47 protein-coding genes, 1 riboswitch and 1 other annotated feature (1 of these 49 running past the window's edge) are annotated in these 57,671 nt (G+C 49.8%); of the genes, 40 read left to right on the forward strand and 7 right to left on the reverse strand.

Features of this window, described 5'->3' with window-relative positions; translation table 11 throughout:
• Window positions 1-213: 213 nt before the first annotated feature.
• Window positions 214-861: a hypothetical protein gene (locus V2546_RS12430; protein ID WP_329752492.1), complete on the forward strand. Its 648-nt coding sequence runs from the start codon at window positions 214-216 to the stop codon at window positions 859-861.
• 210 nt (window positions 862-1,071) lie between these two features.
• On the opposite strand, the gene V2546_RS12435 is transcribed toward V2546_RS12430, so the two are convergent.
• Entirely contained in the window at window positions 1,072-1,383 is a 312-nt protein-coding gene (locus tag V2546_RS12435) for a hypothetical protein (RefSeq protein ID WP_329752493.1), read from the reverse strand.
• 572 nt (window positions 1,384-1,955) lie between these two features.
• Between V2546_RS12435 and tnpA the strand changes: the two genes are divergently transcribed.
• Entirely contained in the window at window positions 1,956-2,396 is a 441-nt protein-coding gene (gene tnpA / locus V2546_RS12440) for an IS200/IS605 family transposase (RefSeq protein ID WP_329752495.1), read from the forward strand.
• A complete protein-coding gene (locus tag V2546_RS12445) occupies window positions 2,359-3,477 on the forward strand; it encodes an RNA-guided endonuclease TnpB family protein (RefSeq protein ID WP_329752496.1) in 1,119 nt (372 codons plus the stop codon). The genes tnpA and V2546_RS12445 overlap by 38 nt, the downstream gene beginning before the upstream one ends.
• 119 nt (window positions 3,478-3,596) lie before the next feature.
• On the opposite strand, the gene V2546_RS12450 is transcribed toward V2546_RS12445, so the two are convergent.
• From V2546_RS12450 to lexA, 3 genes are all read right to left on the reverse strand, one after another.
• Window positions 3,597-4,109, reverse strand: a complete 513-nt coding sequence (locus V2546_RS12450; protein ID WP_215702060.1) for a hypothetical protein — start codon at window positions 4,107-4,109, stop codon at window positions 3,597-3,599.
• Between the two features lie 21 nt (window positions 4,110-4,130).
• Entirely contained in the window at window positions 4,131-4,448 is a 318-nt protein-coding gene (locus V2546_RS12455; RefSeq protein ID WP_329752497.1) for a helix-turn-helix transcriptional regulator, read from the reverse strand.
• 339 nt (window positions 4,449-4,787) lie between these two features.
• Window positions 4,788-5,405 carry a transcriptional repressor LexA gene (lexA, locus tag V2546_RS12460; RefSeq protein WP_118298003.1) on the reverse strand — a complete coding sequence of 206 codons (618 nt, stop codon included), beginning with the start codon at window positions 5,403-5,405 and terminating at the stop codon, window positions 4,788-4,790.
• A 267-nt stretch (window positions 5,406-5,672) separates the two neighbouring features.
• Between lexA and V2546_RS12465 the strand changes: the two genes are divergently transcribed.
• The 3 genes from V2546_RS12465 (at window position 5,673) to V2546_RS12475 (ending at window position 10,142) form a co-directional block, all read left to right on the forward strand.
• Complete coding sequence (locus V2546_RS12465) at window positions 5,673-5,987, forward strand: LysM peptidoglycan-binding domain-containing protein (RefSeq protein WP_118298004.1); 315 nt, start codon at window positions 5,673-5,675, stop codon at window positions 5,985-5,987.
• A gap of 217 nt (window positions 5,988-6,204) precedes the next feature.
• Window positions 6,205-7,338 (forward strand): exonuclease SbcCD subunit D, encoded by a 1,134-nt coding sequence (locus V2546_RS12470; RefSeq protein ID WP_118532999.1) that lies wholly within the window; start codon window positions 6,205-6,207, stop codon window positions 7,336-7,338.
• A complete protein-coding gene (locus V2546_RS12475; RefSeq protein ID WP_329752499.1) occupies window positions 7,335-10,142 on the forward strand; it encodes an SMC family ATPase in 2,808 nt (935 codons plus the stop codon). Before V2546_RS12470 ends, V2546_RS12475 begins: the two co-directional genes overlap by 4 nt.
• A 176-nt stretch (window positions 10,143-10,318) precedes the next feature.
• Here V2546_RS12475 and V2546_RS12480 read toward each other — a convergent pair whose 3' ends face one another.
• Entirely contained in the window at window positions 10,319-11,521 is a 1,203-nt protein-coding gene (locus tag V2546_RS12480; RefSeq protein ID WP_329752500.1) for a nucleotidyltransferase family protein, read from the reverse strand.
• Between the two features lie 272 nt (window positions 11,522-11,793).
• Here V2546_RS12480 and V2546_RS12485 point away from each other — a divergent pair, with 272 nt between their 5' ends.
• The 6 genes from V2546_RS12485 (at window position 11,794) to V2546_RS12510 (ending at window position 17,182) form a co-directional block, all read left to right on the forward strand.
• Window positions 11,794-12,126, forward strand: coding sequence for a cyclic-di-AMP receptor (locus tag V2546_RS12485; protein ID WP_118298009.1), 333 nt, complete (start codon window positions 11,794-11,796; stop codon window positions 12,124-12,126).
• Between the two features lie 438 nt (window positions 12,127-12,564).
• Window positions 12,565-13,566, forward strand: a complete 1,002-nt coding sequence (gene pta, locus V2546_RS12490; RefSeq protein ID WP_117470288.1) for a phosphate acetyltransferase — start codon at window positions 12,565-12,567, stop codon at window positions 13,564-13,566.
• A 152-nt stretch (window positions 13,567-13,718) separates the two neighbouring features.
• Window positions 13,719-14,912 carry an acetate kinase gene (locus V2546_RS12495; protein WP_015554503.1) on the forward strand — a complete coding sequence of 398 codons (1,194 nt, stop codon included), beginning with the start codon at window positions 13,719-13,721 and terminating at the stop codon, window positions 14,910-14,912.
• Between the two features lie 435 nt (window positions 14,913-15,347).
• On the forward strand, window positions 15,348-15,875 hold the full coding sequence (locus tag V2546_RS12500) for a YceD family protein (RefSeq protein ID WP_021905044.1): 528 nt from the start codon (window positions 15,348-15,350) through the stop codon (window positions 15,873-15,875).
• 2 nt (window positions 15,876-15,877) lie between these two features.
• Entirely contained in the window at window positions 15,878-16,060 is a 183-nt protein-coding gene (gene rpmF, locus V2546_RS12505) for a 50S ribosomal protein L32 (RefSeq protein WP_015554505.1), read from the forward strand.
• Window positions 16,061-16,420: 360 nt separating this feature from the next.
• The gene (locus V2546_RS12510; protein WP_329752503.1) at window positions 16,421-17,182 is read left to right on the forward strand and encodes a creatininase family protein; all 762 of its coding nucleotides are present in this window, start codon (window positions 16,421-16,423) and stop codon (window positions 17,180-17,182) included.
• Between the two features lie 116 nt (window positions 17,183-17,298).
• Here V2546_RS12510 and V2546_RS12515 read toward each other — a convergent pair whose 3' ends face one another.
• Window positions 17,299-19,398 (reverse strand): glutamine synthetase III domain-containing protein, encoded by a 2,100-nt coding sequence (locus tag V2546_RS12515; protein WP_329752504.1) that lies wholly within the window; start codon window positions 19,396-19,398, stop codon window positions 17,299-17,301.
• Window positions 19,399-20,089: 691 nt separating this feature from the next.
• On the opposite strand from V2546_RS12515, the gene pyrG reads away from it, so the two are divergent.
• The 27 genes from pyrG to V2546_RS12650 all read left to right on the forward strand — a co-directional run bounded on the left by pyrG (window position 20,090) and on the right by V2546_RS12650 (window position 53,426).
• Window positions 20,090-21,838 carry a CTP synthase gene (gene pyrG / locus V2546_RS12520; RefSeq protein ID WP_215702055.1) on the forward strand — a complete coding sequence of 583 codons (1,749 nt, stop codon included), beginning with the start codon at window positions 20,090-20,092 and terminating at the stop codon, window positions 21,836-21,838.
• Between the two features lie 141 nt (window positions 21,839-21,979).
• Window positions 21,980-23,194: an LL-diaminopimelate aminotransferase gene (locus tag V2546_RS12525; protein ID WP_215702054.1), complete on the forward strand. Its 1,215-nt coding sequence runs from the start codon at window positions 21,980-21,982 to the stop codon at window positions 23,192-23,194.
• 378 nt (window positions 23,195-23,572) lie between these two features.
• Complete coding sequence (gene aspS, locus V2546_RS12530; RefSeq protein ID WP_329752506.1) at window positions 23,573-24,904, forward strand: aspartate--tRNA(Asn) ligase; 1,332 nt, start codon at window positions 23,573-23,575, stop codon at window positions 24,902-24,904.
• A gap of 38 nt (window positions 24,905-24,942) precedes the next feature.
• Window positions 24,943-25,236, forward strand: a complete 294-nt coding sequence (gatC, locus tag V2546_RS12535; RefSeq protein ID WP_118298020.1) for an Asp-tRNA(Asn)/Glu-tRNA(Gln) amidotransferase subunit GatC — start codon at window positions 24,943-24,945, stop codon at window positions 25,234-25,236.
• Between the two features lie 12 nt (window positions 25,237-25,248).
• Window positions 25,249-26,724 carry an Asp-tRNA(Asn)/Glu-tRNA(Gln) amidotransferase subunit GatA gene (gene gatA, locus V2546_RS12540; RefSeq protein WP_329752507.1) on the forward strand — a complete coding sequence of 492 codons (1,476 nt, stop codon included), beginning with the start codon at window positions 25,249-25,251 and terminating at the stop codon, window positions 26,722-26,724.
• Entirely contained in the window at window positions 26,721-28,154 is a 1,434-nt protein-coding gene (gene gatB / locus V2546_RS12545) for an Asp-tRNA(Asn)/Glu-tRNA(Gln) amidotransferase subunit GatB (protein ID WP_486463590.1), read from the forward strand. Before gatA ends, gatB begins: the two co-directional genes overlap by 4 nt.
• Window positions 28,155-28,566: 412 nt before the next feature.
• Window positions 28,567-29,574 (forward strand): phosphate acyltransferase PlsX, encoded by a 1,008-nt coding sequence (plsX, locus tag V2546_RS12550; protein WP_329752508.1) that lies wholly within the window; start codon window positions 28,567-28,569, stop codon window positions 29,572-29,574.
• Between the two features lie 153 nt (window positions 29,575-29,727).
• Window positions 29,728-29,958 (forward strand): acyl carrier protein, encoded by a 231-nt coding sequence (gene acpP, locus V2546_RS12555; protein WP_015554516.1) that lies wholly within the window; start codon window positions 29,728-29,730, stop codon window positions 29,956-29,958.
• 69 nt (window positions 29,959-30,027) lie between these two features.
• Complete coding sequence (gene rnc / locus V2546_RS12560; protein ID WP_329752509.1) at window positions 30,028-30,708, forward strand: ribonuclease III; 681 nt, start codon at window positions 30,028-30,030, stop codon at window positions 30,706-30,708.
• 55 nt (window positions 30,709-30,763) lie between these two features.
• Complete coding sequence (gene smc / locus V2546_RS12565) at window positions 30,764-34,321, forward strand: chromosome segregation protein SMC (protein WP_329752510.1); 3,558 nt, start codon at window positions 30,764-30,766, stop codon at window positions 34,319-34,321.
• A gap of 13 nt (window positions 34,322-34,334) precedes the next feature.
• Complete coding sequence (gene ftsY, locus V2546_RS12570; RefSeq protein WP_118321069.1) at window positions 34,335-35,270, forward strand: signal recognition particle-docking protein FtsY; 936 nt, start codon at window positions 34,335-34,337, stop codon at window positions 35,268-35,270.
• A gap of 120 nt (window positions 35,271-35,390) precedes the next feature.
• Entirely contained in the window at window positions 35,391-36,623 is a 1,233-nt protein-coding gene (gene ilvA, locus V2546_RS12575) for a threonine ammonia-lyase (RefSeq protein WP_486463591.1), read from the forward strand.
• Between the two features lie 133 nt (window positions 36,624-36,756).
• Window positions 36,757-38,007, forward strand: a complete 1,251-nt coding sequence (locus V2546_RS12580) for a chloride channel protein (RefSeq protein WP_215702048.1) — start codon at window positions 36,757-36,759, stop codon at window positions 38,005-38,007.
• 231 nt (window positions 38,008-38,238) lie between these two features.
• A riboswitch (cobalamin riboswitch) is annotated at window positions 38,239-38,449 on the forward strand.
• A gap of 54 nt (window positions 38,450-38,503) precedes the next feature.
• Window positions 38,504-39,529, forward strand: coding sequence for a sirohydrochlorin cobaltochelatase (locus V2546_RS12585; RefSeq protein WP_118533023.1), 1,026 nt, complete (start codon window positions 38,504-38,506; stop codon window positions 39,527-39,529).
• Between the two features lie 150 nt (window positions 39,530-39,679).
• The gene (locus V2546_RS12590; protein ID WP_118533025.1) at window positions 39,680-40,618 is read left to right on the forward strand and encodes a hypothetical protein; all 939 of its coding nucleotides are present in this window, start codon (window positions 39,680-39,682) and stop codon (window positions 40,616-40,618) included.
• A gap of 50 nt (window positions 40,619-40,668) precedes the next feature.
• Window positions 40,669-41,907 carry an ABC transporter substrate-binding protein gene (locus V2546_RS12595; RefSeq protein WP_486463592.1) on the forward strand — a complete coding sequence of 413 codons (1,239 nt, stop codon included), beginning with the start codon at window positions 40,669-40,671 and terminating at the stop codon, window positions 41,905-41,907.
• Between the two features lie 186 nt (window positions 41,908-42,093).
• A complete protein-coding gene (locus tag V2546_RS12600; RefSeq protein ID WP_118533029.1) occupies window positions 42,094-43,104 on the forward strand; it encodes a FecCD family ABC transporter permease in 1,011 nt (336 codons plus the stop codon).
• 70 nt (window positions 43,105-43,174) lie between these two features.
• Complete coding sequence (locus V2546_RS12605) at window positions 43,175-44,314, forward strand: ABC transporter ATP-binding protein (protein ID WP_329752511.1); 1,140 nt, start codon at window positions 43,175-43,177, stop codon at window positions 44,312-44,314.
• A gap of 4 nt (window positions 44,315-44,318) precedes the next feature.
• Window positions 44,319-44,517, forward strand: a binding site (T-box leader).
• Window positions 44,518-44,602: 85 nt separating this feature from the next.
• Complete coding sequence (thrS, locus tag V2546_RS12610; protein WP_329752512.1) at window positions 44,603-46,543, forward strand: threonine--tRNA ligase; 1,941 nt, start codon at window positions 44,603-44,605, stop codon at window positions 46,541-46,543.
• A gap of 143 nt (window positions 46,544-46,686) precedes the next feature.
• Complete coding sequence (locus tag V2546_RS12615; RefSeq protein ID WP_182426508.1) at window positions 46,687-48,111, forward strand: biotin/lipoyl attachment domain-containing protein; 1,425 nt, start codon at window positions 46,687-46,689, stop codon at window positions 48,109-48,111.
• Between the two features lie 11 nt (window positions 48,112-48,122).
• Window positions 48,123-48,806, forward strand: coding sequence for a YggS family pyridoxal phosphate-dependent enzyme (locus tag V2546_RS12620; RefSeq protein ID WP_118298033.1), 684 nt, complete (start codon window positions 48,123-48,125; stop codon window positions 48,804-48,806).
• Window positions 48,807-48,823: 17 nt separating this feature from the next.
• A complete protein-coding gene (locus tag V2546_RS12625) occupies window positions 48,824-49,336 on the forward strand; it encodes a cell division protein SepF (RefSeq protein WP_118298034.1) in 513 nt (170 codons plus the stop codon).
• An 11-nt stretch (window positions 49,337-49,347) separates the two neighbouring features.
• On the forward strand, window positions 49,348-50,103 hold the full coding sequence (locus V2546_RS12630; RefSeq protein WP_118533035.1) for a YlmH family RNA-binding protein: 756 nt from the start codon (window positions 49,348-49,350) through the stop codon (window positions 50,101-50,103).
• Between the two features lie 12 nt (window positions 50,104-50,115).
• On the forward strand, window positions 50,116-51,216 hold the full coding sequence (gene aroB / locus V2546_RS12635) for a 3-dehydroquinate synthase (RefSeq protein ID WP_329752516.1): 1,101 nt from the start codon (window positions 50,116-50,118) through the stop codon (window positions 51,214-51,216).
• Window positions 51,217-51,225: 9 nt separating this feature from the next.
• A complete protein-coding gene (gene lspA, locus V2546_RS12640; protein WP_118321062.1) occupies window positions 51,226-51,741 on the forward strand; it encodes a signal peptidase II in 516 nt (171 codons plus the stop codon).
• Window positions 51,738-52,649, forward strand: a complete 912-nt coding sequence (locus V2546_RS12645) for an RluA family pseudouridine synthase (RefSeq protein WP_118533039.1) — start codon at window positions 51,738-51,740, stop codon at window positions 52,647-52,649. Before lspA ends, V2546_RS12645 begins: the two co-directional genes overlap by 4 nt.
• A gap of 144 nt (window positions 52,650-52,793) precedes the next feature.
• Window positions 52,794-53,426, forward strand: a complete 633-nt coding sequence (locus tag V2546_RS12650) for a cytidylate kinase-like family protein (protein WP_118298039.1) — start codon at window positions 52,794-52,796, stop codon at window positions 53,424-53,426.
• A gap of 139 nt (window positions 53,427-53,565) precedes the next feature.
• Here V2546_RS12650 and glmS read toward each other — a convergent pair whose 3' ends face one another.
• On the reverse strand, window positions 53,566-55,383 hold the full coding sequence (gene glmS, locus V2546_RS12655) for a glutamine--fructose-6-phosphate transaminase (isomerizing) (protein ID WP_329752519.1): 1,818 nt from the start codon (window positions 55,381-55,383) through the stop codon (window positions 53,566-53,568).
• A gap of 548 nt (window positions 55,384-55,931) precedes the next feature.
• On the opposite strand from glmS, the gene V2546_RS12660 reads away from it, so the two are divergent.
• Window positions 55,932-57,671, forward strand: the 5' portion of a protein-coding gene (locus tag V2546_RS12660; protein ID WP_329752521.1) for an NlpC/P60 family protein. 480 nt of this gene lie beyond the right edge of the window; the window shows 1,740 of its 2,220 coding nt (coding positions 1-1,740); its start codon is at window positions 55,932-55,934; its stop codon lies off the right edge, out of view.

Genomic DNA, 57,671 nt, shown 5'->3' on the forward strand with positions numbered 1-57,671 from the left:
TGACAGAAGGATTAAGACAAATAGCATAAAGAAATATATAGGGCAGGGACTGCCCAAATTAACGCCTGTGGAGATAGTAGGTTACGAGGTCGATGAAGCAGGAAGCCCATTGGCTTAAGACAATGGGTAGTTCACCCAGAGGTTCAATGCAGTCTTTCCTGTGCAGTGATATAACTGTCGTATCAGGGATATTACGGGAAAGGAGAAAGCACAATGGATGAAACCGCAAAGAGAATTACAAAGCGAATGAGTCCGAAGGAAAACGGAAAGAGACGGAAGGAAGAATGTTCCGTTTTTCTGTCGCACCGTAAGAGAGAATCGCTATGGGAAAGGATTTCCATATGGAGAGAGGACATTGTCTGCATTTATCAGAGACTGAGGTACGGATACTGTTACCGTGACACCTGGTCGATCGACCAATGGTTCCTTACGGTTGTTTCGAACATGATCCATGACCTTCGTGTTAACAGTCATGGCTACCCCGGCTCCTTTAAAGGAGCGGAAGAAGAAAACATCCGGAAATGGGACCGTATTCTGGGAAGAATGGAATTTCTGTTCCGGGAAGCAAAAGAGGGCACGTGCAGAAAGAAAAATCCGTATGAGAAAGAACATGACCTGGCACGGGAAGAATTCACGGCAAAATACGGCATGTTCGGAGAGAAACTGAAAACGGAAGAGGAGATTGCAAGGGAAAAGCGGGAGCATACGCATCGTCTGTATACGATGAGCGATGTTCCGAAATATGCGGAGATATCGGAAAAGTGGCTGGCGGCCGAGGGAGAACTGCGTGAGTACCGGGACCGGTGCCTGAAGCAGGGCATGGAGCTTATGACGAAATATTTTTGGAACCTGTGGGATTGATAGGCATGGACGGGCAAAAAAGCGGCGGGGAGTCGAAGGAGGATTCCCTGCCGCTTCTGTCGTGGGCTTTCTGTTTCTTCCGGTTGTATGCCCTGCCGTTCGGTATGGTCCGCGTTGCCGGGTTCAGGATGCCCCAGGTGGAACGCCGTAAGGAATGGTATGCTTTTTGTGCTTTCTTAGTCTGTTTGCTGATCGGGACAAATGATTTCTTCATGCAGCACCTCGATTCTGTTCCAGTGTTTCCATGATGCCGTTGCAGAATTCCATGAAATCGTTGTGCCCGAAAAGAAGCATCTTGTTGCGTAAGGACTCCATGGATTTCTCAAATTCCGCCGTATCTTTCTTTCTGACTTTGCAGAGAATGATACGGTACGGGGAATCGTCCCGTGAGAATTCGTTTCCTAACCGCACGGAAACATGGTTCTGTGCGAGCAGGGAATCCGCAAGATAGTCCTTGTGGTCGATGTACATATATGGGACGGACAGGATGGACAGGCCGTCCAGTCCCAGAAAATTTTTCATAGGCTCCTCCTTTGTGATAGCTGTCTGTTTGGAAAAGGCTGCGAAATTCACATTCCGCAGCCGTGGTGCCTGAAACCGTACCCCGGCACCAGCGTGATCGCTCACGGGTTTTCTACAGGGGGATTATTTACCATTGATATTTGCTGAATTAGCGTACCATGAACCGAAAGATACAACGGATAAAAAATAACAAAACAATCCATGTCACTGAACGTTAACAATCCCATCTGCATTTTTAAAGACCCTGTACGGAAAATTCTTTAACAAGAATCAGCAAGAATTCTCCCACCTCTATAGGTGGTGAGATGAATTGTCATCTCTTGCATAGTGCGATAGTTGGTATGTAGATATCAGATTATTGCACATAGCTGTGTTGTGTATTGTAAACTTCTCATATATTGATTTTTATAGTCGTGCTATATCATCAATTCTGAATACAATGAATAAGCCTGAAGCCTGAAGGGAAAATAGATTGCAGATCAAACAGAACAAATGTTCTGAAATGTAATAGACAAATGATTCCATTTGTGATATAATTAAATCAGTCGAAATAGAAAGAAAGGCTGATAAATATGAGAGAACTTGACAATAATGCGCATTCAGTATTTTTGCTCTATTATCATCTGATCCTGGTTGTAAAGTACCGGAAAAAGGTCCTGAATGATCCGATCTCGGATCGCGCACGAGAAATCTTTGAATATATCGCGCCCAAATATCATATCACCCTGGAAGAGTGGAATCACGATGAGGACCATGTCCATATCATGTTCCGTGCACATCCGAAGTCGGAACTCAGTAAATTTATCAATGCCTATAAAAGTGCCAGCAGCCGTCTGATCAAAAAAGAGTATCCGGAGATCCGGCAGAAGCTCTGGAAGGAAATGTTCTGGAGTCAGAGCTTCTGTCTTCTGAGTGCCGGCGGAGCTCCGATCGAAGTGATCCGTCAGTACATCGAGACACAGGGGGAGAAAAAACATGAATGTAGTATACCGGTTTCGGATCTATCCCAATAAAATACAGCAGGAACTGTTTGCAAAAACATTTGGATGTGTCAGGTTTGTATATAACCGGATGCTGGCAGAAAAGAAGGAATGCTATGAAAAGACCGGAAAAAACCTGAAGGTCACTCCGGCAAAATATAAGGCAGAGTTTCCATGGCTAAAAGAAGTGGACAGCCTTGCTCTGTGCAATGCCCAGCTGCATCTGCAGACTGCTTATAAAAACTTTTTCCAGGATCCATCGTTTGGATTTCCAAAATTCAAGTCAAAAAAGAATCCTATTAAAAGCTATACCACAAACAGTGTCAATGGAAATATCCTATTAAAAGAGGGGAAGCTGAAGCTCCCAAAGGCAGGCTGGATCCGGATCCGGCAGCATCGTAAGATCCGGGAAGATGCCTGCCTGAAAGGTGCATCCGTCTGTCTGGAAGCTGATGGGCGGTATTATGTTTCTCTTCTGTATTTTTGTGAAGAAAAGCCAGTGGAAATAAGGAACATAAGGCAGGTCGTCGGACTCGATTTTTCCATGAAAGAACTATATGTAGATTCCAATGGAAAACATGCAGGTTATCCGCACTATTTCAGAAACAGCGAGGAAAAACTGGCGAAAGCGCAGAGAAAACTGAGCCATTGCCGGAAAGAAAGCAATCGTTATAAAAAACAGCAGAAAAAAGTGGCGCGGATCCATACGCATATCGCTCACCAGAGAAAAGATTATTTGCATAAAGAATCAAGAAAGATAACCAATTTCTATGATATCGTATGCATTGAGGACCTGGATCTGAAGACGATGAGCGGGGAACATCATTTTGGAAAAAATGTCCATGATAGCGGATGGAGAATGTTCACAGATTTTTTGCAGTATAAACTGGAACGGGAAGGAAAGAAGCTTGTCCGCATCGACCGCTGGTATCCCAGTTCCAGAACATGCAGTTGTTGTGGAAAAATAAAACATGATCTGAAACTGGAAGATCGGGTATATCTTTGCAGCTGCGGAAACCGGATGGACCGTGATGAAAATGCGGCGGTCAATATCTGCCGGGAAGGTCTGAGAATATCCGGGATCATATTAGAAAAAAGCGAAAAAGCATCATAAAAAGATATCAGCCAAAAAGAACCGTGGGACACACGGGGATCGCTCGTGAATGCTTTGCCCAACGGGGTAATCGAACGAGAAACCCCCACTTCAAGCGTGAGCTAAGTGGTGGGAGTATGTCACATGTCCGCTTCAAACAGGAACGTCTGATTGTACTGGTCAAGGGCAATCTGCATTTCCATGATTTCGCCGGAGATATGTTCGTAATCCTGTTTTACCAGTTCCGGATCGTAATTGGTATAGCGATACTCAGGAACGGCATTCCTGGAGCTGAATGCATGGGAAGATTCCCTCATTTTCGGAAGGCATTTCCGCATGGTGTCCAGGGTCGCTTTGCGGGAGTTGAGCTGTGCCATCCTTACCAGAATGCTGTCGACGCTCATTTCCGTATCTCCTACCATGATCTTTGCTGTTGCGTTGGCCAGGTTCAGGGCGTGCTTGATAATGACGGTTTTTCGATCAATTTCTTTCAACGTCTCGGAAACGGCGGAGTAGTCATACTCCGGGATGACCGGTTCCTCGCCGACGGCGGCAACGTATGTACGGGATGTCGCTTCCTTGGCTTCCCAGTAGGACTTTTCGTCCGCCAGGCTTTTGAGCAGTTTATTGGCATAAGCCGAAGTCATTTTCATGATGTATTCGCCTCCTTCGCATCAATTCCTTATGACACGATTATAAGACAGGAGAGGGAAGGTGTCATTGAACCTGCGGTTTAAAGAAGCCCATAAATGAGGAATATCCCCGTCAATGACGAGGATATTTTCAATGCTGGTATGTAACAGTCTGCTGAGAATGATAAAGTTGTCCAGGCTTGGAAGTGATTTCCCGGCGATCCACTTATAGATTGCCTGCGGGTTCTCAAAGCCGAACGCACCCTGGATCTCGCGGATCGTATAGTTCTGCTCCGAAAGCAGCTGCTTGATCCGCTTCCCGGTTTCCACGGGCTGGATTGACAAATACATCGGTTCCATTTGCATCCCTCCATGATTCTGTACCATCCCGAAACACTTGTTTCCATTTTATCACGACTGTAGCGGATTGAACAGTAAAATTTTATTTCTGCCGGCGAAATGAAAATTTTAAAAGTAAATTCCATATATCACTGGGGCATGCCCAGATCATGAAATAATATTTAACCCGACAAACGGCTGCATCTCATTTCGGGCATAAGACATTTCGACTGGTATTCTCGAAATAGGGAAAGGGACAACAGCGCAAGAGCACAGCCTGGAAGATATGAAAAAATCTCCGACAGTTCCACTGCAAAAACACAGCGGACTGCCGGGGATTTTTCTTTTGTTATAAACAAATCAGCTCATCATGCGGAAAAGACCGATGACTTTACCGAGGATCTCTACGTGATCCAGGATGATCGGGTCCATCGTGGAGTTTTCTGGCTGGAGACGGAAGTGACCGTTCTCTTTGTAGAACGTTTTTACGGTCGCGGAGTCATCAACGAGCGCAACGACTTTATCGCCGTTCTCGGCGTCCGGCTGCTTTGCAACGATGACTTTATCACCGCTGTAGATCCCGGCTTCGATCATACTGTTTCCTTTTACCTTTAACATAAATACTTCTTTATTCGGGAGCATTTCGGCAGGGATCGGAAGATAATCTTCGATATTCTGCTCCGCGAGGATCGGAGTTCCGGCGGCGACCGTACCGATCACCGGCACATTTACAACTTCACGTCTTGTAAGAGCGAAATCATCATCGAGAATCTCGATAGTTCTCGGCTTTGTCGGATCCCGGCGGATATATCCATTCTTCTCCAGGGATTCCAGGTGGGAGTGGACCGAGGAGGTGGATTTCAAGTGAACCGCCTCACAGATCTCGCGCACAGCCGGCGGATATCCTTTCTTTAAGATCATTTCTTTTATATATTCAAGTATTTCTTTCTGCTTATCAGTAATTTTTCCTTGACTCATGAGACCCCTCCTTTTATTCGTCACGGCGATTAGGAAAATGGCAACCGCGCATACACGGGGAGACATTTGACGACCGCTGTAATAATCTGCAAAAGAATATTTCTTCTCTGCATACATAGTATCATAAACTGCGAAAAAAAGCAAACCTTTGTTCGAAAAAACGGAGAAAAAGAATTGACAAACATATGTTCGCGTGATAGAATCTAAACCAGAACAGATGTTCCCAAACATGAGTTTGCACTTACTGAATACAGAGGAGGAACCAATATGAAGAAGTATTTGATCGCTCTTGTGATGATCGTGATGATCATGTCCTGCTTTTTTGGAAAGACCCTGGTTATGGCGAATGAAGACGAGGATGATGCCGTCTATAACCGCTATTATACGACGATCGAGGTGGAAAAAGGTGATACCCTCTGGTCTGTTGCAAAAACTTATTATCATCATTCCGGTATGTCCGTGCGGGAATATGTATATGAGCTGAAACTGATCAACGGAATGGTTTCTGACGAACTCCGTGCCGGTGATATGATCTCCGTGGAGTATTATGCGGAGACGCCGGGAAACCCGTATATAAAGTGATGATATAAGACAGAAAGATACAGAAGAGAGGATGCGGAGAGAAAGACTCTCCGGGCTGCAAACGAGATCCTTTGGGCAGAATGATGTCCGGGGATCTTGTTCTTTCTCCGGGATACTTGCATTCCAGCTGACCGGCGGCCAAAAGTTCCTTGCTTGCTATTGCCGGGATAAAACGGTACAATAGGAGGAGCAGAAGAGAGAGCAATAGGAGGAACCAATGAAATTATTCCATTTATCGGACCTTCATATCGGAAAGAGAGTCAATGAGTTTTCGATGATCGAAGACCAGAAATATATTCTTAAAAGAATTCTTGATCTGGCGGAAGAAGAAAAGCCGGACGGGATCATCCTGGCCGGTGATATTTATGACAAGCAGATCCCGTCCGCGGAGGCGGTCCAGGTGTTCGACGAATTTATCACAAGGCTTGCCGGGAGAGCGATTCCTGTTTTTATTATCAGCGGGAACCATGATTCGGCGGAACGGCTGGCTTTCGGCGGAAGACTGTTGAACAGCCGGGGGATCTACCTTTCGCCTGTATATGATGGGAGTGTCACGAAGATTCCGCTGAAGGATCAATACGGAACAGTCTGGATCCACCTGCTCCCGTTTATCCGCCCTTCGACTGTGCGGCATGTATTTGAGAATGAGGCGGATCTGGTAACGGATGTCCAGACTGCGGCGGAGACGGTGATCCGCCATATGGAGATCGATCTGAAGGATAGAAACATCCTTGTCGCACACCAGTTTGTCACGGGAGCTTCCAGGTGCGAGTCGGAGGATGTTCAGGTCGGTGGTCTCGACAACATTGACGCAGCGGTCTTTACACCGTTTGATTATACAGCACTTGGACATATCCACAGTCCCCAAAACGTAGGAACTGACCGGGTTCGCTATTGCGGGACTCCCTTAAAATATTCATTTTCGGAGGTGGACCAGGAGAAATCAATTACAGTCGTGGAGTTGGAGAAAAAAGGAACAGTAAGGACCAGCCTGCTGCCGTTAAAACCTCTCCGGGATATGAGGAAGCTCCGGGGCACTTATCTGGAACTTACCGACCGCTCTTTTTACAGAGATATGAACCGTGAAGATTATATCCAGGTGACCTTGACGGACGAGGATGATGTGCCGGACGGTCTTCAGAAACTGCGTGTGATCTACCCGAATATCATGCAGCTTTTGTATGACAATCAGAGGACAAAAACCACTCAGGAGGTCGATGCAGCGCAGGCCGTAGAAAAAAAGACAGAGATCGAACTGTTTTATGAGTTCTATGAACTTCAGAATAATCAGCCTATGACGAAACAACAGAAGGATTTTGCAGAACAATTGATCCGGGAGATAAAAGAATGAAACCTGAAAAACTGGTGATCAGTGCCTTCGGCCCATACGCGGGGGAGAACACGATCGATTTTGAACAACTTGGAGAACATGGTCTTTACCTGATCACGGGAGATACCGGCGCCGGTAAGACGACGATCTTTGATGCGATCACATTTGCCCTGTACGGTGAGGCAAGCGGAACTGTGCGGGAAGCCGGAATGTTCCGGAGCAAATATGCGAAAGCAGAGACGGAGACGTTTGTGGAGCTGACTTTCGCCTATCAGGGAAAAGAATATATCGTCAGAAGAAATCCGGAATATGAATGCCCGAAAAAGCGAGGAACCGGATTTACAACGAAAAAAGCGGATGCGGAACTGATCTATCCCGACGGACGTCAGCCAGTGGCAAAGATGGGCGCGGTCACAAAGGCTGTGACGGAGCTGATGGGTCTCGACTATAAACAGTTTACTCAGATTGCGATGATCGCCCAGGGGGATTTCCAGAAACTTCTGATCGCAGGGACTGCGGAACGCGGAGAAATCTTCCGTCAGATCTTTCACACGGAGATCTTTCAGGAGATCCAGTGGCGTCTGCGGGACGAGGAAAAGCGCAGACGAAAAGATTATGATGATCTGCGCCGGAGCATTACCCAGTACCTGGAGGATGCCTGCTTTGAGGAAGATCCGGCGGCGGAACAGGAATTTAATTCCTTAAAAAAGGTACACTTTGAAGGAAAAACAATGCGGGGGATCGAGCTGCTGCGCAGTGAGACAGAAAAAGAAAAGGTACATCTGGAAACGCTGGATGGATCTGTGCAGAGCCTGGAAAAGCAGATCCGCGCGGTAAATGAAAAAAAGGGAAAGGCGGCCCAGATCAGACGGATCGAGGCAGAACTGGAGAATAAAAAACAGGAACGGGAACGACTGAATCCGGAGTATGAAGCGGTCCTTGCAGAATGGAAAAAAGTGGAGAAAAAGTCGGAGCTTCGCGAAGAACTGGCAAAGAAAGTTCAGAAACTGGAACTGGATAGTCAGAGATTTCTGGAACTGGATCAGAAAAGAGGAGAAGCGGCTGGGAAAGAACAGACACTTTTGAGCGTTCAGACAGATAGAAAGTCGATGCAGGAACAGACGGATCTTCTGCAAACAGAACTGGAGAACCGGTCTGGGGACAGAGAGAAGATTTCCAGAGCACCGGTGGAGAAAGAGCAGCTGTCAAATGCGAAAGAAGCACTTTTGCGACAGAAAAAGGAACTGGAAGAACACCTGGAGCGGCTTGAGTCGACTTACAGGGAATTGAAAGATGTGCAGAAAGAGTACGCAATCTCGATTTCCCTGCGTGATGAGAGCCGCATACGGTATGGACACCTGGAAACACTGTTTCTGAATGCCCAGGCCGGCATTCTTGCACAGGATCTGGAGGAAGGAATCCCCTGTCCGGTATGCGGTTCCTGTCATCACCCGGCTCCTGCTGAGCTTGCAGAAGAGATCCCGGATCAGGAAGAACTGAAACTAAGAAAGAAGGAAGCTGAACGGGCAGGAGTGAAGTCTGAGAGGCTGAGCGAGAGAGCCGGAAACTTAAAAGAAAATCTGGATCTCGAGATAAAGAGGATAGTGGAGCTTCCTGCCGTTTTGAAAGCAGACCTGTATAACAGGATATCAGAGATATCGGATCCTGCGGAGTGTATGACGGCAGCCAGACTGGCGATAACAAAGACGGAGAAAGAACTTTGTGAACTGGAAATCCGTATCAGATCGAATGCAGAACAGCTGAAACAGCTAAAAACGCTGGAAGATTCAATAAAGAAGCTGGAAAAGGCTCTGGAGACGGCGAAAGCAAAAAATACGGCGCTTGCCTTGTCGGAACAGAACCTGTTGACATCCCTGTCAATGCTGAAGGTGCAGGTGAAAGAGCTTCAGGAAAGGCTGGAAGGGCAAAATGCGGCAGAGATCGAAGAAAACCTGAAAATGATGAAAACGCAGAAAAGGGAGCTGGAGCTGGAAGAAAGCAGCGCGAAGGCTAAAATGGAAAAATACCAGAGAGATATGGCGAGCTTGGATTCTGCGGTGGAAACACTGGAAAAACAGATCGGAAAAAGAGAAGAGCTGAAGGAAACGGAACTCTCAGAGATGCTGGAACGCCTGGAGACGAAAAAAACAGGAACATTAAAACAGCGGGAACAGCTCCATTCGGCTTTACAGAACAACCGGAAGATCTACGAGAAGGTCTGCACCTGGCAGAATCTCATGGAACAGACAGAACAGGAATATATCTGGGTCCACTCACTTGCGGACACGGCAGCCGGGACACTGAATGGAAAGCGGAAGATCGAACTTGAGACCTATGTCCAGATGGCGTATTTTGACCGGATTCTGAGGCGGGCGAATATCCGGCTGATGACGATGAGCAGCGGTCAGTATGAACTGAAAAGAAGTGAGACATCGGGGAACAAAAAGGACAAGAGCGGACTGGAACTGAATGTGATCGATCACTATAACGGAAGTGAGCGGAGTGTAAAGACGCTCTCCGGCGGCGAAACGTTCCAGGCCTCGCTTTCCCTGGCGCTGGGACTTTCGGATGAGATCCAGTCTATGGCAGGCGGGATCCAGCTGGATGCCATGTTTGTGGACGAAGGATTCGGTTCTCTTGATGAGGATGCGCTGGACCAGGCGGTAAAGGCACTGGGAAATCTTGCGGACGGAAAAAAACTTGTCGGTATCATTTCTCATGTTGCGGAGCTGAAAGACAGGATTGAAAAAAAGATCGTGATAACAAAAAAACGCGGTCGGGAAGGCGTGGGAAGCACTGTCAGAATATCGGACGGCGTGATCTGAAAACGTGCGTGACAGCAGATCCGGCAGGAAGAGAGCTATTCCAGCCAATGTCCGTCGCAGTCGGAAGAAGTGTCAGCCAAATATGCGGAGAAAAGGAACCGGAAAAAAGAAGCATCTACATCGTAGATACGGTGATCTAAAATGCAGATGCGCGGTAATTCAATTGCCGATATAGTTCACGGGATCATGATCGGCGAACGGGTAAATTCGTTTTTTTGTACCTTTCCTGATTTCAGCTCCCGCACCATCCGGCAGATCTCAGATGCGGTCAGATTTTTCTCAAAAAGCGGATAGACTTCCGGGGAGAGAATCTCGTTGGCATCAGCGGTCTTGACGATGACAGGGATATCGCAATGCTTTTTCAATTCCGATAAAAGTGCTGCGGATGTTTTTCGGAATCCCAGGATCCGGACCCATGGAGCGTAATCGCAGGCAGCAAATCCCCGTTGGTCTTTGTCTGTGATATCCAGCATGAGATTCATAAGAGCGCGGCTGACCTTCGCGTAAGTATACTGCCGGTCTTTTCTGGCTGCGGTCAGTGCATCGGTCCGGAGAAATTCCAGACGGTTTTTATAGAGCTTTGCGGCGAGGTCCTCCGGCATACCGGAAATGCTCTGAATTTTTTCCAGAGCGGAAGTCAGGATCTTCTGTTCTATCAGGAGAGAAAAATCATCCGGAAATAATGGAACCTCGGATTCGGCCTGCAGACTTTCAAAGTGGGAATCCGGGAGAACAGCTGAGAGAAAATCCGGATCCTGCGCAGAGATCGCCTTTCGGATCGCTGTTGCAGAAGCGAAAGAGCCGTCCCGCCCTTCGGAGTGATACCCGGGATCGGAGCGTTTCAGGGTCCAGGGTTCGACCGCGGAAGAAAATTCCTTTAATGCCTTCAGGTACTCAACCGCAAGGATATCGTTGGGCGATACAGGAACAGAATCTTTTCTGGCAAGAGCCAGTGCCTGTGGGTAGGTAAGGCCGCTTCGGAGACTTTTACGGATCAGATCCGACTGTTCTTCCGTCTCTGTGCCGGCCTGGTCTGCCAGTCCCTGCAATTTTTTGATTTCCCCTGCTTCACTGCCGAAGGAGAGCACATCGATGATCCCCATATGATGAAACAAAGAGATTCCGCAGCGTGCGAAATCCTGGGCAGCGCTCAGACTTCCGAAAACGGGCATTTCGACAACGAGGTCAGCGCCGGAGAGAAGCGCGGAGCGAGTCCGGAGAAACTTGCTGTAGATTGCCGGGGCCCCGCGCTGTACGAAGTCACCGCTCATGACGACCGCGATGAAATCGGCTCCGGTCCGGCGTCTTGTCTCTTCAATCTGATATTTATGGCCATTGTGGAATGGATTGTATTCTGCAATGATGGCAGCTGTTTTCATAGTAGATCTCCTCAACTTGTGCAGATCATTTGCCTGCATTCGTTATCTAATATCATAGTCGAAACAAAATCTTAATGCAATATTTATTGTTCTCAAAGAAAAAATGTGATATACTGCATCTAAGCAGCGTGTGAAAGACTGATTGTTCCAGGATGATAAGAATATTCAAAAATATCAGAAAGAATTCAGAGCGGCTGCCTTAGTGTTACAGTTATATCTTTGCGGCGCATACCGCAATCTTCGAAATAAGACGCAGAAAGGATGGATGCTATATGAAACTGATCTACGCAATTATCCGGTATGACAACGAGGACGATGTGACGACGTCACTCACAAAACACAAATTCAGCGTGACCCGTCTTTCCACGACCGGCGGATTCCTGAAAAAAGGGAATACGACCCTGATGATCGTGACGGAAGAAGCGCGGGTTGATGAAGCGATCGATATTATTAAAAAGGAGTGCGGCCATCACCAGAAGATCACGATCAATATGCCGTATGTATCCGGTTCCTCCATGGTCCACTGCGCAACAATGCCGATGTCGGTCGATGTCGGCGGTGCGACGATCTTTGTTGTAGATGTTGAGCGGTATGAGAAGATCTGACCGAAAAATGATACTGACAGAGACTGCTGCAGCAATGCGAACAATAAATATGACTGCGGTCCTGCAGAGAAAAGATAAAAGATACAAACAGCTCCGGCAATCAGTATTCCTGGTCGACCGGAGCTGTTTGTTTACGCGAACAACGAGCCAAAATCCGTGCTTGCGCGAGACCTTGGCGATTGTCGCGATAACAAGGGGAAACTCGCGAAGCGTATTTTCACTTGTTACCGGAACGTTCGATAAAATTTCCCGATAGGCAGGCAGCTGCTTCCGGTCAAACTTCCGCTGTGCCCGTTTTTTTACCGCATTGTTTTAAATTTAACGAGAGGTATTGAAAAAAGTGCAAAAAATTGGAGAATATAGTCTTGTATCCAGTATTTAGCTGCGATATAATAAAAATACGTATGAAAACCCATATTGAGGAAGGAGTCAATCATCATGGCATTTATTGATCTTATGAAAGAAAAGGCAAAACAGGATGTAATGACAATCATTCTGCCGGAGAGCAACGATAAGAGAACTCTTATTGCTGCAGCACAGGTATTAAAGGAGAAGACCGCTGACCTGATCATGATCGGAAAAGAGGAAAAGATCATGGATGGTGCTCACTGGTTGGAAGTTGACCTTACTGGCCTTAAGGTCGTAGATCCGGATACTGATCCGAAGTTTGACCACTACGCAGAGACCCTGTTCAAATTAAGAGAGAAAAAGGGTATGACTCTCGAGAAAGCACAGGAGATCTTAAAGACAGATTACATCACATACGGCGTTATGATGGTAAAAGAAAAAGACGCTGACGGACTTGTTGCAGGTGCTTGCCACGCAACAGCTGATACATTAAGACCGGCTCTTCAGATCTTAAAGACAGCTCCGGGAACAGAGCTTGTATCCGGTTTCTTCATCATGGACGTTCCGAACTGCGAGTACGGTGCAAACGGCACATTCTTATTCGCTGACTGTGGTTTAAACCAGGATCCGACATCTGCAGAGCTCGCTGCAATCGCTGACAGCTCCGCTAAGAGCTTCCGCGCACTTGTTGGTGAGAAGCCGATCGTAGCTATGCTTTCCCACTCCACAAAGGGCAGCGCAAAGCACGCTCTTGTAGACAAGGTTGTAGAGGCTACAAAGATCGCAAACGAGAAGTACCCGCAGCTTGACCTTGACGGCGAGTTACAGCTCGATGCAGCGATTGTTCCGTCCGTAGCAAAAGCAAAAGCAAAAGGAAGCGAAGTTGCAGGTCATGCTAACGTTCTTATCTTCCCGAACCTTGACTGCGGCAACATCGGTTACAAGCTGGTTCAGAGACTTGCTAAAGCAGAAGCTTACGGCCCGATGCTCCAGGGTATCGCAAGACCGGTCAACGACCTTTCCCGTGGATGCTCCGCTGAGGATATCGTTGGTGTAGTAGCTCTTACAGCTGTACAGGCTCAGATGGCTTAATCTATAATTACTTAACAACAATGGGGAACGACGCAAAATCGATCAAGAGGAAACGGCGTTCCCTTTTTGGCAACAACTGTAATATCCAGTCTTCGTTCCGGAGACCGGAAGACACAGATTCTATTTTATAATCACAAGGAGTTTTATCTGTCATGAATATTTTAGTTATCAACTGCGGAAGCTCTTCCTTAAAGTACCAGTTAATCAACTCTGATACAGAGGCAGTTCTTGCAAAAGGTCTCTGCGAGAGAATTGGTATCGAAGGAAGCCAGATCACATACCAGCCGGCAGGCGGAGAGAAGGAAGTTACCGTTTCCCCGATGCCGACACACACACAGGCGATCCAGATGGTATTAGACGCTCTCACAAACAAGAAGAGCGGCGTTATCGCAAGCCTTGCAGAGGTTGGCGCTGTTGGTCACCGTGTCGTACACGGCGGTGAGAAGTTTACTTCTTCCACAGTGATCACAGATGAGGCTATGAAAGCAATCGAAGAGTGCAACGATCTTGCACCGCTTCACAACCCGGCAAACCTGATCGGTATCCGCGCTTGCCAGGAGCTTATGCCGAACGTACCGATGGTAGCTGTATTCGATACTGCATTCCATCAGACAATGCCGGAGGAGGCTTACCTTTACGGCCTTCCGTACGAGTACTACGAGAAGTACAAAGTAAGAAGATATGGCTTCCACGGAACTTCCCACAGCTTCGTATCCAAGAGAGCTGCTGAGGTTGCCGGAAAACCGTACGAAGATTTAAAGATCATCGTTTGCCATCTTGGTAACGGCGCAAGCCTTTCCGCTGTAAAGAACGGCAAATCCGTAGATACAAGCATGGGTCTCACTCCACTTGAGGGACTTATCATGGGAACTCGTTCCGGTGATATGGATCCGGCTATCATGGAGTTCATCGCTAAGAAAGAGAACCTCGACATCGCAGGCGTTATGAACGTTCTGAACAAAAAGTCCGGTGTTCTTGGCCTGTCCGGCGTATCCAGCGACTTCCGTGACATCGAGGAAGCAGCTGAGGCTGGCAACGACCGCGCAGCGAAAGCTCTTGCGGCGTACAACTACCGCGTTGTTAAGTACATCGGTGCTTACACAGCAGCGATGGACGGCGTAGATGTGATCGCATTCACAGCAGGTCTTGGTGAGAACGGCAAGTCCATGAGAAAAGCTGTTTGCGAGCATTTATCCTACCTTGGCATCAAGATCGACGACGAGGCTAACAGCGTAAGAGGAAAAGATATCGTAATCTCCACACCGGATTCCAAAGTTAAAGTTATGGTTATCCCGACAAACGAGGAGCTTGCGATTGCAAGAGAGACTTTAGCTCTTGTAAAATAATTCAGGGTACAGTTCAGCCGTGCGCCGGTCTCGATGAAAAGATGGGCTGCAAGCCTGCTTGCATAAGTGCTTTCTCATCTGAATCAGCATACGGTTTGATCGATTAGCAATGACGCTGACCCGTTCAGAACCCTGTGAGAGCAGGAGATGAGCGGGTTGGCTTCTGTGCTGTCTGGAGGTTTTAACGCCCTCAGGACGGCTTTGGAACTCTTACGACATACGCTGGGGTTTCTTATCCCAGGTACGAAAATATTCGTTTCTGGTGCTCTTAATGCGCGCTCTGGCGCGGTTAAGAATTTGTCACAAGAATATGGTTTGAGCGCAGAAATGCATGAAAAATAGAGCTTTTAAAATTTAATATTTTATTAGAAAAATTGTTGACAAATTGTTCCTGTTCATATATAATATCTTAGTGCGTATTAGGAGAAACATAATATGCTGATTAATTTATCTGAAGTTTTTACTCTGGAAGGCAAAGAGAAAACCTGGGAAGTACCGTTTGAAGCGAAAGCTTACAAGGGTTCCCGAGTTGAGTATCCGGTGGTCTCTGCGAACCCGGTAAAGATCACTGTAAAAAACCTTGGAAACAGAAAGCTGAGTCTTACGGGAAATACTTCCGTGACTCTTGCGATTCCCTGTTCAAGATGTCTGGAACCGGTGAATTACACCACAGATATCGAGTTTGACCAGGAGATCGATATGAATGCTTCCGATGAGGACAGAGTGAAGGACTTGGATGAACAATCTTATTTATCTGGTTATAATCTGGATGCCGATATGCTGGTTTGCAATGAGTTATCATTGTACCTGCCTATGAAGGTCCTTTGCAAGGATGATTGCAAGGGAATCTGCAGTAGATGTGGAGCAAATCTCAACAAGGGAGATTGCGGCTGTGATACATGGGTTCCTGACCCGCGGATGGCAGCCATCCAGGATATTTTCAAACAGTTTAAGGAGGTGTAACCATGTCTATCTGTCCTAAGAATAAATCTTCCAAAGCGAGAAGAGACAGCCGCAGAGCGAACTGGAAAATGTCCGCTATGAACTTAGTAAAGTGCAGCAAGTGCGGTGCTTTAATGATGCCTCATAGAGTATGCAAGGCATGCGGCAGCTACAACAAGCGTGAAATCGTTAAAGTTGAAGACTAATTAAGAATTATGAGATCCTCCGGTGGTTTTCCACCGGGGGATTTTTTCGCCTACAGCAAGAAGTCAGATCCTGCGGTGTCTGGCTTCTTGCTTTTTGAAAAACAAATATGTATTGGTGTTAAGGATGTCGATGGCGTAAAAACCACAAATCGACATCCTAAATTTATGATTCGTTTTCTGCTAAGCTATTGTTGTCGATTGGGAATATTGACAATCCTATTACCATAGACTATACTTGTTTTATAAAGAAATGCTTGAAAGCCCCAAAAATGTCAGATAATAAAGCCAATACTAAAGAGGAACAGTAAATTATTAACCGTTAAGATAAATTATAAAATCATATATGAAAGGAAAGAAACTATGAGACTTGAAAATTTGACATGGTCGAAAGCTCAGGAATATTTTGAAAAAAATGATATGGTACTTGTTTCTATCGGCAGTATTGAGTGTCACGGCCGTCACATGCCGCTTGGAACCGATACACTGATTCCGGAGCACTTGTTGGAGAAAATTGAGAAGAAGAGTGATGTTTTGATTGCTCCCACCATTCCATATGGTTCCTGCCCCAATTTTGCTCCGTATCCTGGTACAATTGATATTGACGACGAGGTACTCTATCAGTTTTGCCGTCAGGTTTTCCTGAGTCTGTATCGTCACGGCGCAAGAAAATTCGTTTTCCTGAACGGACACGGCGGAAACATCAAGATGATTCAGCGCCTTGGCATGGAATTCGAGGATAAGGGCTGTCTGGTTGCTATGCTTAACTGGTGGCTGATGGCATGGGATATGAACCCGGCGTGGAAAGGCGGCCACGGCGGTGGTGAGGAAACGGCTGCGATTCTTGGAATTGATCCGTCTTTAGTTGATAAGAGTGAGATAGGTGGTGAACTCCAGTTTAAGCATCTGTCTGAGAATCTGAAGACAACCGGTTTCCGTTCTGTTGAGTATAAGGGAGTTACCGTTGAGATTCTTCGCAAAACTCCGCATGTTACCGACAGCGGCTGGATTGGACCAGATCATCCAAGTACCGCTACAGAAGAGTGGGGCAAGGAAATGCTCGAGACCACAGCAAACTATATTGTTGATTTCATGGAAGAGTTCAAGAAAGTTAAACTTTCATAAAGAGGTGTCAGAACGGATAAGAAAGTGACGCTGGAAATTTTTTTAAAATGTGATACGAAAAGACCGCCGGTTCAGATTTCTCTGGTAACCGGCGGTCTTCCCTATGAGCAAAACAATTAAATGTAGAAGAGCAATGCATCGTATGTCGGATACGGGAGATAATCCTCCGGGATCAGGACTTCCGCATCGTTGACAGCCAGACGGATCTTTTCCATTTCGGTAAGAATCGTATCGTGGTAGTAGGTGCCAGCCTTTAAGTAGTCATCCATACCTTCGGCGGTACCGATCATATCCTTTAAGGTATCGAGCTCATCAGAGATCACATCTGCGAGCCCGGAGAGCTTTGTGATCAGCTTTTCTTCGGCCTTTGTTGTAATGCCGGGAACGAGCTCTTTTTTAGAGCTTCCTGTGCATGCAAGGTCATTCACATAGGAGAACAGGGACGGAAGGAAGTCTTTCTGAACCATCTCCTCCATAGTCTTTGCCTCGATGTGGAGAGTCTTCGCATAATCCTCAAGAAGGATCTCGTAACGGGAGAAGAGCTCCTCTTTTGTGAAGACTTCATGTTTTGTGAAGAGCTCAATGTTCTTCTCGTCGATGAAATGCGGAAGAGCCTCCGGTGTGGACTTGAAGTTCGGAAGACCGCGCTTCTCGGCTTCTGCAAGCCATTCGTCTGTGTAGCCGTTTCCGTTGAAGATGATCCGCTCATGCTTCTTAAAGGTATCTTTTAAGAGCTCATGAATTGCGGAATCGAGGTTCTCCCCGGTAAGTCCGTCTAGGACTTTGCAGAATCCGGCGAGGGACTCGGCAACGGCTGTATTTAAGATCACGTTCGGACCGGACAGGGAGAGGGAAGAGCCCGGCATACGGAACTCAAACTTATTTCCTGTGAAGGCGAACGGTGAGGTACGGTTACGGTCCGTGTTGTCTTTTGTGAAGTGCGGGAGCACCTTCGGTCCGATGGACATCTGAACAGCGCCCTTTCCTTCAAAATATGTATCAGATTTAATGGAATCGACAACAGCCTCAAGTTCTTCTCCCAAGAACATGGATACAACAGCTGGCGGTGCCTCGTTTGCGCCGAGACGATGGTCATTTCCGGCTGTAGCAACGGAGATCCTTAACAGATCGGCGTAATCATCAACAGCCTCAACAACAGCTGCTAAGAACAGTAAGAACTGTGTGTTCTCTGCCGGTGTCTTTCCCGGATTTAACAGGTTCTCGCCGGAATCTGTGGAGAGTGCCCAGTTGTTGTGCTTACCGCTTCCGTTGATGCCCTCGAACGGTTTTTCATGGAGCAGGCACGCAAGACCATGGCGGTCAGCGACCTTCTTCATTATCTCCATAACGAGCTGGTTGTGGTCAACGGCAACATTGACGGTCTCAAATACCGGAGCAAGCTCATGCTGAGCAGGTGCAACCTCGTTGTGCTCAGTCTTTGCCGGGATGCCGAGTTTCCAGAGCTCTTCGTTCAGGTCCTCCATAAAAGCTTCGACTCTCGGTTTGATGGAACCGAAGTAATGGTCATCCATTTCCTGTCCCTTCGGAGCCGGAGCACCAAATAAGGTACGTCTGCAGAAGATCAGATCTTTTCTTAAACGGTAGCACTCCTTGTCTACCAGAAAATATTCCTGCTCAGCGCCTACCGTGGTGTTGACGCGTCTGACGTCTGTTTTTCCTAAAATGTGAAGTAAGTGGGTAGCTTCTTTGCTGACGGCTTCCATGGAACGGAGCAGCGGAGTCTTTTTATCGAGTGCCTCGCCGCTGTAAGAACAAAAGGCAGTTGGGATACAGAGTGTATGTCCCTTGATGAATGCGAAAGAGGTAGGATCCCATGCGGTATATCCGCGGGCTTCGAAGGTGGCGCGTAAGCCGCCTGACGGGAAGCTGGAAGCGTCCGGCTCACCTTTTACAAGTTCTTTTCCGGAAAATTCCATGATTGCTTCGCCAACACCGGTCGGAGAGAGGAAACTGTCATGCTTTTCAGCAGTGATGCCTGTCATCGGCTGGAACCAGTGAGTGAAGTGGGTAGCACCATGTTCGAGCGCCCATTCTTTCATTGCGACTGCAACAGAGTTCGCGATATCCAGCTCCAGATGGGAACCGCTGTTGATCGTTTTTGTAAGGGCTTTGTAGACATCCTTCGGGAGACGTGCTTTCATTTCGGAGTCGTTGAATACAAGACTGCCATACAGTTCAGGAATACTTTTGCTCATAGATATTTCTCCTTTCAACTCCGCTGGGGAACCTCCTTGCTCCCTGTCTGCGGGAAATTATACAAAGTTTGCTGTCTGCTCCGGGGTATGGAACAGACAGTCATCATTTCGCGGATCCCAAATGGGGGGTTGTGGGGAAGATCCGTGAAATGCGAGAAGGGCGCCGGGGTGTATGTATCATGCACCCAAGCGCCCTTGCTCTTATGGTGGTATAATATACTCATTTTCCGGGATTTGTCAACACATTTTTTTAAAATTTTTTCCGATCACAGACAGCGTTCCTATTATTAAGTTTTTCTGCTTCACCAGTCTGGCGGGATACCTGATGACGCCGCAAGACCCGGATAAAAAAGAAGAAAGTGGTCCTGTGATTCCGGATAAAAAACTTTTGAAAACTGTAAAAAAACTACTTTACAAATTCGAAAAAATGGAATATAGTAGTTCCATATTTTTTTAACGCAGCAACAAAACCTATGAGCAATTATCCCTGCGTAAAAATGAGTTTCATATGATGTGATTGATTAGACAAAGGTGTCAGAGTCTTAGTACTTCTGTCACCTTTTTTCATGCAATGTTGCATGAGCATGAAGCAGACAGTTTTCGCACATCATAGGAAAAGTTCCCGTAACTGTGAAAAATACTGAACAGTTACAAGTTCCCCACATTCACAATATACATTTGGAGGTAAGGTATGGCAGTTAAATACGTATTCGTCACGGGAGGCGTTGTCTCCGGACTCGGCAAAGGTATTACAGCCGCATCCCTTGGACGTCTCTTGAAGGCAAGAGGGTACCAGGTCACGATGCAGAAGTTCGATCCTTATATCAATATTGATCCGGGTACCATGAATCCGATCCAGCATGGAGAGGTGTTCGTCACCGACGATGGAACAGAGACCGACCTGGACCTTGGACATTATGAGCGCTTTATCGATGAGAGCCTTGACAAAAATTCCAACGTGACCACTGGTAAGATCTACTGGACGGTTCTTCAGAAAGAACGCCACGGAGACTTCGGCGGAGGTACCGTACAGGTGATCCCCCACATCACAAATGAGATCAAGGCGAGATTTTACCGCGCGAAATCCCCGGACGAGGACCGCATCGCGATCATCGAGGTCGGCGGCACCGTCGGCGATATCGAGAGCCAGCCGTTCCTGGAGGCGATCCGCCAGTTCCGCCACGAGATCGGATATCAGAATTCCGTTCTGATCCATGTGACACTCGTTCCGTATTTAAAGGCGTCAGGAGAATTAAAGACGAAACCGACCCAGCAGAGCGTCAAGGCACTTCAGGGAATGGGAATTTCCCCGGATGTGATCGTATGCCGTACAGAGGTTCCGCTCGAGGACGGTATCGAGAGCAAGATCGCTTTATTCTGCAACGTTCCGGAAGACCATGTTCTCCAGAACCTGGATGTAGAATATTTATATGAAGCGCCGCTTGCCATGGAAAAAGAGCGCCTGGCTCATGTGGTCTGCGAATGCCTCAATCTTCCGTGTCCGGAACCGCAGCTTGGTGACTGGAAACAGATGGTCGATGCATTAAAGAATCCGACAAGCGAGGTCACGATCGCACTGGTAGGAAAATACATCCAACTGCATGACGCGTACTTGAGTGTCATGGAGGCGTTAAAGCACGGCGGGATCGCAAACCGCACAAAAGTGACGATCAAATGGGTCGATTCCGAGTTCTTAAAACCGGAAGCTCTCGACGATACATTCGCCGGTGTTGACGGCATCATCATCCCGGGCGGTTTTGGCTCCAGAGGAACCGAAGGCATGATCCTGGCTGCAAACTATGCGAGAGAGAACAAGATCCCGTTCCTCGGGATCTGCCTCGGCATGCAGATGGCCATGGTGGCATTTGCGAGAAATGTTCTCGGCTATGCGGATGCAAACAGTTCCGAGCTGGATCCGGAGACAACCCATCCGGTTGTCGATCTGATGCCGGATCAGAACGGCGTGGAGAACCTTGGCGGAACGCTTCGTCTCGGCTCCTATCCGTGTGTCCTTGATAAAAAGTCGAAAGCATATTCCCTCTACGGAACAGATATGATCAACGAGCGCCACAGACATCGTTTTGAGATCAACAATGACTACCGTGATGACTTTACATCTCACGGCATGATGCTCTCCGGACAGTCCCCGGACGGACATATCGTTGAGATGATCGAGCTCCCGGATCACCCGTTCTATGTGGGGATCCAGGCACATCCGGAATTCAAGTCAAGACCGAACCATGCACATCCGCTCTTTGCAGGTTTTGTTGAGAGTGCTGAGGAGCAGGGGGTTTTGAGACGTGCGAAAAAGCTTCTCATGAAGCGGAACCATCTTTCTGAGCCGGAGGCACACCGGTATCTTCAGAAGACCAGCATGGATACAGGACGGACCATGGCGGAGAGCGCCCATATGGTCACAATGCTGATCCAGGAAGATTAATGGTTTGACTTTAACTGTTTATCATTAAAAAAAGTTAATGCGTTAGCCAAATTATTATCGCAGTTCCTGCATTTGTGTGGTATATTTATTCATGAAAAATATCCTAAATGCATTTACAGACAGAAAGAGAGGATTGAGACCATGTTTAAAGTCAATGAAAATTTTGCCAAACTGCCGGGCAGCTATCTGTTCGCAAATATTGCGAAGAGAGTATCCACATTCCAGGCAGAGCATCCGGAAAAGGAGATCATCCGCCTTGGTATCGGTGATGTGACTCAGCCGATCGCTCCGGCGATCATCGAGGCAATGCACAAAGCTGTCGATGAGATGGGTCATGCGGAGACCTTCCGCGGCTATGCTCCGGAGCAGGGCTATGACTTTTTAAGAAATATCATTGCAAAAGAGGATTTCCAGGAGAGAGGCTGCGACATCTCCGCAGATGAGATCTTTGTATCCGACGGTGCAAAGTGTGACTGCGGAAATATCCAGGAATTATTCTCCTTAGACAGCGTAGTCGCAGTATGCGACCCGGTATACCCGGTATACGTGGATTCCAACGTTATGGCAGGTCGCAGCGGTCTCTACAACAGCGAGACCGGACGTTTTGACAAGATCGTTTACATGCCGTGTACTGCAGACAACGGTTTCCTTCCGGAATTCCCGAAGGAGCACGTGGACCTGATCTATCTCTGCTTCCCGAACAACCCGACCGGTGAGGCGATCAAGAAGGCAGATCTCCAGGCATGGGTAGACTTTGCAAACAAGAACGGCGCTGTGATCATCTATGACGCTGCTTACGAGGCATATATCACTGAGGCTGGCATTCCGCACTCCATCTATGAGTGTGAGGGCGCAAAGACATGTGCCATCGAGCTCCGCAGCTTCTCCAAGAAAGCCGGATTTACCGGTATGCGTCTTGGTTTTGCCGTGATCCCGAAGGACTTAAAGTGCGGCGATGTGAGCTTAAATGCGATGTGGATGCGCCGTCAGGGTTCCAAGTACAACGGAACTCCGTATATCATCCAGCGTGCCGGCGAGGCAGTGTACTCTCCGGAGGGAAAAGTACAGGTTGCTGAGCAGATCGCACGCTACATGAAGAACGCAAAGACGATCTATGACGGCTTAAAGGATGCCGGATATACCGTATACGGCGGCGTAAACTCCCCGTATATCTGGTTAAAGACCCCGAATAACATGAAGTCCTGGGATTTCTTTGATTTCCTGTTAGACAATGCGGGAATCGTGGGTACTCCTGGTGCAGGTTTCGGCCCGTCTGGTGAAGGATATTTCCGGATTACTGCATTCGGAACTTATGAAAATTCTTTAAAAGCACTTGACAGAATCAAAAATCTCTGATAAAACAAGAGACATCAAAAAAATATCAAACAAAGGCGTTGAAGGAAACTCCCTTTCGAAGAACTTTACAGAGAACCGTGTGACAGCTGAGAGCGCGGAAGAGATGAGAAAGGCGGGAACGCTCCGGAGCCGGCTGCTCGATATCGGAACCGATGGTAGGACAGCACGCAAGCCGCACGTTACGCGGCCGAGTCGTTAGGATGATGGTCCGACAGCGAAAGCGGCGACTCATGAGTGGCATGAAAATGCAATGCGGGTGGTACCGCGGGAAATAAAAAGATCCCGTCCCGGAGAATGATAAGAGCAAAATTCTCCGGGGCGGGATTTTTGCTTACTCTGAAAGCCTCAATTACCCCACAAAACGAGGAGGAACCGATTATGGAGTTTGTAACAGGATTAAAAGACAGCAAAGTAAAAACTCTTGAAGAACTGGAAAGAGAAGAGTCCGTTGGTACCGAAGTTACCGCAGAAGGAATGGTACACAGCATCCGCGATATGGGAGAGATCTCCTTCGTGATCTTAAGAAGCCGGGAAGGTCTTTTACAGACCGTGGTCCAGGACGGGATCGGAAGTGAGACGCTCAAAGAGATCCGTGAAGGACAGGCGGTTCGCGTGACAGGAACCGTATTCAGGGAAGAGCGTGCACCGCACGGGATCGAGATCCACCTTGCGGACGCAGAAATCCTCTCAAAACCGGAAGAGCCGATGCCGATCGCGATCGACAAATGGAAACTTCCGACATCGCTGGAAGCGAACTTAAACCGCCGTGCCATTGCCCTCAGAAATGTCCGTGAGCGTGCAAAATTCAGGATCCAGGAAGGCATCTGCCGCGGCTTCCGTGAATTTATGACAAGCCAGGGATTCACCGAGATCCATACCCCGAAGATCGGTGCAAAATCCGCAGAGGGCGGCGCAAACCTCTTTAAGCTCCAGTATTTCCACAGACCGGCAGTTCTGGCACAGAGCCCGCAGTTCTACAAACAGATGATGGTCGGCGTTTTCGACAGAGTCTTTGAAACTGGTTCGGTGTTCCGTGCGGAGAAACACAACACAAAGAGACATTTAAACGAGTACACGAGTCTTGACTTTGAGATGGGATTCATCGACAGCTTCATGGACATCTGCAGAATGGAGACAGCGATGCTCCAGTATGTGGTAGAACTTCTGAAGAAAGATTACGCGAAAGAGATTGCACTTTTAAAGATCGAACTTCCGAACGTGGAAAAGATCCCGTATGTCCGCTTTGATGAGGCGAAGCGCCTGATCGCTGAGAAGTATGACAGACAGATCAGAAGCCCGCACGATCTGGAGCCGGAGGAAGAGGCACTGATCGGTGAGTACTTCAAAGAGGAGTACGGTGCAGATTTCGTGTTCGTTACCCATTATCCGTCAAAGAAACGTCCGTTCTACGCGATGGATGATCCGGAAAACAAAGAATTTACCCTGAGCTTTGACCTCTTATTCCGTGGCCTTGAGATCACGACGGGCGGCCAGAGGATCCACGATTATGAGACACTTTTAAAGAAGATCGAGGAGAAAGGCATGGATACAGAGGGAATGGAAGATTACCTCGACTGCTTCAAATACGGAATGCCGCCGCACGGCGGTCTCGGGATTGGACTTGAGCGTCTGACCATGAAGATGATCGGCGAGGACAACGTCCGTGAGGCGTGCCTGTTCCCGAGAGACATGACAAGATTAAAACCGTGATGGAAAAAACGCAGACCATTCAGGAAGGACGGATAATTATGGCAGAGATGATCAACGATAAGACCATGGATGAGATCGAGATCCTGGCAAAACTTCATCTGACGGATGAAGAAAAAGAGAAATCAAGAAACGATCTTCAGCAGATGCTGGACTATGTGGATATGTTAAATAAGCTGGATACCTCCGATGTGGAGCCGCTGACCCATATCTTCCCGATCAAAAATGTGTTCCGTGAGGACGTTGTCCTGGAGAGCACCCCGAGGGAAGAGCTGATGAAAAATGCACCGAAGGAAAAGGACGGACAGTTCCTTGTTCCGAAGACGATCGGTTAGGAGGAGACGGATATGAAGATACTGGAACTTTCCGCCACAGAGCTGGCAAAAAAGATAAAAGCAGGCGAGATCACTTCCGAGGAAGCCGCGAAAGCGTCCCTGGAACAGATCGCGAAGGAAGATCAGAAGATCCGCGCATACCTCACCGTGGATGAGGAGAAGGTCCTGGCACGGGCGAGAGAAGTGGATGCGGGGATCCGCGCAGGAAAATATACAGGGCCGCTTACAGGTGTCCCGATCGCAGTGAAAGACAATATCTGTACAAAGGGAATGAAGACGACATGTGCGTCAAAGATCCTGGAAAACTTCGTCCCGTTCTATGACGCAACGGCAGTCACCCGGATCACGGATGCCGGAATGGTGATCCTCGGAAAGACAAACATGGACGAGTTCGCGATGGGAAGTACGACAGAGACGTCTGCATTTCAGGTTACGAGAAACCCGTGGGATCCGGAACACGTTCCGGGCGGTTCGTCCGGTGGCTCCTGTGCGGCGGTCGCTGCGGGTGAGTGCTTTGCGGCTCTCGGCTCCGATACCGGCGGTTCGATCCGTCAGCCAAGTTCCTACTGCGGCGTCACGGGGATCAAGCCGACATACGGAACCGTCTCCCGTTTCGGTCTCGTCGCTTATGCGTCTTCTCTCGACCAGATCGGACCGGTCGGAAAGAATGCGGCCGATTGTGCAGCGCTTCTTGAGACGATCACAAGCCACGATGAGAAGGACAGCACTTCCATGGAGCGGGAGGATACGGATTTCACTTCGGCGATCGGAAAAGATGTCCGCGGCATGAAGATCGGGATCCCGAAAGAGTATCTGTCCGACGGTCTTGACGCAGATGTGCGGGAAGCGGTGGAACAGTGTGCGGCTTACCTGAAAGAATGCGGGGCGGAGGTCGAATACTTTGATCTCGGTCTCATGGAATATACGATTCCGGCCTACTATGTCATTGCGGCCGCGGAGGCAAGCTCCAACTTAGAGCGCTTTGACGGCGTCAAGTACGGCTACCGGGCAAAGGACTACGAGGGACTTCATGACATGTACAAGAAATCAAGATCCGAGGGCTTCGGACCGGAGGTCAAGAGAAGGATCATGCTTGGTTCCTTCGTCTTAAGCTCCGGATATTATGACGCATATTATCTGAAAGCTCTGAAGGTGCGTGCACTGATCAAAAAAGCCTTTGATGAGGCATTTGCGAAGTATGACATCATTTTAGGACCGGCAGCTCCGACGGCGGCTCCGAAGATCGGAACCTCCCTGAGCGATCCGATGAAGATGTACCTGAGCGATATCTATACGGTTGCTGTCAACCTTGCGGGTCTTCCGGGACTCACCGTTCCATGCAGTGTAAACGAAAAAGGACTCCCGATCGGCGTCCAGCTTCTCGGCGACTGCTTCAGGGAAAAGACATTATTTGCAGCGGCATCCGCCATCGAACATGTCCGCGGTGAATGGACACTTCCGTTTGCCAGAAAGGAGACCTTATCATGAAACAGTATGAAACAGTCATCGGTCTTGAGGTCCATGTAGAACTTGCCACAAAGACAAAAATCTTCTGCGGATGCAAAACAGATTTCGGCGCTGCGCCGAACACACATGTGTGCCCGATCTGTACAGGTATGCCGGGATCTCTTCCTATATTAAATAAGCAGGTTGTGGAGTTCGCACTCCGCGCCGGACTTGCGTTAAACTGTGAGATCAACCAGTTCTGTAAATTTGACCGGAAAAACTATTTTTACCCGGATAACCCGCAAAACTATCAGATTTCCCAGCTGTATCTGCCGATCTGCCATGACGGTTACGTGGAGCTTGAGACGGCGGCAGGAACAAAGCGGATCGGGATCCATGAGATCCACATGGAGGAGGATGCCGGAAAACTGGTCCATGATGAGTGGACCGACAGTTCCTTAGTCGATTACAACCGAAGCGGCGTGCCGTTAATTGAGATCGTGTCGGAGCCGGATATGAGAAGTGCCGACGAGGTCATCCAGTACCTGGAACATCTTCAGTCCACGATGCAGTATCTCGGTGTTTCCGACTGCCGTCTCCAGGAAGGTTCCATGCGTGCCGACGTAAACCTTTCTGTCCGCGAGGTGGGAAGTCCGGTGTTCGGAACGAGAACCGAGATGAAGAACTTAAACTCCTTCAAGGCGATCGCCCATGCCATCGAGGGAGAGCGGGAACGCCAGATCGAGCTTCTCGAGGACGGCCGTGCCGTCATTCAGGAGACGAGACGCTGGGATGACAACAAGGAATCTTCCCACGCGATGCGTTCCAAGGAAGATGCAAAGGATTACCGTTACTTCCCGGACCCGGATCTTCCGCCGATCGATATCTCCGATGCCTGGATCGCCTCGATCCGCAAGGCACAGCCGGAGTTAAAGAAGGCGAAATCGAAGAGATATCAGTCGGAGTACGGTCTGAGTGCCTATGACGCCGATATCCTGACTGCCGATAAGGCGCTTGCAGAGCTCTTTGAGAACACGATCAAAGCCGGAGCAGCTCCGAAAAAAGCGGCAAACTGGCTGACCGGGGAGACACTCCGTCTCTTAAAGGAGAAGGAGATGGAGGCATCAAAGATCGTCTTTTCCGCAGAGCATCTGGCAGCACTGATCGAACTCCTTGAAAAGAGTGTGATCAATAACCAGACTGCGAAAGAGGTGTTCGCTGCGATGTTCGAGTCCGACGTGGATCCGTCTGTCTATGTGGAGGAACACGGACTGAAGATGGAGAGCGACTCCGGTCTTCTCGAGGAGACCGTGAAAAAGATCCTGGACGCAAACCCGAAAGCGGTTGGAGAGCTGAAGGAAGGAAAAGATAAAGTCATCGGATTCCTCATGGGACAGGTTATGAAGGAGATGAAAGGAAAAGCGAACCCGGCGCAGGTGAGCGAGATGATCCGCAAACTGGTGCAGGGATAATAAAAGAAGCCATGACAGCTGGCCGGAGCTCCGGTGCAGCTGCCATGGCCCTTTTTGTTCATTCCGGAGCGGTGCAGCCGCAGCAATCCTGTTTCTTCTATATATAATGTACTTGTTGCCGGAATGTATGAGTTTTCCGGTGCTTTGCATTCTGAATCGTCAAAATTTGCAGCCGCAGCGGTATTGCAGGGGACTTCCCGTTCGGAAAAACCTGACTGCGAAAAATGTTAAAAAAGGAACATATTCTGTTCACGAAAAAAGTATTGATTTTATGAATGGTATTTAGTATATTAGTTACTATAAAAGTCCCTGAGAGCAGCCGTATCATTTTGCGGTGTTCGATGGGATGATCCGCGTATGGGGAATATTTAGAAGAACTTCCCGCTGCGGGCAGGAATTGGAGAGAAAATACATGATAAAAATTGCAGTAGACGCCATGGGCGGAGACAACGCCCCTGGAGAGATCGTAAAGGGTGCCGTTGACGCGGTCACAGAGCGGAACGACATTACGGTCTGTCTGACAGGACAGAAAGATGTCATCGAAAAAGAGCTCTCGAAATATACCTATAAAAAAGAGCAGATCGAGATCGTTGACGCCCCGGAAGTGATCGAGACGGGAGAACCGCCGGTCAATGCGATCCGTAAGAAAAAGAATTCTTCCCTTGTAGTTGGTCTGAACCTCGTGAAAAACGGCGAGGCTGACGGCTTTGTATCTGCGGGAAGCTCAGGAGCCGTCCTCGTAGGCGGCCAGGTCATCGTTGGTCGCGTCAAAGGCGTAGAGCGCCCGCCGCTCGCACCGCTGATCCCGACGGAAAAGGGAGTTTCCCTTCTGATCGACTGCGGGGCAAACGTTGACGCGAGACCGTCCCACCTGCTACAGTTCGCCCAGATGGGTTCCCTCTATATGAAATATGTGATGGGAATCGAAAATCCGAGAGTGGCGATCGTCAATATCGGTCTGGAGGAGGAGAAGGGAAATGCTCTCGTGAAAGAGACCTTCCCGCTCTTAAAAGAATGTAAAAATATCAACTTTATCGGAAGTATCGAAGCCCGTGAGATCCCGCACGGCGGCGCGGATGTGATCGTCTGCGAGGCCTTTGTCGGAAATGTGATCTTAAAGCTCTATGAGGGCGTCGGCGCAACGATGATGACAATGGTGAAGAAAGGCCTGATGAGCAATTTAAGAAGCAAGATCGGAGCTCTTCTGATCAAACCGGCGTTAAAATCCACGCTGAAGAGCTTTGATGCGAGCCAGTACGGCGGCGCACCGCTCCTGGGCTTAAAGGGACTCGTTGTGAAGACTCACGGAAGCTCCAAGGCAAAAGAAGTAAAGAATTCGATTATCCAGTGCATCTCCTTCAAGGAGAATGAGATCTCGGATAAGATCCGGGAATGCCTTGCACCGGAAGAAACTGCATAGACAGGTTGAAAAACACCAATATGCGGCAGTTCACATCGCCGCATAAAATTACATCAGAAGACAACCGGCAACAGTCCGGATGCAAAAATTAAATATATGGAACGGCACAGTTTTGTGTCTCCGTAAAAAGCAAAATAAGAGAGGATGGAAATTATGGAGTTCGAAAAATTACAGCAGATCATCGCAGAGGTTCTCAACATTGATCCGGAGGAGATCACAATGAATACAACATTCGTTGACGATCTCGGCGCGGATTCTCTGGATGTATTCCAGATCATCATGGGAATCGAAGAAGAGTTTGACATCGAGATCCCGACTGAGGAAGCTGAGAAGATCGCGAGTGTCGGCGATGCTGTTGAGGCGATCAAAAACGCATTAAATTAGTAGCAGGAAAAGGTGTCTCCGCAAAGGGACACCTTCTTTGCGATACATGGCAGAAGAAAGGCAAATCGAATGAAAGAAAAACTAGAAAAACTTCAGGAAGTGATCGGCTACCGGTTCAAAGATCCGGGACTTCTGACTCACGCCCTGACACACAGTTCCTACGCGAACGAAAAACACTGGGATAAGACGCGCTGCAATGAGCGCCTGGAATTTCTGGGCGATGCCGTGCTCGAGGTGATCTCCAGCGATTTTCTGTTTCACACTTATGAGTCCATGCCGGAGGGCGAGATGACAAAACTCCGTGCCAGTCTTGTCTGTGAGCCGACGCTCGCTTACTGCGCGGAAGTGATCCCGTTAGGTGATTATCTGCTGCTCGGAAAGGGCGAGGACCTGACCGGAGGAAGAAAACGTCCGTCTGTTGTCTCCGATGCGATGGAGGCAGTGATCGGTGCGATCTATCTGGATGGTGGTCTTGCTAATGCAAAAGAGTTTATCCATAAATTCATTTTAAATGATATCGAACATAAGCAGCTCTTTTACGATAGCAAAACTATCCTGCAGGAAATGGTTCAGGCAAAGTACAAAGAAACACTTGTCTATGAACTGATAAAGGAAGAGGGACCGGATCACAACAAGTCCTTCGAGGTGTGCGTAAAGATCGGCGATGAGGAGATCGGCAGAGGTCTGGGACGCACGAAAAAAGCGGCCGAGCAGGTTGCCGCTTACCACGGGATCTGCAGGATCAAATAAGATCGGGACCCGTGAGGACCGGAATGGTCACATTATAGAAATAGGAAAATAACGCATGTATTTAAAGAGTATCGAAGTACAGGGATTCAAATCCTTTGCAAATAAGATCGTATTTGAATTCCACAACGGAATCACCGGCATCGTTGGTCCGAACGGAAGTGGAAAGAGCAATGTTGCCGACGCGGTCCGCTGGGTGCTCGGTGAGCAGAAGGTAAAGCAGCTCAGAAGTGCGTCCATGCAGGACGTGATCTTCTCCGGCACAGAGACAAGAAAACCCCAGGGATTTGCCTATGTGGCGATCACCCTGGACAATTCCGACCACCAGCTTGCCATCGATTACGATGAAGTGACGGTCTCCAGGCGGATCTACCGCTCCGGTGAGAGTGAGTACCTCTTAAACGGAAGCGCCTGCAGGCTGAAGGATATCAATGAGCTTTTTTATGATACCGGTATCGGTAAGGAAGGCTACTCCATCATCGGGCAGGGACAGATCGATAAGATCTTAAGCGGACGCCCGGAAGACCGCAGAGAGCTTTTTGATGAGGCGGCCGGGATCGTAAAGTTTAAGCGCAGAAAGGCGATCGCCCAGAAAAAACTCGAGGATGAGAAGCAGAATCTCGTCCGCGTATCGGATATCCTGAGCGAACTTGAAAAGCAGGTGGCACCTCTTGCAAAACAGGCGGAGACGGCGAAAGAGTATTTAAGACTCCGGGAAGAGCTGAAGCGTTTCGATGTGAACCTCTTCCTCGCAGACCTGAAAGCGGTCGAGGAGCAGAAACGGGAACTCGCACAGAAAGAGCACACCGTAAACGGCGATATGGAAGATTCCAAAGCCGCTGCCGAAGCTTTGAAAGAGGAATATGACCGGATCTCCGAGGCGGTCCGTCTGCTGGACGAAAAGATCACGGAAAAGCAGAATGCCGAAAATGAGGCGAAACTGTCCGCAGGAAACCTGGAAGGACAGATCGATGTCATAAAAGAGCAGATCCGCACAGAGGAACTGAATGCGGAGCACATCAAAAACAGGACGGCTGCCATCGATGAGGAGCTGGCGGCCAAAGAGAAAGAACAGGGATCGATCAGGCAGGAAAGAGAGGCTCTCGGGACCAGAATTCGGGAAGTGTCAGAACGACTTTCCGATGCGGAGAACACCGTAAATACTTCCGGCAGCCGCGTTGACAGTCTCGAACAGTCCATCGAAGAGTTAAAGAGTGCAAAGATCGAAGCACTGAATGAAAAATCAGAACTCTCTGTAAAGAAGCAGAAGGATGTCACCACGCTGGAGCAGGTCCAGGTCCGCAGATCTGAGGTAGCCCAGAAACTCTTAAAAGTAAAGAGTGATGAGGAAAACTGGGATAACCAGATCTCAGAGCAGAACGAGCGTCTGACTGCCATCGATGCGGAGATCGAAAAACTCCTCTCCCAGGCGGAATCCCTGGAGGAAGAGGTGAAGGCGGCGAACGAAGAGATCCGCCGTTTAAACAGAAACTTAAGCCACACGGAACAGGATTACCATACGGCCCACACAAAACTGGAATCCTTAAGGAACCTTGCGGAGCGTTATGATGGATATGGAAACAGCATCAAGCGTGTCATGGAAGTCAGGGACCGTGTGAGAGGGATCCACGGCGTTGTGGCTGATCTGATCGATGTTCCGAAAGAATATGAGATCGCCATCGAGACAGCGCTCGGCGGATCGATCCAGAACATCGTCACAGATTCCGAGCAGACCGCAAAAGTCCTGATCGAACACCTGAAAAAGAACAAGTTCGGTCGTGCGACCTTCCTGCCGTTATCCGCGATCTCATCCGGGGATGGATTTAAGACGCCAGGCGCGCTAAAAGAACCGGGAGCGATCGGGATCGCTGCAGATCTTGTCCGCGTGCGTCCGGAATATCAGGCACTTGCCAGATATCTCCTCGGCCGCGTCCTCGTGGTGGATCACATCGACAATGCGATCGCCATCGCGAGAAAATACCGGCACTCCATCCGGATCGTAACGCCGGAGGGCGATCTCTTAAATCCGGGCGGTTCCATGAGCGGCGGTGCCTTTAGAAACTCCAGCAATCTTCTCGGAAGAAAGAGAGAGATGGAGGAGTTGGAGGAGGCATGTAAACGCGCGCTGACGACCGTCGATAAGATCCAGGCGGAGACCGTGTTCCAGGAAGGCATATTCCAGGAAAAGAGCGGGGAGCTGGAGTCGGTAAAGAGTGCTCTCCAGGAAAAATATCTGGAAGAGAATACGACAAAGATCGCGTTAAAGCAGCTGGAAGGAAAGAAAGAAGAACTCTATGAATCCTCCGCGGACATGAACCTGGAAAACCGTCAGCTGGAAGAACAGATCCATGAACTCCGCGCAAGTCTCGCCGCGATCGCGAAAGAGATGGAGCGGCTGGAACAGGAAAACACGGAGCGGGAGACAAAGATCGGGACGGATTCCACCGCGTTGGAACAGGCAAAGGCCGACCGGGATACTGCATCTGCGGCGCTCTCCGAAGTCCAGCTGGAAGCAGCAAACTTAAAGCAGCAGGATTCCTTCCTCGACCAGAACATCCATCGTCTCGAAGATGAAAAAGAGCGGCTGCTCTCCGAAAGAATGTCTCTGCATGACGGACACACGGACAGTAAGCATGAGGTGGAAAAACGTCTGGCACAGATCGAAGAACTGAAGGAAAAGATCAAAGATGCCGGAAAGGATGCGGAAACGTACCGTCAGGAGATGGCTGCTGCCCAGGAAGAAAAAGCCGCGAAAAACGAGGCACAGAAAGGCTTCTTCGAAAAGCGGGAAGCGCTCTCTGCGAGAATCTCCGATCTCGATAAGGAGCTGATCCGTCTTCAGAACCAGAACGACAAGCTTGCGGAACGCCAGGATTCCCAGGTGGACTATATGTGGAATGAATATGGTCTCACCTTCTCAACAGCGGAGCTTCTCCGGGATGAGACCCTGACGAATGCGGCGGATATGAAACGCCAGATCGCTGAACGGAAGAATGCAATCCGCGGACTCGGAAATGTCAATGTCAATGCGATCGAGGATTATAAAGAGATCTCTGAGCGTTACGAGTTCATGAAGACCCAGCATGATGACCTTGTCGCGGCACAGGATGCCCTCTATAAGATCATCGAAGAGCTGGATATCGGAATGCGAAAGCAGTTTACAGAAAAATTTGCCCTGATCCGGGCAGAGTTTGACAAGGTATTCCGGGAACTCTTCGGAGGAGGACACGGAAGTCTTGAGCTGATCGAGGACGAAGATATCCTGGAGGCGGGGATCCAGATCATCTCCCAGCCGCCGGGAAAGAAACTTCAGAATATGATGCAGATGTCCGGCGGTGAAAAGGCACTGACGGCGATCGCCCTGCTCTTTGCGATCCAGAACTTAAAACCGTCCCCGTTCTGTCTCCTTGATGAGATCGAGGCGGCGCTTGACGATTCCAACGTCGACCGCTATGCGAAATATCTGCACAAACTGACAAAACATACCCAGTTTATCGTCATCACCCACCGAAGAGGCACGATGCTCGCGGCTGACCGGCTCTACGGAATCACGATGCAGGAGAAAGGCGTATCCACGCTTGTCTCCGTAAACCTGATCGAAAACGATCTGAAATAATTGGAGGATTCATATGGAAGAGAAGAAAAAGGGCTTTTTCTCGCGCCTTGTGGAAGGTCTCACGAAGACCAGAGAAAACATTGTATCCGGAATGGATTCTATCTTTTCCGGCTTCTCCGCGATTGATGATGATTTCTACGAGGAGCTTGAGGAGACTCTGATCATGGGCGATATGGGAATCCAGACGACCATGGCGGTCATTGAAGACCTGAAAAAGACCGTAAAAGAGCAGCATATCAAAGAACCGGAGAAATGCCGGGAGGCGCTGATCGCCAGCATCCGTGCAAAGATGGATCTTGGCGAGAATGCGTATGAGTTTGAAAACAGGAAATCCGTTGTCCTCGTCATCGGTGTCAACGGAGTCGGAAAGACGACGTCCATCGGAAAGCTTGCAGACCAGTTAAAGGCAGAGGGAAAGAAGGTTGTTCTTGCGGCGGCTGATACCTTCCGTGCTGCAGCGATCGACCAGTTGGCAGAGTGGGCAAACCGTGCCGGCGTGGAGCTGATTGCCCAGAAAGAGGGATCCGATCCGGCTGCCGTGATCTACGACGCGATCTCCGCGACAAAATCGAGAAACGCAGACGTCCTGATCTGCGATACCGCGGGAAGACTCCATAATAAGAAGAACCTCATGGAGGAGTTAAAAAAGATCAACCGCATCATCGATAAGGAGTACCCGGAAGCTTACCGTGAGACACTCGTTGTTCTCGACGGAACGACAGGACAGAACGCTCTGGTCCAGGCCCGCCAGTTCATGGAAGCTGCCGACATTACGGGCATCATCCTCACAAAGCTCGACGGGACCGCAAAAGGCGGTATCGCGGTTGCAATCCAGTCGGAACTTGGGATCCCGGTCAAATATGTCGGTGTCGGGGAGAAGATCGACGACCTTCAGAAATTTAATTCCGAAGACTTCGTAAACGCATTGTTTGCGAAACAGCCGGAATGACCGATGCATTTCAGGCAGAAAACAGCCAGATGAATGCCGGTATAGCAGACAACTATGGGAAAGACAGAAAAATGTTCCACCGATGAGATCGATCAGGAATGAATATGAAGGAGAATACAAATGGAAATGCAGGAACTTTCACTCGAAAAATTTGAAGAAGCATCTGAGATCGTAAAAAAGGTCACTCAGGAGACAAAACTGATCTACAGTGAATATTTTTCTGAGCGCTACGGGAACAAGATCTACTTTAAACCGGAAAACATGCAGCGCACCGGTGCATACAAAGTGCGCGGCGCTTATTATAAGATCAGCCAGCTCTCACCGGAAGAGCGTTCCCGCGGTCTGATCACCGCATCTGCCGGAAACCATGCCCAGGGCGTTGCCTATGCCGCAAAACTTGCCGGTGTGAAAGCAACCGTCGTTATGCCGGTGACAACACCGCTCATCAAGGTAAACCGCACAAAATCCTACGGTGCCGACGTTGTCCTCTACGGAAATGTCTTCGATGAGGCATGTGCCCATGCATACGAGCTTGCAGACGAGCACGGATATACCTTCGTTCACCCGTTCAATGATCTGGAAGTTGCGACCGGCCAGGGCAGCATTGCGATGGAGATCATCAAAGAACTCCCGACTGTGGATTACATTCTCGTTCCGGTAGGCGGAGGCGGACTCTGTACAGGCGTCTCCACACTCGCAAAACTCTTAAATCCGAAGATCAAGGTCATCGCTGTTGAGCCGACAGGAGCTGCCTGCTTAAAGGCATCCCTAGAGGCCGGAGAGGTAACCACCGTCTCCAAGATCAACACGATCGCGGACGGTACCGCTGTCCAGACGCCGGGCGACAAGCTCTTCCCGTATCTTCAGGCAAACGTGGATCAGGTCATCACAGTGGACGACTCCGAACTGACTCTTTCTTTCCTCGATATGGCAGAGAATCATAAGATGATCGTCGAGAACTCCGGTCTTTTGACCGTTGCGGCTTTAAAGCATCTTGACTTCAAAGGCAAAAAAGTCGTATCCGTTTTAAGCGGCGGAAACATGGATGTCTTAACGATGGCGACAGTTGTCCAGAACGGACTGATGCAGAGAGACCGTATCTTCACGGTAAGCGTGATGCTTCCGGATAAGCCTGGCCAGCTGGCAGCTGTTTCTGCACTGATCGCAAAAGAGCAGGGCAACGTGATCAAGCTCGAGCACAACGTATTCGCAAATGTAAACCGCGCAGCGGGTGTGGAACTTACGATCACATTAGAGTCCTTCGGAACTGAGCACAAGGATCAGATCATCAAGGCTCTGGAAACAGCGGGCTACTGCCCGGTGATCTCCAAGACTTCCGGAATTTATATGTAATGATACCAGGGATTCTCCCGCCTCTGCGGGAGGTGTGATGAACGGACCGCCGGTCATGGAACGCGGTCAGGCATATATCAATCTGTCAACCTTCGTGAAATGCCCGACGGTCTGCTGAATAAGGGGAAAATGTATGTACAGAAGCGAAACTCATACTGCTCTCAGCAAGAATATCCTGTATTTTCTCCGCTGGACCGCGATCTCTATTGTAATGGGAACCGTCTGCGGTCTCATCGGGACCGTTTTCGGATACGGGGTCATCTACGCTCAGCGGCTGTTTAAAACTTACAGCTTTATGCTGTATCTCATGCCCGTGGCAGGTGTTCTGATCGTCCTTCTTCACCAGATGTTCCACGAGATCGGAAACCGCGGGACGAACCTGATCCTGGAGTCGATCTCATCCAACGAGAAGATCCATATGACGACCCTGCCGTGTATCTTTGTCTCTACGATCTTAAGCCAGGCGGTCGGCGCGTCTGCCGGCAAAGAGGGAGCTGCCTTACAGATCGGCGGCTGCATCGGAAATTATCTCGGGGATCTCTTCCATATGGATGAGAGAGACAAAAAAGTCATGATCATGAGCGGCATGAGTGGCTGTTTCGGGGCGATCTTCGGGACGCCTCTGGCTGCCGCCATGTTCGGAATCGAGGTCATCAGCATCGGTGTCGCTTATTACGCGGCTCTCGTGCCGTGCGTCTTTGCCTCCTTCATCGGTGCCCAGATTTCCGGTGCGCTCGGACTTCACGGGGAAGCGTTCCAGATCCTCCATGTTCCGGAATTTTCCCTTGTACCGGCGCTCTACACCGTCGGACTCGGACTGGCCTGTGCGCTTTTAAGCGTCTGCTTCTGCATCCTGCTCCATGAGACCCAGCATCTCTACAAGAAAAAGATCGACAACGTTTATCTGCGCATTCTTGTGGCAGCAGTCCTTTCCATCGGACTCGCGCTGGTGTTCGGCAGGGATTACTGCGGAGCCGGATTTAATCTTGTGGAACAGGCGGTGGAAGGAGATGCCGGATACCTGGCGTTCTTCTTCAAGATGGTCTTCACGGCGGTGGCCCTCGGCGGCGGCTTTAAGGGCGGAGAGATCGTTCCCACACTGGCAGTGGGATCCACATTCGGGTGCACGTTCGGACTGCTCACAGGCTTTGAACCGTCCCTGTGTGCGGCAGCAGGCATGCTCGCCACCTTCGTCGGCGTCACAAACTGCCCGATCGCGACCATGTTCCTCGGCTTCGAGCTCTTCGGCTTTGAGGCGATGCCGTATTTTGCGGTTGCCGTTGCCATCAGCTTCACACTGTCGGGATATTACGGGCTTTACAGCAGCCAGAAGTTCACATATTCAAAGACAAAGACCGAGTTCATCAACCGGAAAGCCCACTGATCAAGGTACGGTTCCGGGCATTCAGTTAGAAAAAATGATCAAAAGCAATCGGATATTTCGGAAAATATTTGCAGAACCCGATGACCGGGGATTTTCAGATCGGAAATCCCGCAGGGTACCCATTGATCGGTACCGGATGTGAATATTGTCGGGATATCCGGTTGCTTTTTTACTGCCAAGGTGTTATGATAAACGACACAGGTCTATTTACATGCGGTGCTGTCACAGACCGCCGGAGGATGGTTGTACGATATCCCAAACGGCGATCTCTGAGAGTTAAAAGGGAAACAGGTCAGACGCCTGTGCGAGCCCGTCACTGTAGATCCGGAGTGCATGAATATTGTCCGCGTTATGCGGACAGTCACTGGCGAAACCTGCCGGGAAGGCGTTTCATGCATGATGATGGATGAGCCAGGAAACCTGCCGGATGTCCGTTTGGAGGGGAAAACCAGCCGGGGACCTTAAAAAATCATTTTTCAAGCGAGGAGAAGAGTAAATGAGAAAAGCAAACATCTACGCCGTTATGACAGCGGCAGCCGTATCCATGGCGATCCTTTCCGGATGCTCCGGAAGCCAGACAGCAGCGACAACAGCTGCGGAGACCACAACCGTTGCAGAGACAACAGCTGAGGAGACTACAGCCGCAGAGACAGCAGCTGCAGAAGAGGACGAGGAAAACTACAATACAGGAGACGCTTCCATGGATAACACAAGAAATCAGGATGAGATCGGCGAGAAAGAACTTCTTGTTGTGAGCTTTGGTACAAGCTACAATGACAGCAGAAGACTGACAGTCGGCGCGATCGAGAATGCGATCGAAAATGCATTCCCGGATTACTCCGTAAGAAGAGGTTTCACAAGCCAGATCATCATTGACCATGTAAAAAAGAGAGACAATGTTTCGATCGATAACGTGACAGAGGCTTTAAACCGCGCTGTTGACAACGGTGTCAAGACTCTCGTTGTACAGCCGACCCACCTTATGAACGGTCTTGAGTACACAGATCTTGTAAACGAGTTAGCTGATAATTCCGACGCTTTCGAGCAGGTTGCTGTCGGTGAGCCGCTCTTAACTTCTGATGATGACTTCAAGGCAGTGATCTCCGCGATCACAGACGCAACAAAAGAGTACGATGACGGTGAGACCGCGATCTGCTTCATGGGTCACGGCACAGAGGCTGATTCCAACGCCGTTTACCAGAAAATGCAGGATATGTTAAAGGAAGAGGGCTTTGACAACTACTATGTAGGTACCGTTGAGGCAACTCCGTCCTGTGAAGATGTCATCAATCAGGTAAAGGAAGGTTCCTACAAGAAAGTTGTTCTTGAGCCGCTTATGATCGTAGCCGGTGACCACGCAAACAACGATATGGCCGGTGACGACGATGACTCCTGGAAGAGCCAGTTTGAGGCTGCAGGCTATGAGGTAACCTGCCTTGTAAGAGGTCTTGGTGAGCTTGAGCCGATCCAGCAGCTCTTCGTACAGCATGCCCAGGCTGCAGTGAACAGTCTCGCAAAATAAGAATGTTTAGATATGGGCGGTCGAGGATTCGGCCGCCTTTTTATATAACCGGGAGGTGCACTTGCGGGAAACTCCAGCCTGCGAAAGGAACTTCAGGAAACCGTCCAGGATGCCCCGATGATTTCCGGTTACAAAAGGAGAGAAAACTTTATGCGTAAATTAAAACAATTTTCATTAGCACTCGCAGTTGTCTGCGCTCTGTCCACAGCCTGCGGACAGTCCGGGTCGACAGAAACGACAGCTGCTTCTGCAGAGACCACGGCGGAAACAACAGCGGAAACTGCTTCGGCCGATGAGACAAAGGCAGCCGTTGCTTCCGGCGAGGAGACTGCCGCAGAACAGACACTTGACACGACGGGACTCGTCCCGGTATCTGCAGAGGATCTGAAAGAGGGAACCTACGAGATTTCCGTGGAGTCCAGCTCTTCCATGTTTAAGATCACATCCTGTACGCTGACAGTCAAAGACGGCGCCATGACCGCGAAAATGACGATGGGCGGGACCGGATACCTGTATGTCTATATGGGAACCGGAGAGGAGGCTGCAAAGACCGCGGAGACAGACCGGATTCCTTTCGAGGAGAATTCTGACGGAACACACAGCTTTACTGTTCCGGTCAAGGCCTTAAATGAGGTGCTTCCGTGCGCTGCATTCAGCAAGAAAAAAGAGAAATGGTATGACAGGGAGCTTGTCTTTGAGGCATCCGGGATCCCGGCAGACGCGCTTCTCAATTCTTCCTTAAAAACCGTCCAGGATCTCTCCCTTGCGGATGGAACTTACACCGCGGAAGTCTCCCTGAGCGGCGGATCCGGACGTGCATCCGTGGAATCTCCGGCTGTGATCGAGATCAAAGACGGAAAAGCGGAGGCGACGATCATCTGGAGCAGCTCCAATTATGACTATGTGCGGGTAGAGGAAGAGAAATTCCTCCCGGTCAATACAGAGGGAAACTCCACATTTGTGATCCCGGTAGCTGGATTTGACAGCCCGCTTACGATCTTTGCGGATACAACTGCCATGAGCACGCCTCATGAGATCGAGTATACGCTGACCTTTGATTCCAGTACCCTGGCGGAGCAGAAACAGTAAATATGGAAAGAAGACAAATTGATCCCAGGAAGCAGAAAAGAAGGACGCGGGTGCGTTATACACTTTTTAGATCTGTTCTGGCTGCGGCAATCCTCATGACTGCTGCGTTTGCCTGCTCCGGCTGTTCAAAAAAAACGGAACCCGGGACGGCCGCGCCGTCTACAGGGGAAAACCACACGACCGCTTCCGTGGATGGCAGTGAGGAAAATCTTCAGGCTCAGCAAAACAAAGATCTGCCGGTTCTTAACTGGGAGGAGATGTCCCCGACAGGCTCCATGGATCTTCTCTACGCCGACCAGTTTTCAGCAGACTATTATGAGGACGGCATCGCCCTCATCACCATCGGGGATGCGGATCAGTTTCTCCTGCTGCCGGAAGGTGTGTCCGCGCCTGACGGACTTCCGGCTTCGATCACGGTCCTTCATAAACCGGTAAAAAATATCTATCTTGTGGCGACCTCCGCCATGGATGATTTTATCCGCCTGGATGCCCTGGATTCCATTGCACTTTCCGGGACAAAGGAGACCGGATGGTACCTTCCGGAGGCGAAAACTGCGATGGAAGAGGGAAAGATTGCCTATGCAGGAAAGTACAGCGCACCGGATTACGAAACGATCGTAAGCAGCTCCTGTGAGCTTGCAGTGGAATCCACGATGATCTACCATACCCCGGAGGTCAAGGAACAGCTGGAACGCCTCGGGATCCCGGTCCTCGTGGAGCGGTCCAGCTATGAGAGTCATCCGCTCGGGAGAATGGAGTGGATCCGCCTCTATGGTCTTCTGACGGGAAAAGAGGAGGAGGCCGATCAGATCTTTCAGGAAAATATGAATGCTCTGTCGGATGTCCTCGCCATGAAACCGTCCGGAAAGACAGCTGCATTTTTCTATGTGACAAATTCCGGAAGCGTCAATGTCCGGAAGAACGGGGATTATATCGCGAAGATGATCGATATCGCCGGAGGAACGTATGTGCCGGAAAATGCCGGGACCGGTGAGAATGCGCTTTCCACGATGAACATGGATTTTGAGTCTTTCTATGCCGTCGCAAAAGACGCGGATGTCCTGATCTACAACAGCACGATCGACGGGGAACTTACCACGATCGACGAACTGTGTGCAAAAAATCAGCTCTTTGCGGATTTCAAGGCGGTGAAAGAGGGCAATGTCTGGTGTACCGGGAAAAACATGTTCCAGGAGACCATGGGGCTCGGGGACATGATCCGGGACATGAATGCAGTGTTCTCCGGAAACCGGGAGTATGCGTTCACGTATCTGCACCAGCTGAAATAAAAAACAACGTAACTGTTCAGTACCCTCACAGTTACGAGCAAAAATCCATTCCAAATCGGCTTCGCTGATGGGATTTTTGCCTTCAAGCCTGTGTTTTATTACGGTCAGCGCAGCAAGTGCGCTGGCCTATTGAATAGTTACAAAACAGCTTAAAAACCGCGGTCGATGAAAGGAGACATGGAAGCTATGGAAGTTCAGACAAAGCGGATCATCCGCGCCTATCTGCTCCTGATCGTTCTGCTCGGAGGACTCGGCTTTTTGAGCCTGGCGGTCGGCAGCGTGCGGGTATCGGCAGCAGATCTCCTCGCGGCCCTGACTGCGAAAGAGGGGACCGATATGGTCCGGCATATCCTCTTTGATATCCGGCTTCCGAGAATGCTCGCTGCCCTGACCCTCGGCGGAGCACTCTCCGTATCCGGTTTTCTCTTACAGACATTTTTCTCAAATCCGATCGCAGGACCTTTTGTCCTCGGGATCTCGTCCGGAGCAAAGCTTGTCGTATCGGTCTTTATGGTCGTGTTCCTCGGACAGGGACTGATCATGAATTCCTGGACCATGATCCTTGCGGCATTTCTCGGCGCCATGGTGTCCATGGGCTTTGTCCTGACGGTCTCAAAAAAGATCCCTCAGATGTCCATGTTGGTGGTCAGCGGCATTATGATCGGCTATATCTGTTCTGCGGCCACGGATTTTATCGTGACGTTCGCGGATGATTCGAATATCGTAAATCTCCACAACTGGTCCATGGGAAGCTTTTCCGGGATCTCGATGGATGGGGTGAAGATCAGCTCCCTTGTAGTCACAGCGGCGTTTCTTGGTTCCATGCTGCTCTCAAAAGCCATGGGAGCTTACCAGCTGGGAGAAGTCTACGCGAGAAACATGGGAGTCAATATCAGACGGTTCCGGATCGAACTGATCCTTTTGTCCAGCATCCTCTCAGCCACAGTGACTGCGTTTGCCGGTCCGGTCTCGTTCGTCGGGATCGCGGTGCCCCATGTGATCCGGCAGCTTTTTAAGACCGCGAAGCCGATCGTTGTGATCCCGGGATGTTTCCTCGGCGGGGCTGTTTTCTGCCTGTTCAGCGATCTGCTGGCGAGGACATTATTCGCGCCTACGGAGCTCTCCATCAGTTCCGTGACCGCAGTGTTCGGAGCACCGGTGGTGATCGTGATGATGATAAAGAGAGCAAAGCGCTGATACCGGGAAAGTATGGAGCAGCTTGTAGACCACAGCTTATCAGCCTGTGAGCAGCATGAAAGGAGAACGTATGAAGACCTACCTGACAGCCGACTGTCTGACCGTCGGATACCGCGGAAAACCGATCATTTCCGATATTTCCATGAACATCCGCCGCGGCTCCATCGTCACGCTGATCGGACCGAACGGGGCCGGAAAGTCCACGATCTTAAAGAGCATCATCCGTGAGCTTTCTCCTCTGGGCGGGAGTGTTTATCTGGACGGCAGGGGGATCGGGGAATATTCCGACCATGAGTTTGCGAAAAAGACTGCCGTGGTCATGACCGGGCGGCCGGATCCGGAGCTTATGACGTGTTTTGATGTGGCCGCTGCCGGGCGGTATCCGTATACCGGCCGGTTCGGGATCCTGTCCGGGGAAGATAAGAAAAAAGTCCGGGACGCCCTTTCCATGGTGCAGTGCGAAGACCTTGCGGACATCCTGTTCCGGAACACGAGTGATGGACAGAAGCAGCGCGTTCTTCTGGCTCGCGCCATCTGCCAGGAACCGGAACTCCTGGTCCTCGATGAGCCGACCTCCTTTCTTGATATCCGGCATAAACTCGAGCTCCTTGATATTTTGAAACGGCTGGTTCACGAAAGAAATATGGCAATCCTCATGTCGCTCCACGAGCTGGACCTTGCGGAGCGGATCTCCGATTACGTGCTCTGTGCGGAACACGGGACGATCGGAAGAGCAGGAACCCCGGAGGAAGTGTTTGAAAAGGAGTATATCGCGAACCTCTACGGGATCCGGCACGGGAGCTATCTGACTTCGCTTGGATTTCCGGAGCTTCCGCGGACAGACGGAACTCCGAAGGTGTTTGTCATCGGCGGGATGGGGAGCGGGATCCCTGTATACCACGCCTTAAACAGAGCCGGGATCGCGTTTGCAGCCGGGGTCATCCATGAAAATGATGTGGAGTACCAGACGGCGATGGCGCTGGCGGCAGAGGTGGTCTCCGAGATCCCGTTTGAGCCGGTGGGAGAGCAGGCGTATCTTCAGGCAGAAAAACTTCTGGATTCCTGCGAAGCCGTTCTCTGCCCGCTCACAGTCTTCGGGACCATGAACAGCAGGAACCGCGAGCTTTGGCGGTCTGCGAAGGAACTCGGAAAATTACAGCAAATAAATCTTGACAAATCTGATTCCGGTGATATACTGATTTACAAGTGAAAAAAATAACACGTTGACAGGAAGAGTACGTTCGGAAAATGCTCAGAGAGGGATATGTTTGGTGAGAATATCCTGCACGGAACGAACCGAAGACCGCCCTGGAGTGTCCCTTAATCGGGAACGGTGATTCCGTTATCATCAAATGAAGTGGTATAGATTTTCTATACAAGCAGGGTGGAACCACGGGTAATCTCGTCCCTTGACTGTATTTCGTGTACAGTCAAGGGACTTTTTTTCGCGAAACGGAAAACAGCATAAAATTTTTCCACAAGAAAGAGGAGAATGACCATGAAAGTAACATTAAAAGATGGCTCTTTTAAAGAGTACGCACAGCCGATGGCTGTCATCGACATCGCAAAAGATATCAGCGATGGCCTTGCAAGAATGGCCTGTGTCGCAGAGATCGACGGAGAAGTAAAGGATCTGCGCACGATCGTTGACAAGGACTGCACATTAAATATCTTCACAGCAAAGGATCCGGAAGGTCTTGCAGCACTCCGCCACACAGCAAGCCATGTGATGGCTCAGGCGATCAAGAGACTCTGGCCGGAGACAAAGCTTGCGATCGGTCCGTCCATCGCTGACGGCTTCTACTACGATATCGACCGCGATGAGCCGGTAACATCCGATGACCTCGCAAAGATCGAAGCTGAGATGAAGAAGATCATCAAAGAAGCTCTTCCGTTAGAGCGCTTCGAGCTTCCGAGAGCGCAGGCGATCGAATTCATGAAAGAAAAGAATGAGCCGTACAAAGTAGAGCTCATCGAGGATCTTCCGGAAGATGCGATCATCAGCTTCTACAAACAGGGCGAGTTCACAGACCTCTGTGCAGGCCCGCACCTCATGAACACAAAGGAAGTCGGCAAGGCATTCAAGCTCATGAACATCGCCGGTGCTTACTGGCGCGGAAGCGAAAAGAACAAGATGCTCACACGTATCTATGCGACAGCTTTCGCAAAGAAAGAAGACCTGGAAGCTTACGTTACCATGATGGAAGAGGCGAAGAAGCGTGACCACAGAAAGCTCGGCAAAGAGCTCGGCCTCTTCATGATGAGCGATGCAGGTCCTGGATTCCCGTTCTTCCTTCCGAAGGGAATGATCTTAAAGAATACACTGCTTGATTACTGGCGCGAGATCCATAAAAAAGCAGGTTATGTAGAGATCTCCACACCGATCATCTTAAACAGAAGCCTCTGGGAGACATCCGGTCACTGGGATCACTATAAGAACAACATGTATACAACTGTGATCGACGGCGAAGATTACGCGATCAAACCGATGAACTGCCCGGGCGGCGTTCTTGTTTATGCTTCCGAGCCGCGTTCCTACCGTGACCTTCCGCTCCGTATGGGCGAGCTTGGTATCGTTCACCGTCATGAGAAATCCGGTCAGCTTCACGGTCTTATGCGTGTACGCTGCTTCACACAGGATGATGCCCATATCTTCATGACTCCGGAGCAAATCCGCGACGAGATCAAGAACGTAGCAGGCCTCATCAATCAGGTATATTCCCTGTTCGGATTCAAGTACCATGTAGAGCTCTCCACAAGACCGGAAGACTCCATGGGAAGCGACGAGGACTGGGAGCTTGCAACAAGCTCCTTACAGGGTGCGCTTGATGACCTTGGACTCGACTATGTGATCAACGAAGGCGACGGCGCATTCTATGGCCCGAAGATCGACTTCCATCTGGTAGACGCGATCGGCAGAACATGGCAGTGCGGTACGATCCAGCTTGACTTCCAGCTTCCGCAGCGTTTCGAACTTGAGTACATCGGAGCTGACGGTGAGAAGCACAGACCGATCATGATCCACCGTGTATGCTTCGGTTCCATCGAGCGTTTCATCGGTATCCTGATCGAGCACTTTGCAGGCGCATTCCCGACATGGCTTGCACCTGTTCAGGTCAAGGTTCTTCCGATCTCCGAGAAATACGAGGAGTACGCAAAATCCGTCAAGGCAGCTCTTGACGCAGCGGATATCCGCTCCGAGATCGATCTCCGTTCCGAGAAGATCGGATACAAGATCCGTGAGGCACAGGGTCAGAAGATCCCGTACATGTTAGTTGTCGGACAGAAAGAGCAGGCAGACGGAACCGTATCCGTAAGAAGCCGCTTCAAAGGCGATGAGGGTGCAGAGGATCTGAATGTATTTATCGCAAATATCAAGGCTGAGATCACAGCACGCATCAACCGTCCGGTTGAAGTAAAGAAAGAAGAAGAGAAATAATCTCGATCCAGAGATAAATTGCAGGCCGGTCTTCGGAATTTTCCGTGGACCGGCTTTTTTCTGCTTTTTTGTCTGTCCGCTTGAACTTTTTTCTGAATGATGGTATCATAAAGCGGAATATGACCGTTGGGAGGTTTTATCAATTGGCGAAGAAAAAGAACAGGAAAGTCGTTCGTTATCGCCGGCCCCTGAATATCAATGTGGGCATGATCATTTTTGCCCTCATTTTCTTATATATGGCGTTTTATCTCTATACCTACCTTCGCAGGGACAAGGTGGAGTTTTATGAAGTTGTGGAAGGAAGTATCGTAAATGATACGAGGCACACCGGGATCATTCTCCGGACGGAGGAGCCGAAATATACGGACCGTGCCGGAAACATCAACTTCTATATGCGTGAGGGAAAGAGAGCAGCCGTTGGCACAAGAGTCTACTCGATCGATGAGACCGGAACACTTTCGGCTCTGCTCGCGGAGAAAACAGACGGATCGGTCGCGCTCTCAAAGGAGAATCTTGCTTCTTTAAAAAAACAGCTGTCGAGCTTCAGCCAGACATTCACCAACGAGGATTTCCGCGAAGTCTATGATACAAAGAATACTCTGGATTCAGAAGTCCTGGAGTATGTCAGCGTGGATACACTGAAAAATCTGGACAGCGCGATCTCAGAACTCGGCGGGAATTTTACCCAGGTGCGGTCCGATGTGGCCGGTGTTGTTTCGTACTCCATTGATTCGATGGAGACTCTGACACCAAACCAGGTGACTGCTGAGATGTTTGACAAGAGCAGCTATAAAAAATCCGGGATCCGTTCCGGGCAGCTCGTGGAGACGGGGGCTCCGGCTTATAAGATCATTACCTCCGAGGACTGGTCGATCGTATTTCCACTTTCCGATGAAGATCTTACCACTTATAATGGGAAGACATCCCTGACAGTAAAGTTTACAGGGCGTGACCTGGAGACTTCGGGGGCATTCTCCACCGTGACTGGGGGAGACGGAAAAACATACGGAAAACTCGATTTTTCCAAATATATGGAGCAGTTTGTATCGGACCGCTATGTGGACTTTGAGATCGTGACGGATGAAGTGCGCGGACTCAAGATCCCGAGAAGTTCCGTGACCGATGTGACGTTCTATGTGATCCCGAAAGACTACTATGTGAGCGGGAAGAAAGACTCTTCCGACACCTCGACAGTCTCTCAGAGCGGTTTCCGGAAAGAGACATATGCGGACGGAAAGACGGTGGGAGTTGTCACTCCGTGTACGATCTACTATGCGGATGACGAATATTATTACGTGGACGCCGGGGAAAACAGCGAGCTGAAAGCCGGGGACTTCCTCACGAAGGATGATTCCGGGGAGCGCTATCAGATCGGAATGACCCAGTCTGTACAGGGTGTCTACAATATCAACCGCGGTTATACGGTATTCCGGAGAATTGAGATTCTTTCTTCGAATGATGAATATTACACGATCAAAAAGGGAACGGACTACGGTCTGTCCGTCTACGACCACATTGTCCTTGACGCGAATGCCGTGACCGGAAACGGAATGATCATCTATCAGTAGGAGGTTTTATCATGTCAATTGCAGAGAATATAAAAAATGTGAGAGAACGCGTGAATGCGGCCTGCCTTCGTGCGGGAAGAGACCCGAAGGAAGTTACCCTGATCTCCGTCAGCAAGACGAAGCCGGTTTCCATGCTGATGGAAGCTTATGAGGCCGGGGAGCGTGATTTCGGTGAAAACAAGGTGCAGGAGATCACGGAAAAACGTCCGCAGATCCCGGAGGATGCGAGATTCCATATGATCGGACATCTCCAGACAAACAAGGTCGGACAGGTCATCGATAAGGCGGTCCTGATCCACTCCTGTGACAGCGTCCATCTCGCAGAGAAGATCGAGAAGGAAGCGGCGAAGCGTGATATGATCGCAAACGTGCTCCTCGAGGTCAACGTAGCGAGGGAGGAGAGCAAATTCGGCATGTTCTTAGAGGATGTGATCCCGAACCTGAAAGAGATCCAGGCATTCCCGCATGTCTGCGTAAAGGGGATGATGACGATCGCTCCAAACGTCGAAGACGCGGAAGAAAATCGAAAATATTTTAAAGAATTATATCAATTATATGTTGACATCAAAAGTAAAAACATTGATAATGGTACTATGACTGCGCTTTCCATGGGTATGACCGGCGACTTCGAGGTGGCTGTTGAGGAAGGTGCAACCATGATTAGAGTAGGGACCGGAATCTTTGGTTCCAGATAGATTGGAGAGAACTAGATATGAGCTTTTTAGGCAAGATTATGGATACGATGCGTCTGAACGACGATGAAGATGACGATTACTTCTTAGATGACGATTATGAGGATGAAAAACCGGCACGAAAGAGCCTTTTTAAGAAACAGGCAGCTGATGATCTGGATGATTATGAGGAGGAGAAACCGAGATTCTTACCTCGCGCCACAAACAACAATAAAGTCGTTCCGATGCGCCGCGGAAACGGGATGGAGGTTTCTCTGATCAAACCGACATCCCTGGATGACGCAAAGGAGATCTGCGATTATCTGCTTGCCGGAAAGGCAGTAGTCCTTAACATGGAGGGGATTCACACCGAGACCGCACAGCGGATCATCGATTTCACATCCGGATCCACCTATTCCATGAACGGAAATCTCCAGAAGATTTCCAATTACATTTTTATTGCGACCCCGCAGTCCGTTGAACTGTCCGGTGACTTCCAGGATCTTCTTTCCGGAGGAAACTTAGACGTATCCGGACTCAACATTCATCTGTAAAAAGGATCGATATGGAAAAGGAAGAACAGCTTTTTAAAAAGCGGATCCAGGAACTGGCGCAGAACGCTTACTCCCGCGATATCCCGCTTCACACAGATTTTCTGACACTTGCAGAACAGACTGTCTTCCAGAATATGTCGGCTACGCTGCCGCCGGTGAAGTTCGTACTTTCCGGCGGCTTTCCGATGTCTGAACGGAAGGTTTTATGTTTTCTGGCGTCCTACGAGGAGGAACTCTACGCTCCGCCGTTTGTGTGTTTAAAGATCGCGCCCGCGAACCGGCGTTTTGCGGAGGAGCTGACACACAGGGATTATCTCGGTGCGATCATGAATCTCGGCATCGAGCGGTCCATGATCGGAGATATTGTTCTGCAGGAGGGGAATGCCTGGGCTTTTGTCATGGAAAAGATGAGCAGATACCTTGCGGAGAACCTCACGATGATCCGGCACACTTCTGTTATCACAGAGATCACGTCGGATTTTTCGGATCTCCCGGAACCGGAGACGGAGGAGGTTTCCGGAACGGTGAGCTCGGTCCGCCTGGACTCGGTCGTCGCACTGTGCGCGAGACTTTCCAGGACAAAGGCAGCAGTCTATATTGAAGGTGAGAAGGTTTCCGTAAACGGAGCTGTCTGCACAAATGTATCGTTAAACCTGCGGGGCGGAGAGATCCTGTCAATCCGCGGGATCGGAAAATTCCGGTTCGGAGAGCCGGGAAATCTTACGAAAAAGGGGCGTACATCCGTCGTGGTGTACCGCTACAAATAGGAGGTTATCCTTATGATCAAAGAACATGTAAACCGGATCCCGGTCCACATGGATGGGAAGACTATTTATGATATTGTCCTGGAGGACTCGTTTGATTCACTTGCAAAGGAGATCTCCGTTCTCGGCACCGAAAAGAAGAAGATCTGCATCATCGCGGATTCCAATGTCGCTGACATCTATCTCGATGAGGTGACAAGGATCCTCTTCGGCTGCTGCCGCGAGGTCACTTCCTATGTGTTCCCGGCAGGGGAAGAGAACAAGAATTTAAAGACGGTCCAGGGAGCTTACGAACATCTGATCTTAAACCACTATGACCGGAAAGATCTTCTCGTCGCACTGGGCGGCGGCGTTACGGGCGATCTCTGCGGCTTTGTCGCAGCTACCTATCTCCGCGGCGTTGATTTTGTCCAGATCCCGACAACCCTGTTATCCCAGGTGGACTCCGGGATCGGCGGAAAGACGGGGGTTGATTTTGATTCCTACAAAAATATGGTCGGCGCCTTCCATATGCCGAAACTTGTATACACGAACGTGTCCGTTCTTCGCACACTTCCGGACAACCAGTTTTCCGGCGGCATGGGAGAGGTCATCAAACACGGTCTGATCCGTGACCGGGAATACTTTGACTGGATCGCGGCCAACAAAGAAAAAATCCTCGCAAAGGATGCGGATACATTAAAACTTCTGATCCAGGGAAGCGATTTTATCAAACGTGAGGTCGTTGAGATCGATCCGACCGAGCAGAATGAGCGTGCGACCTTAAACTTTGGTCATACGCTGGGGCATGCCATCGAGAAATTAAAGAATTTTACGATGCTCCACGGTCACTGTGTTGCGGTTGGTACCCTTGCAGCCATGAATATCTGTAAGGAGCGCGGTCTTGTGAACCAGGATGAGATCAATGCATACCGGGCACTGATGGAGTATTTCTCCATTCCGACATCTGTTTCCGGTCTCGATCCGGAGGAAGTGATCGCGGCGACGAAAAATGATAAAAAGATGGAGGCCGGCGTGATCAAGTTCATCCTTCTGGACCGTGTGGGACATGCCTACATCGACCGGACCGTCACAAAAGAGGAGATGGAGCGCGCCCTTGCAGCCATTTTCAGATAGGAGTGTTTTATGAATACGATCGGAAAACGCTACGGCATTCTTGCCGTTTGTTCTGCCTTGCTCATCGCCCTGGACCAGTGGGCGAAGAGTATGGCTTACAGCACGCTGCGCGTCAACGGACCGCTGGTGCTGATCAAGGGAGTCTTTGAGCTTTTATACTCGGAAAACCGGGGAGCGGCTTTCGGGATCCTCCAGGGAAAACAGTGGTTTTTCTTCCTGGTGGCTGCGGCCGTTGTGATCGCGGTCCTTGTCTTTGTGGCAAAACTTCCGTCCGGAAGCCGGTACCTGCCTCTTTATATCGCCATGATCCTTCTCCTTTCCGGAGCTGTCGGAAACCTGATCGACCGTGCGGTACGGGGGTTCGTGGTGGATTTCTTCTATTTCAGCCTCATCGACTTCCCGATTTTTAACGTGGCGGACTGCTACGTGGTCTGCGCGGCCGGACTTCTGATCCTGCTGATCGGCTTTTTCTACAAGGAGGATGAGCTTTCCTTCCTCTCATCAAAAAAGGAGAATGAGCAGTGAGAGAAGAATGTTTTGTGACCGAGGAGACGGCTGGAGACCGGATCGACAAGTTCCTTGCGGAACAGTATGAAGATCTGTCGCGCTCGTTTTTGCAGAAGCTGTTAAAATCCGGGGAAGTCATGGTAAACGGGCGCCCGGTGAAGGCGAGCTACAAGGCGGCAGAGGGGGATACGATCTCCTTCGAGGTGCCGGAGGCTGTGGAGCCAGAGATCGTTCCGGAGGATATCCCGCTCGATATCTTATATGAGGATCACGATGTGATCCTGGTGAACAAGCCGAAGGGCATGGTGGTCCATCCGGCAGCAGGACATTACACAGGGACTCTGGTGAATGCGCTGATGTACCATTGTAAGGAAGATCTCTCAGGGATCAACGGGGTTCTGCGCCCGGGGATCGTCCACCGGATCGATATGGACACGACCGGCGTCATCATCGCCTGCAAGAATGATCTCGCCCACAATTCCATCGCAGCACAGCTGAAAGAACATTCGATCACCCGCCGCTACCAGGCGATCGTTCACGGCGTTTTAAAGGACGATGAGGGCGTGATCGACGCGCCGATCGGAAGAAGTCCGAAAGACCGGAAGAAGATGGCGATCAATTACAATAACGGAAAATCCGCGGTGACCCATTACCGGGTGATCGCGAGATTCAAGGATTTCACCCATATCGAGTGCCGCCTGGAAACGGGGAGAACGCACCAGATCCGTGTCCACATGGCGAGCATTGGACATCCGCTCTTGGGGGATGCCGTCTATGGCCCGGCAAAATGTCCGTATAAGCTCCAGGGGCAGACACTGCACGCAGGGATTTTAGGGTTCGTTCATCCGCGGATTGGGGAATATATGGAGTTTTCGGCGCCGCTGCCGGAGTATTTTGAGGAGCTTTTAAGAAAATTGCCGGGATAATTTTTCCCGGCTTTTTTTATTCTGCTTTATGCATATACTGATACAAAAATTCAGAAAATTTATGGAATAACTCTTGCATATCGCCTATAATTTTTGTATAATATAGCTATCGGAAAGCTTGATGACAGAAAGGAGCTGTGGCATATGAGTGATAACCTTATTATTACAATCGGAAGAGAATGCGGAAGCGGAGGAAGACATATCGGGCAGGCGTTAGCAGAAAAACTCGGTATAAAATGTTATGACAAAGAGCTCCTGAATCTGGCTGCAAAAGAGAGCGGTCTCTGCAAAGAGCTGTTTGAGACCCATGACGAGAAACCGACGAGCAGTTTCTTATATTCTCTGGTAATGGATACGTATTCCCTTGGATATACGAACTCTGCATATATGGATATGCCGATCAACCATAAGATCTTCCTTGCGCAGTTTGATACGATCAAAAATCTTGCGGATAAAGAATCCTGCGTAATTATCGGACGCTGCGCTGACTACGCGCTGGCGGATTACCCGAATGTGGTATCGGTATTTATCACCGCCGATGAGGATGTGAAGATCAAGACTTTGATGGAGCGCCATAAGATCACGGAATCTCAGGCGAAGGATCTCATGATCAAGACCGATAAAAAGCGTTCCAGTTACTATAACTATTATTCCAGCAAGCGCTGGGGCGATTCCAAGAGCTATGATCTCTGCATGAACAGCAGCAAGATCGGATATGACGGAGTTGTGAAGATGATCCAGGAATTTGCGAAGATCAAGGGCGCTTATAAGAAATAGTGGTTCTGACGGAAGCCATCCGGCGAACGTACAGAAGGATCAGAATGGATAAAAAAGAAGAATAAAGCGTAAAAAACCACCGGTCCGGGCGAGGATGTATCTGCCTGAACCGGTGTTTTTTTGTATAAACTTGTTTTATTTATTCCACCGTCACGGATTTTGCCAGGTTTCTCGGCTGGTCCACATCAAGACCTTTCTGGACGGAAGCGTAGTAGGCGATGAGCTGAAGGACAACGGCGATTGGGAACACGGTGAATTTGTCATCTTCCCTTGGAATGCGGATGATCACATCTGCAATGCCCTCGTCGACAGCGGTATCTTCCGTGACGAGGAGGATCACATAAGCACCTCGCGCTTTCACCTCGCGGATATTCGAGATCGTCTTTGCGAAAATATGCTTCTGGGTCGCGATCGCGATGACCGGAACATGGTCTGTGATCAGAGCGATGGTTCCGTGCTTCAACTCACCGGCTGCGTAAGCCTCCGCATGAATGTAGGAGATCTCTTTCAGCTTTAACGCGCCCTCCAGGGAGAATGCGTAGTCCATTCCGCGGCCGATAAAGAAGACATCCGGGTAGTTTACGATATGGGTGACGATCTCATTGATCGTATTTTCCTCCCGGATCATGGTCTCCATGGAGGTGGCACAGTTTAAGAGGTCACTCATGAACTGCTCTGCATGTTCTTCCGTGTATACGCCGCGTATAAGCGCCATACGGCAGAAAAGAAGATAGAGGGCGGCAATCTGTACCGTGTAGGCTTTCGTGCTCGCCACGGCGATCTCAGGGCCTCCATGCGTGTAGATCACATAGTCGCTTTCGCGGGCGATCGTGGAACCTTTTACATTTACAACCGAGATCACGGTGGAGCCGCATTCTCTCGCGAGGCGCAGCGCCGCCAGGGTATCGATCGTCTCGCCGGACTGGGAGATCACGATCGTGAGCGTGGAGTCATCGATCAGCGGCTCCTCATAGCGGAACTCGGAGGCGATGGACACTGTGACCGGGATCCTGAGACGTGGCTCGATCAGGGCTCTTGCGACCATCCCGGCGTGCATGGCAGTTCCGCAGGCGATGACGCGGATATTTGTGATCCGTTTTAAGAGCTCATCCGGGATCTTCTCGTCGGTGAGATCCGGGAGACCTTTTGTGAGACGCGGCAGGATCGTTTTCTTTAACACTTCCGGCTGCTCGTGGATCTCCTTCATCATAAAGTGAGGGAACCCGTTTTTCATGGCAGCGTCCGTGTTCCAGGATGCCTCCAGGATCTCAGGCTCAGTCTTTGTGCCGTCAAGCTCGTAGAGATCAGCGTGGTAGGCGGTGAGCTGTACGAGCTTTCCTTCCGGAACAACGAAGTATTTCTTTGAGTACGGGAGAAGTGCGGTCAGGTCGGAGGCGATCATGGCGCCTGAAGCCGTGTAAGCCGCTACGAGCGGACTTACGTTTCTCACCGCATAGATCTCGCCGGGACGGTCTTCAAACATGATACAGAAGGCGTAGGAGCCTTCCAGCTGGTTTAAAAATTTCCGGATCGACGGGATCGGGTCACCGTTGTAGATCTCGTTTAAGGTTGCTGCGGCAACTTCCGTGTCCGTCTGGGAGTGAAGTTTTCCTTCCAGGTGGTATTTTTCCGTCAGGGCGTGATAGTTTTCTATGATGCCGTTATGGATCATCGTCACCTTCCCTGCAACATGCGGATGGGCGTTTTCACTGGTGACGCCGCCGTGCGTTGCCCAGCGGGTATGACCGATCCCGCAGTGGGACACGACCGGATTTTCCTCGCACACCTTGCGGAGAGCGGCAACTTTTCCGACTTTTTTGATAAAATGGATCTTTGAGTTCTCATCAAACAGGGCGATCCCGGCGCTGTCATAACCACGGTATTCGAGCTGGGTAAGGCCGTCTAGCAATACTGTCTGCGCATCTAAAGGACCGCAGTATCCGATAATTCCACACATATATATCATCTCCATTTCCTGATGGTTGAACCGGTATTGGCAGAATCCTGTTACCGTGCACGGATCATGTGTGCCCGTGTGCGGTAAATTTATTCAAATGAATTTGCTAGGATTATAATAGTAAATGTCCGGAAAGTCAATCGGTGACTGACTTTAATGTCTTTGAGAAAGGAGTGTGACCGTGACGGATACGCCGGTATATGCAAAAAAATGGCAGGTCTCTGCCCGTTTAACTACGGCCGGATCAACGGCTCACATAGCGGCTGCAGAAACCTGCCCGGACACTGTCCCGTTCTACTACGGAAAAGCAAGAGCTTCATCACATAGCGGCCACAATGTCCTTATATTGTTCAGTATATGGGAAAAGATGAAGAATGTCAACAAGGACCGGATCGTGCCATATATTTGCCGAAAAAAATGCCGGAATTCCGGGGCTGTAAGAACCTGCTGATTTTGGAAAATTAAAAAAATCTTAAACAATTTTCCTTCCTCTATATGTTATACTTACACCGTTATATTTACATAATGCAGGAGATGTACGCTCGAAAATGAAGTTCAAAGACCATTTAGATTTTCATAAATTACCTTTCGATAAAGAAAAGATCCGTGAACAGGTCGAAAAGATCGCGGCGGACTGTATGCGCTGGGTGACGCGCAGACAGAATGCAAGACCGCTTCTGGCGATGGCTTTGTGCACCTGTATCGCGTTTTCCGCGATGGTGCCATATATTCCGGTGGCCGCCCCGGCTGAGATCAGTACAGAGAGGATCACAGAACCGGAGACCTTTGATATCCTCGAGGATCCGACGGAGAGAGAGACTGAGGAGACCACAGCGGAGATCGACCCGGATGCTCCGGCCCCGTATAAATTAAATCTCGCAAATATGTACGCAGAGGGATCGGAGACAAGCTATGCGGAGATCCTGATGAAGGAGCTGATCCAGAAGGATTCCAAATGGTTTGCTGCGATCTACGATATGGCAAATACGGCACCGGTAAAGCTGGCGCCTGCCTTTGGACGCAAGGCATCCTCCGTTCTCGGACAGTACAATCCGACATCAAAGACCCAGAATAAAAATGATCCGTCCACCTGGTATGTGGAACATTTTAAGAATGTAAAGATCACGTTCTACAACGGAGACGGAGAGGTCACATCCGCGGTCTCCAATGCCCAGGACATTCTTTCCATGGCGAGTGTATATGCTTATTACAATGGGATCACGGACCTTGATTCGATCCGTGCCTACGTCAATGATCTCTGGACAAAATCACATTCCTACCAGGCAGTTTTGGGAAACGTCTACTACTGTGATGGCTGTGTGGATCCGAACGCGTCCGCGGAAGAGGGAGATTCTGAGCTGGAAGGAGAGGATACATTCGTATCCGGGCGGAATATCGATACCGAGATCCGGACAGATGTGGGAGATGAGGTCATCGACCAGGCCGGAGACACGGTTTCCGTGAACGGGGAGAGCTACAGCGGCAGCTCTTCGTCCGCCTCCTCCGCGCAGGGGGCGTCGGAAGGCACCACAACGGCAGCTGAGACAATAACGGTACCGCCGTCAGCTGCAAACCACACAGAAGGAGCTGAGACAAAGGAGTCGACCACGAGTGCCCTGGATTCCCTGGCTGAGACAGCGGAGAGCGTGATCCAGGAGACGAAGAAGAAGACGACGATCGTCCGTGTGGAAGATTCCACTACAGCGGCTGAGACGACAAAAGCTCCGGAGACAACACCGCAGACAGCGGCACCTTCGGCGCAGGCGGAGACAGCGCCGCAGACAACAGCACCTTCTTCTGAGGCAGCGGAAGAGACCACGGTAAAGGTCATCCGTGTCAGTGACAACGGAGATTCCGATGCAAGCTCCGATTATATCGTCCATGCGGCCGCGGAAACTGCAGCACCTGCGGAGATAACAGCATCCGCGGAAAGTGAGGAGCCGGAAACCGATCCGGAGCTCATCCCTGTTTCTGATGAACAAGCTGAAACAGTGGAGCAGTACACCGTCCATGCGGCCGCCTCCCATGCGCTGATCTGCCCGGGACATGTCGATCTTAAGATCACGGCGATCATCCGGACCCTCAGCGAGAGCGCAAACCTTTACAGCATCGATGATGCGGGAAATGCGGTGGGAGAGACTGCATCAGTAACCGCAGACGGAACCGGCTGGGAAGGCTGGAACCGCAGAATGATGTCCTTTGTAAGCCATATCAACCGCCAGGACTGGACAGAGACATATGGGCTCAATGTAGTCGTGGAGGGCACAAGAGCGCCGCTCTCAACGACG

The sequence above is a fragment of the Clostridium sp. CM74B_53 genome (assembly GCF_036318045.1).
GTDB lineage: Bacteria > Bacillota > Clostridia > Lachnospirales > Lachnospiraceae > Pilosibacter.

Coding starts and splice junctions, on each gene's coding strand:
- gatC (WP_118298020.1), top strand. CDS start 24,943: ATGGCAGAGATGATCAACGATAAGACCATGGATGAGATCGAGATCCTG.
- thrS (WP_329752512.1), top strand. CDS start 44,603: ATGAAAGTAACATTAAAAGATGGCTCTTTTAAAGAGTACGCACAGCCG.
- V2546_RS12515 (WP_329752504.1), bottom strand. CDS start 19,398: ATGAGCAAAAGTATTCCTGAACTGTATGGCAGTCTTGTATTCAACGAC.
- V2546_RS12605 (WP_329752511.1), top strand. CDS start 43,175: ATGAAGACCTACCTGACAGCCGACTGTCTGACCGTCGGATACCGCGGA.
- V2546_RS12450 (WP_215702060.1), bottom strand. CDS start 4,109: ATGAAAATGACTTCGGCTTATGCCAATAAACTGCTCAAAAGCCTGGCG.
- V2546_RS12480 (WP_329752500.1), bottom strand. CDS start 11,521: ATGAAAACAGCTGCCATCATTGCAGAATACAATCCATTCCACAATGGC.
- pta (WP_117470288.1), top strand. CDS start 12,565: ATGGCATTTATTGATCTTATGAAAGAAAAGGCAAAACAGGATGTAATG.
- V2546_RS12495 (WP_015554503.1), top strand. CDS start 13,719: ATGAATATTTTAGTTATCAACTGCGGAAGCTCTTCCTTAAAGTACCAG.
- pyrG (WP_215702055.1), top strand. CDS start 20,090: ATGGCAGTTAAATACGTATTCGTCACGGGAGGCGTTGTCTCCGGACTC.
- V2546_RS12430 (WP_329752492.1), top strand. CDS start 214: ATGGATGAAACCGCAAAGAGAATTACAAAGCGAATGAGTCCGAAGGAA.
- V2546_RS12435 (WP_329752493.1), bottom strand. CDS start 1,383: ATGAAAAATTTTCTGGGACTGGACGGCCTGTCCATCCTGTCCGTCCCA.
- aspS (WP_329752506.1), top strand. CDS start 23,573: ATGGAGTTTGTAACAGGATTAAAAGACAGCAAAGTAAAAACTCTTGAA.
- V2546_RS12625 (WP_118298034.1), top strand. CDS start 48,824: ATGAGCTTTTTAGGCAAGATTATGGATACGATGCGTCTGAACGACGAT.
- ilvA (WP_486463591.1), top strand. CDS start 35,391: ATGGAAATGCAGGAACTTTCACTCGAAAAATTTGAAGAAGCATCTGAG.
- V2546_RS12585 (WP_118533023.1), top strand. CDS start 38,504: ATGAGAAAAGCAAACATCTACGCCGTTATGACAGCGGCAGCCGTATCC.
- V2546_RS12630 (WP_118533035.1), top strand. CDS start 49,348: ATGGAAAAGGAAGAACAGCTTTTTAAAAAGCGGATCCAGGAACTGGCG.
- V2546_RS12525 (WP_215702054.1), top strand. CDS start 21,980: ATGTTTAAAGTCAATGAAAATTTTGCCAAACTGCCGGGCAGCTATCTG.
- V2546_RS12455 (WP_329752497.1), bottom strand. CDS start 4,448: ATGGAACCGATGTATTTGTCAATCCAGCCCGTGGAAACCGGGAAGCGG.
- V2546_RS12500 (WP_021905044.1), top strand. CDS start 15,348: ATGCTGATTAATTTATCTGAAGTTTTTACTCTGGAAGGCAAAGAGAAA.
- V2546_RS12620 (WP_118298033.1), top strand. CDS start 48,123: ATGTCAATTGCAGAGAATATAAAAAATGTGAGAGAACGCGTGAATGCG.
- gatA (WP_329752507.1), top strand. CDS start 25,249: ATGAAGATACTGGAACTTTCCGCCACAGAGCTGGCAAAAAAGATAAAA.
- smc (WP_329752510.1), top strand. CDS start 30,764: ATGTATTTAAAGAGTATCGAAGTACAGGGATTCAAATCCTTTGCAAAT.
- rpmF (WP_015554505.1), top strand. CDS start 15,878: ATGTCTATCTGTCCTAAGAATAAATCTTCCAAAGCGAGAAGAGACAGC.
- V2546_RS12445 (WP_329752496.1), top strand. CDS start 2,359: ATGAATGTAGTATACCGGTTTCGGATCTATCCCAATAAAATACAGCAG.
- V2546_RS12600 (WP_118533029.1), top strand. CDS start 42,094: ATGGAAGTTCAGACAAAGCGGATCATCCGCGCCTATCTGCTCCTGATC.
- V2546_RS12650 (WP_118298039.1), top strand. CDS start 52,794: ATGAGTGATAACCTTATTATTACAATCGGAAGAGAATGCGGAAGCGGA.
- rnc (WP_329752509.1), top strand. CDS start 30,028: ATGAAAGAAAAACTAGAAAAACTTCAGGAAGTGATCGGCTACCGGTTC.
- V2546_RS12470 (WP_118532999.1), top strand. CDS start 6,205: ATGAAATTATTCCATTTATCGGACCTTCATATCGGAAAGAGAGTCAAT.
- V2546_RS12465 (WP_118298004.1), top strand. CDS start 5,673: ATGAAGAAGTATTTGATCGCTCTTGTGATGATCGTGATGATCATGTCC.
- V2546_RS12580 (WP_215702048.1), top strand. CDS start 36,757: ATGTACAGAAGCGAAACTCATACTGCTCTCAGCAAGAATATCCTGTAT.
- glmS (WP_329752519.1), bottom strand. CDS start 55,383: ATGTGTGGAATTATCGGATACTGCGGTCCTTTAGATGCGCAGACAGTA.
- lspA (WP_118321062.1), top strand. CDS start 51,226: ATGAATACGATCGGAAAACGCTACGGCATTCTTGCCGTTTGTTCTGCC.
- gatB (WP_486463590.1), top strand. CDS start 26,721: ATGAAACAGTATGAAACAGTCATCGGTCTTGAGGTCCATGTAGAACTT.
- tnpA (WP_329752495.1), top strand. CDS start 1,956: ATGAGAGAACTTGACAATAATGCGCATTCAGTATTTTTGCTCTATTAT.
- acpP (WP_015554516.1), top strand. CDS start 29,728: ATGGAGTTCGAAAAATTACAGCAGATCATCGCAGAGGTTCTCAACATT.
- V2546_RS12485 (WP_118298009.1), top strand. CDS start 11,794: ATGAAACTGATCTACGCAATTATCCGGTATGACAACGAGGACGATGTG.
- aroB (WP_329752516.1), top strand. CDS start 50,116: ATGATCAAAGAACATGTAAACCGGATCCCGGTCCACATGGATGGGAAG.
- V2546_RS12475 (WP_329752499.1), top strand. CDS start 7,335: ATGAAACCTGAAAAACTGGTGATCAGTGCCTTCGGCCCATACGCGGGG.
- V2546_RS12590 (WP_118533025.1), top strand. CDS start 39,680: ATGCGTAAATTAAAACAATTTTCATTAGCACTCGCAGTTGTCTGCGCT.
- V2546_RS12510 (WP_329752503.1), top strand. CDS start 16,421: ATGAGACTTGAAAATTTGACATGGTCGAAAGCTCAGGAATATTTTGAA.
- plsX (WP_329752508.1), top strand. CDS start 28,567: ATGATAAAAATTGCAGTAGACGCCATGGGCGGAGACAACGCCCCTGGA.
- ftsY (WP_118321069.1), top strand. CDS start 34,335: ATGGAAGAGAAGAAAAAGGGCTTTTTCTCGCGCCTTGTGGAAGGTCTC.
- lexA (WP_118298003.1), bottom strand. CDS start 5,405: ATGAGTCAAGGAAAAATTACTGATAAGCAGAAAGAAATACTTGAATAT.